This is a genomic window from Sodalis endosymbiont of Henestaris halophilus (assembly GCF_900161835.1).
Taxonomy (GTDB): Bacteria; Pseudomonadota; Gammaproteobacteria; order Enterobacterales; family Enterobacteriaceae.
In genome coordinates this window covers 57672-115342 of sequence record NZ_LT897836.1, presented here as the reverse complement: position 1 = coordinate 115342, position 57671 = coordinate 57672, and the positions used below count along the sequence as shown (strand labels likewise).

General features: G+C 35.2%; 20 protein-coding genes (1 of these 20 only partly in view). 6 read left to right on the top strand and 14 right to left on the bottom strand.

All coding sequences use genetic code 11. The features are described from left to right. The first annotated feature begins 4719 nt into the window (after positions 1 to 4719). The 3 genes from HBA_RS03415 to plsB all read left to right on the top strand — a co-directional run bounded on the left by HBA_RS03415 (position 4720) and on the right by plsB (position 16726). On the top strand, positions 4720 to 4896 hold the full coding sequence (locus tag HBA_RS03415) for a hypothetical protein (protein WP_157774264.1): 177 nt from the start codon (positions 4720 to 4722) through the stop codon (positions 4894 to 4896). A gap of 3503 nt (positions 4897 to 8399) precedes the next feature. Continuing rightward, positions 8400 to 8684, top strand: coding sequence for a 50S ribosomal protein L25 (gene rplY, locus HBA_RS00200; protein ID WP_097032060.1), 285 nt, complete (start codon positions 8400 to 8402; stop codon positions 8682 to 8684). A gap of 5594 nt (positions 8685 to 14278) precedes the next feature. Beyond that, entirely contained in the window at positions 14279 to 16726 is a 2448-nt protein-coding gene (gene plsB / locus HBA_RS00195; protein WP_097032059.1) for a glycerol-3-phosphate 1-O-acyltransferase PlsB, read from the top strand. 20 nt (positions 16727 to 16746) lie between these two features. Here the strand turns inward: plsB and ubiA are convergent, their stop codons facing one another. Continuing rightward, positions 16747 to 17655 (bottom strand): 4-hydroxybenzoate octaprenyltransferase, encoded by a 909-nt coding sequence (gene ubiA, locus HBA_RS00190; protein WP_457920946.1) that lies wholly within the window; start codon positions 17653 to 17655, stop codon positions 16747 to 16749. A gap of 5344 nt (positions 17656 to 22999) precedes the next feature. Beyond that, a complete protein-coding gene (gene pgi / locus HBA_RS00185) occupies positions 23000 to 24649 on the bottom strand; it encodes a glucose-6-phosphate isomerase (protein ID WP_097032057.1) in 1650 nt (549 codons plus the stop codon). Positions 24650 to 31665: 7016 nt separating this feature from the next. Between pgi and HBA_RS00180 the strand changes: the two genes are divergently transcribed. Continuing rightward, positions 31666 to 31992: a hypothetical protein gene (locus HBA_RS00180; protein ID WP_157774235.1), complete on the top strand. Its 327-nt coding sequence runs from the start codon at positions 31666 to 31668 to the stop codon at positions 31990 to 31992. Between the two features lie 2660 nt (positions 31993 to 34652). Here HBA_RS00180 and emrD read toward each other — a convergent pair. After that, entirely contained in the window at positions 34653 to 35828 is a 1176-nt protein-coding gene (gene emrD, locus HBA_RS00175) for a multidrug efflux MFS transporter EmrD (protein WP_097032055.1), read from the bottom strand. Between the two features lie 382 nt (positions 35829 to 36210). Between emrD and fpr the strand changes: the two genes are divergently transcribed. Both fpr and tpiA read left to right on the top strand, forming a co-directional pair. Next, complete coding sequence (fpr, locus tag HBA_RS00170; protein ID WP_097032054.1) at positions 36211 to 36957, top strand: ferredoxin--NADP(+) reductase; 747 nt, start codon at positions 36211 to 36213, stop codon at positions 36955 to 36957. 597 nt (positions 36958 to 37554) lie between these two features. Then, positions 37555 to 38316, top strand: a complete 762-nt coding sequence (gene tpiA / locus HBA_RS00165) for a triose-phosphate isomerase (RefSeq protein ID WP_097032053.1) — start codon at positions 37555 to 37557, stop codon at positions 38314 to 38316. A 1091-nt stretch (positions 38317 to 39407) separates the two neighbouring features. On the opposite strand, the gene pfkA is transcribed toward tpiA, so the two are convergent. The 11 genes from pfkA to cdsA form a co-directional block, all read right to left on the bottom strand. Beyond that, positions 39408 to 40370 carry a 6-phosphofructokinase gene (gene pfkA / locus HBA_RS00160; RefSeq protein ID WP_097032052.1) on the bottom strand — a complete coding sequence of 321 codons (963 nt, stop codon included), beginning with the start codon at positions 40368 to 40370 and terminating at the stop codon, positions 39408 to 39410. Positions 40371 to 43911: 3541 nt separating this feature from the next. Beyond that, positions 43912 to 44847, bottom strand: a complete 936-nt coding sequence (gene accA / locus HBA_RS00155) for an acetyl-CoA carboxylase carboxyl transferase subunit alpha (protein ID WP_097032051.1) — start codon at positions 44845 to 44847, stop codon at positions 43912 to 43914. 11 nt (positions 44848 to 44858) lie between these two features. After that, positions 44859 to 48341, bottom strand: coding sequence for a DNA polymerase III subunit alpha (gene dnaE, locus HBA_RS00150; RefSeq protein ID WP_097032050.1), 3483 nt, complete (start codon positions 48339 to 48341; stop codon positions 44859 to 44861). Between the two features lie 461 nt (positions 48342 to 48802). Next, the gene (lpxB, locus tag HBA_RS00145; RefSeq protein WP_097032049.1) at positions 48803 to 49951 is read right to left on the bottom strand and encodes a lipid-A-disaccharide synthase; all 1149 of its coding nucleotides are present in this window, start codon (positions 49949 to 49951) and stop codon (positions 48803 to 48805) included. 2 nt (positions 49952 to 49953) lie between these two features. Then, positions 49954 to 50742, bottom strand: a complete 789-nt coding sequence (gene lpxA, locus HBA_RS00140) for an acyl-ACP--UDP-N-acetylglucosamine O-acyltransferase (protein ID WP_097032048.1) — start codon at positions 50740 to 50742, stop codon at positions 49954 to 49956. 4 nt (positions 50743 to 50746) lie between these two features. Beyond that, the gene (fabZ, locus tag HBA_RS00135; protein ID WP_097032047.1) at positions 50747 to 51202 is read right to left on the bottom strand and encodes a 3-hydroxyacyl-ACP dehydratase FabZ; all 456 of its coding nucleotides are present in this window, start codon (positions 51200 to 51202) and stop codon (positions 50747 to 50749) included. Between the two features lie 151 nt (positions 51203 to 51353). Further along, entirely contained in the window at positions 51354 to 52376 is a 1023-nt protein-coding gene (gene lpxD / locus HBA_RS00130) for a UDP-3-O-(3-hydroxymyristoyl)glucosamine N-acyltransferase (RefSeq protein ID WP_097032046.1), read from the bottom strand. 3 nt (positions 52377 to 52379) lie between these two features. Then, positions 52380 to 52874 (bottom strand): molecular chaperone Skp, encoded by a 495-nt coding sequence (gene skp / locus HBA_RS00125; protein ID WP_097032045.1) that lies wholly within the window; start codon positions 52872 to 52874, stop codon positions 52380 to 52382. 108 nt (positions 52875 to 52982) lie between these two features. Next, a complete protein-coding gene (gene bamA / locus HBA_RS00120) occupies positions 52983 to 55409 on the bottom strand; it encodes an outer membrane protein assembly factor BamA (RefSeq protein ID WP_097032600.1) in 2427 nt (808 codons plus the stop codon). A 37-nt stretch (positions 55410 to 55446) separates the two neighbouring features. Next, a complete protein-coding gene (gene rseP / locus HBA_RS00115) occupies positions 55447 to 56802 on the bottom strand; it encodes a sigma E protease regulator RseP (protein ID WP_097032044.1) in 1356 nt (451 codons plus the stop codon). Positions 56803 to 56821: 19 nt separating this feature from the next. Then, on the bottom strand, positions 56822 to 57671 hold the 3' portion of the coding sequence (gene cdsA / locus HBA_RS00110; RefSeq protein WP_097032043.1) for a phosphatidate cytidylyltransferase. It continues 8 nt past the right edge of the window; 850 of the gene's 858 nt are visible here — the last part of the coding sequence; its start codon lies beyond the right edge, outside the window — the gene reads right to left on this strand; the stop codon is at positions 56822 to 56824.

Genomic DNA, 57671 nt, shown 5'->3' with positions numbered 1-57671 from the left:
AGTCAATACTGTTTGATCAACACAGCTTGTTATTGCCTATTTTCCTCTTGGATATAATAAATTACTATATGCATACACAGTATAATGCCTCCAGCAGTTTGGTAGATCTTAGTGTTAGTTTGGTCGTACTTTATAGTTGTGTCAACCTAGTACGCGAAAGATATGTGGTAAAGCAATTAACGGGTAAAGGGTATATGTTCTCTTAAGACTTGCTTAGTATCAATAATATCTTAACAAATCAAATGTTATTGACATCAATGTACTATACATGTAGTAGTATCATTACTGCAGTTTTATAGACATATTTTATAACAATAGTTTATTAAGTAAACATAGATGTTATAGAGTTGTGTTTTATCATTTTATAAAAAGTAAGATGAGAGGAACATTATATTACTATCAGCTATTTTGTATGTAATTTATAGTTGCTTTTTAATTAAAATTACTTTCTGCACTAAATTTATTGAGATTAATCAATTTAATAAGGTAATTACCTATAAATATCACAAGTGCTGTTCTAGTAATAAGCGCGATTTGAAGAATGGTGAGTAAGTATTATGTTCTAGCTTGGTAAAGCTACTTGTGCTGCCCTTGGACTGCGCCATAAATCTTTTATGATTTAACAATGGTGATTACACTATTTTAACTTCTTATGGTATAGTTATTTTGGTGCGTTGTAGTATTAAAGATTAGTTATGCTAGTAAAGCTTTATGGCGCTAGCTAACATTTACGATTGGTATGTCGATTGTTTTTGAGTTTCTCCAGGAGAAAAGGAAGAAGTTTTTTGTTAATCCCCTGATAAATTGAAATTGCCTCATCGCTTATAAGCCATCTAAAGATCTATAACGGATTAGTACTAAAAGTCTAATAGATGTTTTAGTAACGTCATAACATTAAACCTGGCTTAGGTTGTGTTACTGAAACCTTAGTATTGAAAGATAAGGTATTTTAATATGTTTTTACCTTAGCATTTGTATTTTGCTAAATATCGATTATAATCTCTGATTATAGCCATATTTTTTATAAATTTATAACTAATAGCTTAACTTAACCCCAGTAGTTTACGATATTTAGGGGTTAAAATTAAAGTCACGCATTTAGCATCGGATAAGCCGATAAATTTCTAGGATTGTACTTGTTTTGATTACGCGCTAAATATCAAACGTAAGACTTACTATTCTTAGTAATGTCATGAATAGGCAGTTACTGCAATAAATATCAAAATCTAGCCATGGATGTGCTAAAGCATTCCGATTTGAAGAATAATAATTATCGAAATTGTTGAGTTAATTTGATGTTAACAAAACCGACATCTAATTTAGAAATTTATCTTCATTTCAAAAAATAAATTTTGCTTAATAGCACTGAATTCAAATTTTATGCAAAAGTTAATGGCAATTTTTGTTAGGTTTATCCTGCCATTTGAGTTAGTTTTTTCAATTAGTGATTAATAACTGAATAAATAGTATTCATGTCTAAGCTTAAGCCTCGTCCATATTATGATGATTGGGAATTAATTTATTAATTTTATTTTAAATTTAGCCACCAATTATTTGGTCATTGCATGACTTAAAAGGAATTTAAGATTATTTATCACTCCTTAACTTGAGGAGTTAGTGGTAGCAAGCCTTGCACACATATTATTCCCAAGCGAGTCTGGCAATTTAGTTTAGTATTGTTTTTTTGGACAATAGAGGAAGTGCAGTAGCTACATTTCTGCTTTATCACATTAGTTGTTGTACTGGTGTTTGTGCTGATTGAAGGCTATATGAGTATTCTAATTTTTATTGTGATTACGGTAATCATGAGATAGATGTTTGCGCATATAGCTGTCACTCTGTACTTTGATGTCTTGACTGTCACATTTGTATTTTTGCAGTTTACTTATATATCGCTCTAAATGTATACGCAAGAGCAAAATTATTCGAAATTAGTCTTATTGCACGCCTTTACGTTAAACGAAATTGTATGTTGTTAAGTTTTTATAGTTCGGTACGTGTAAATACCGTATTAGCATGCACATGATGCTTAGGTGATTCCTGCGTAATACTGGTCTAAAAAAAGAACATTATGTGCTCTAACTAGTTTAGTCACAGGATTATTAGAGCTATCTGCTATTAAAGCTTGGTCTTTTTTGCTGCCTGTTCTCTGATTTTTAATAGGTTAAAAGAGCAACAAAGTTACAGTTTTTTTTGGAGAATACCTTTTAGTAAAATAAACATTAATATCATTAATTTTATTTGCAAAAGTCTTTTTAGATAAAAAGATTCTGTGCCTTTTCTAATTATGTTCATTGAGAACTGTGAAGTATCGTTGATATCTTTCTTCATTGTAAGTACCTGAAAATAACAGATACCAAGATCAATAGCTAAAAAATATATAGCTAGGTACCATAATATCGATATTATCGTGTTTATTGTTAAACATGGATGTTCATCCAATCACCAGTAATTTTTTATTATGCTATAAATTTTAAATAAAATCATAGAGAAAAATATTTAGAAATGCGAAAGAGTTTTATTCGGTAAAAAACAACTCAAAATGATTGTAGATAAAATATTAACACAATCATAGCATCTAAATGGACGTTAGGATAACTAACATAATTTTTTACTATGGCGCATGATATTCAGGAGTTAATATGTTTGCCTAGAGTTTGTAGGCTGTAGGCATTATAATGCTAATTAGCGCACAATATTGGGTTTAGTTTATGGCATTGTGTGCTGGTAGTGTTGATGCGTTAAATGGTATACCCTATTATTGCTAGTCGTTTTGCTTTTTGAAAGCACTAGTGTATTTATCTTGTTCATTGATGACAGAATTTACCTTCTCTCTAAAAATAACCGCAAACCTGGAGTTCAGTAAATATGATAATATGATCAGTAGGTTATTAATTAATCCTAGTTATAAGTTAAAATTTATTTATATTACGGCTAGAGAATCATGCTACTTATAATAAATTGAGTTTGGGTTTTTTACTACCGACTATACTGTATATGTTGTCGGCTCCCATTTCGTAACTTATTAAGGGTAATAAGAGTATATTGACTATGTTTATTTGATGACCGCCGATCGTTTATATGCGCTAAATCTCTATCATCATGCGCATGTTAAAATCTCAATTATCGTCTAGTTATTGTCCTATTTACATAGAAGCATAGCCGAATAGGAAAATAATCATAAGCGTAAAACTATCAATCTTAATTTTACTACTTTTTTACTAATTTTCAAAATGTATGTCGATAAGACATTAATAAATTAGGTTTTTATAGATAAGTTTTATCTATTTTAGCTAAAATACAAAGATGTATAGGTAATTTGCACTCTACGTGAGTTAAGTTGTTACTAGTACTTTTAGTTTAATTCAAAATACTTTAATAAAATTATAAGTGCATAAGATTGTTATAGATTATACTTATTTATGAGCCTTTTATTACAATATAACAGTGCTAAAGGATTTATGGATTTTCTGCTTTTCCTAGTTATTAAAACCAACGCGCTGATCTTATGCAAGATTGATAATAACTTTAATAAAGTTTTCATGATTTGTTAAAAAAAACTTACAGTTTAATATTTTTAATCAAGTATAAATCTGATTGCAACACATTTCAGAGGATGTAATCGACATTCTGGCAAAAACCTCGCTTAGTTTACTCTCTGTTATGAGAGAGTTGAATAATATAATTGGGGGCCATGCGTTAAAGGTAAAATAAACTATACCTAGTAGAACTAGAGAATGATCACTTGTAAAGTGCTAGAAAAACCAAAAAGATCTTAATTGCTAATTTTTGCTGCTGATCTAGCGTATAGCGTTTTTATCATCGGCTAGATCAATACTCCCTATAGAGAATGAAATTTTTAAAGTCATAGACATCCATTATATCAACACATTTATTTATCAGTATAACGTGATGCTTAGAGCATTGGTAGTGGACTAATTTTTGTTTGACTAATATTTTATTTGATGTCTTATAAATTGCTGCATTTATATCAGATGCACTGTTTTCAAATATGCTAGCTTGCTGGCATATTTGTATTACAGCATTTTTTTGCTATGAATCTGCGCTAATAATAGCGCTACGATGATTTAACATGATGTAGTATGCTATCAAACATGCACTCTCTTTTTTAATAATGTCTTAGAAACAAGAAAAGTTAATTTCCTAGCGTACGTTTAAGCCATGAACCATATATAAAAGGGTACAAGATATTAGCAACTTGCTTAGGTTTTAGAATAAGAGTCTCTCTACAATTGCTAGATCTTTCCCTGGTAAAATTATTTTTAGTAGGTGATAATAATTCGGTAACTCCTTCTAAATATATAGGATAATAGTTTCTAGAAGATTCATGTTATTGGTTTTTGCTTAAAACTTAAGAATCATACCTTCCTGTATGAATATCAAATGTTTTGACCGCTATACACGTACTGTGGAATAGATTAGAATATGAAAAATTATTTCAATATATTTAATTTTAACAAGATATTCAGTATGTATTGGGATCTTCGGCGCTGGATGCCCATATACGCTTGACTAATATGAGCCGGATAAAATATTTAGTCGTAACCATATTCAACGATTATGGTTACTTTCCGGGAAATTTACACAACCCTAGTTATCTATAGCTAGGGCTATTAATAATAAGTTACAAAAACGATTTTGAACATGGATTTTCAGTCGATCAGATCCACTTATCTGTGATGATGATTTTCTTTTGGTATAGCTTTACTGAGCTATTACGACATTATATTTTATCAAATAATATGTAAACTGATGAGTAAGTTAGATAAGATCGTTGTTAACTACTTGATAGTAAAATGCAATAACAAGCCGTGCTTCTTTTTTGTCTCAAATACGAAAGCACTCTTTTGTACCTTAAATAAGTGTTGCCCATGATATCTGGTTTGCAAAGATTATGAGTTCGCTAGCTTGGCAAATCACATCTTGTTGTCAGGATTAAACATTTGCTGAAAGACATTAGTAATAAAATTATCATGTATTCATAGTGCTTCTCATATCTTATATAATAATATTATTTGTAACCTTTCATCCTAATTCTCCCCCCCAGATTGTTGGGGTGAGTAGCAAAAAAAAAACTGACTAAATAAAGGCTGTAGAATCGCAATTCATGCGATGGTATCTTAAAAGGTAACTGCTGTCCATCGAATAAAATTATTTCAAATAAAGCTAAGGATTATAATCATCCAGGCTAATTTCCTCTTAGCTATTTATTTTCTTCAGCATTGGTCAGTGTAGTTATTTTGTGCCAGAGCGGATTTTTCTTCTACCTCGTGCTAGAGTTTAGTCACATTCAACTTAACAATACTTTATCTCCTAATATCATCGCTGTTGTTCCTTATGTGAATGCTACATTTTAGTAGTTATTATATAAAATAATAGTAGAAAATAGTTTCTTGCAGTGAATCTTTTTAGATTGAAGGGCGCCGTGGATTGCGCAATTAATAAAAATTAAAAACAATAATAACAGAGTTATCGTAATTAATAAATGCAATAATGTTAAGAGATAGAATCTGCACATTGTTTGCGGCTTGCAGCAGGGTTTTTAATTAAAGTTAGTTTGAACAGTAATTAAACCTGAGTAAGTCCAGCTAGATATGTTTAGTTATTAGGGTAACAAATAATACACGGCAGAAATGTTAGATGTATTGCCATTAAATAGGTTTTATAAATATTAACGTAGTTACATAATATGCGGTTTACTGATGCCGATCGCTATCGTGGCAGGTTATATAGTCGAGATTGTGTTTGGCATAAATTTCTCTGGCTCTGCACTACCTAGATTATCTGGTTCAAAGAATACGGTTATGCCTAATAACCACCAGAAATTGAATGTAATCACGGCCACATCATGGTGTTATCAATAGTCAGCATTGTTAGCGCACAACATGTGACGACGTGCATACCCATTCTTTTTGCTAATATAATTTTGTCGGTCACGTTAGCTTCCTTATTTACACACATCCTGAGCAGTAGTCATACTGCAAATTATAAGTAATTGTTTGAATATTCATGTATTTCTTGTGGAATAAATTTGAATAATACCAAAGATATTATGAAATAATTTTAGAGTAACATTTGATTTAGCATCCGTTTTAACCACAACAGCACTGCTTTGTGACTCGAGTAGTGAATTTACTTAGGTTATCGATTAGTTAATAATAGATTTTTAACTCAAATGCGATCTGTATCGTAGCTACAATTCATATATTCTGGTCCTAAGATGATTTGTAAATCGCTGTTGGGAATTCATACGTAACATATTAAAGAAGGTGATATTATCATATCGTAGTTCCAGATTTGTACTAGCGTGTAATGATTTAGCGCTTATCCACTTCACTTACTTATTACGGTATTCCCAAGGTGGTCTTAGACCATTTTTTATGCTGAAAAGGTAGTATATACTGATTATTGCCGTAGCTTATTAATTATTACTTCTAAGTTAACTATCTCTTTGCTTGGGGTGGGTCTATAAGTTCTCATTAATTGATATTAACAACACTAATAAGTGGAATGACTCTTAGCTTAAGACTTTAAAACTGATACTTGATTCGTGGAAGAGTGAGTGAAATATTATCGGCGGTACCTGATAATTTAGCACTCTCGTATCTTTAAGTTGTATGTTGTCGGTTTAGCATGCACGGAATATTTATTACCTATAAAGTAGGTGTTTATGCGCTTATAGACGTCATAAAAAAGTGCTGAATTTTTATTCATGAACAATTCATTAATAACTATAACATCTTTCTAACTCAACGTTGTGCAAGCAACAGTTTATGAATGTTGAAGTTCAGTCTGGGGTTTTGCTCTGGGTACATTCGGTGCTACTTCTATGTACACGATAAAGTTGCTATCGAAATTATAACTATAATATTATAATACTTATTTTGTAAGGATCTTTTTAAGATGCTTGATTAAAATAACCCCGATTTTACACGCCACTATTGCGATAGTGATCGTTAAAAGAATAATCATAGTGCGCAAGGAGGGTATTAAAGTTGTAGCGACCGATATGGACCAGCAGTATGAGAAGAGTTAATCATACATATCAATTTATTTAGGAGAATTTTAGCGTGTTATCATCTTGGATATGATAAACTTAATTTTCTTTTTTTATATGGTGATGATATAAATCACCATAAATTATAGTTTCCTAGTTATAAATTCGTTAAAGGTGATCGCTACATAAGTGGCGATGATCTGTTAATGTTTATAAAATAGGATATTAGAATTAAGTAAGTATGAGATTATCTCAGGAATAATTTTCAGAATAGCAAAAATATTACTATATTAACGAATATAAATTGACATTTTGTCATAAACAGTGACATTAATACTAGCTTAGAGCGAGTGTTAGGGTTATCGCTATCGTAACCTTGCGATAAGTATTATAGCCATCGTGCTGGTTTTTCTGTCTAGTCGCTTAGAAAGATTTTAGTAGTATACTAAAATTTGCTGTTAATATTTATGTATGATGCTCATCATTTCATATATTATACGTTATGGGCTACAGCATAAAACATTCACTAATAAAATTATAATTAAATAGCTACACTGATTCTTGGCCAATGTGATTTTTATGAAGATGAGTCTAAAGCCATTAACCTGATTTATTCAGCCATTAATTACTGAGTGAGATAAGAAAGTTTTATATCTATCGGCTAAGAAATTTTGTTAGAATTTTTATTCATACCTTAAATTAAGGTAAGGTATCAAGACCATAATGTTGTGTTTTTCTAACTGTAAGAAATTTATAGCCATTACGATGGTCCTATACAATACAATTACCGTAGCTAAAAATGTTAGTCAATTATACAGTCAGGACTATTATTGCTATTTATTTGCATAAATATACGAAATTTTTTTTCGTTTATTTAGACAGTATTTACTTGAGTTATTGGCTTTCATCCTATTTCTTGTAAAAAGGCGTTATCCATAATAAGTTACCTTCTTACTTTCTTTAGTGACCTGCCTGTTAATTGCAATAATGCTTTAGTCAATATCATCGATAAAAGATGCCGTAGAAAGTGATATACGTAACAGTGTGATGATAGTCTAACTGTCACTTTATAAAATGATTCAGTTATATCTATCCCTTGCATAAATATTTTTTAGATGATTCATGTTTAATCTTGAAGTATTAAATAATACTCCTGGCCAAGAAGTTTATTGTTTCGCTTGTATGGCTATTGTGGTACATGTAAAATAAGTTTTTCGATTATCAAAATTGCTTGAGTAGTATTGATAAACTATGCAATTAGTTGGATTTTGTTTATTCCGCACCAGTAATTTCGGTAATTTTTTTGCGTGCTACAAGCACGTGTACCCCGCTTGCTAATAGATTGCAAGTGGCAAATTTAATTTTGAATTTTGAGAAAATCATGTTAGTGATAAATGCTAAACTTCGCCAAGATCAAGGAAAAGGGGCTAGTCGCCGTATGCGCATGAAAAACAAGTTGCCAGCTATTGTTTACGGAGGTTTTAAATCTCCGATTGCAATCGAGCTTGATCATGATGTCGTTTTAAATATTCAGAAAAAAGAAGGTTTTTACAGAGATCATATCTCTTTGATTATAGAAGGTCAAGAAAGCGAAGTTAAGGTACAGGCGGTGCAGCGTCATCCATTTAAACCTAAACTGACTCATATCGACTTCGTGCGTGTCTGAGTATTCACTGTCGTAAAAAACGCAGCAAAATGTGATTTTTTTGTTTATGTAGACATGTTTGTTTATGCATGTTTTATCAGAAGTTTTTTCATAAATGGAGTAATCTCTAGCTATGCAATTAATCGCTGTGATCATTTATCTCACTACGTTTTGATTTATTTTGTATTTTATTTTGCTACATAAAGGTTTCGAATTTTATTCGTTAATATGCTTTTAATTTTAGTGTTAATCTTTTGCTGTTGTATCTATCATCGATTTTCCTTTTGTGAGACTAATGCAACTTTAATGACATAATCCATAAATTCTTTTATAATTACTTTAATTGCTAAGTTGTTTGTTAGGATAAATGCTTTCTTTCATGTTTCAATGACCGATTTAACCGTTGATGTGGTAAGGATTTAATAATATCCTTTCTCATATCTTAACGTTTTTGAAGGCTTTCACTGTGTTAATAGCATTTATTGCTGACTAGTTAATAGTCAGCTTCTCCTTTACAATTACAATATCAAGCCTTTCAATGACTAAATTTTCTGAAATTTTATGCAGAGATTTTTCTGAAGAGATATCTGTGTTGTTATCATTTCTAACTTTTATTTATTAGAGGTAACTTTTAGTATTTTGTGTTCCAGTGGAAGTAAACTCCTTTATTTATGACTCTGCTGACTGTTAGAGTCGCTGTTAATTTTACAAGCGTATAAGAGATGTTTGAATTTTGTTACTTCTGTTTGAACCATCTCTTCATAAGAAAAGAACATATTTATAGATAGGTTTAATTATTTTGATTTATTAATAATGAGTTAGTATTGATTAATAATCATATCAGCTATAATAAATATTAGTAAATATATTTATTATTCATCATCTGTAAATATAACTTTTATTTTAATTATTATTACACCATCACAGATGCAATTTTACTGATCATAGTTATTAATAATTTAAGTAAAAACTTATAGCTTATTTATACTTGAAGTAAGTATGACAAGTTTGAAGAAAATTATAATTACTTATGTATTTTAACTATAGTCACACATTAATTTTAGTATACACATTTTATGTGATAATTGGCATGTTTTATATAAGTAATACCATGTTAGTTATTTTGTTAACTACATAATCTTGAGAAGATTATCATTTATTTTCATGATATATTGTCGATAATTAATAGACTACAACGTATTAATTGCTTATGATAAATAATAACTCTTGAGTTAAGATAAGTATTTATATTATTAACTTAGGTTAGTGATAATATTTAATAGCTTTAACATTAATATTTTGTATAAAACTTAAATATATTGGTCGTTTTATCTTGATGTTGCTATGAAAAGCAAACCTATCTTGCCATGAGCATATATATAATTTAACAAAAATAAAATAAAAGTAATAATGGTGTAATTGATGTATTAGTATGTTTTTTGATCAGCAAGTTTGATTTTTCGCTAGTATTATCAGTGATTTAATTAAGTCAATATATCAAATAATTTATATATTAGTGACAATTAAGGTGTCACCTATCTTATTACCTATAGGTAAACGCGTATTTATATTAGAATAAATATTTTATTTGTTTTTGATGTTATGATTTATTAATCACTTACATTTATTATACTCTTTAATAAAGGGTAAGTTTAAAATTAGTTAATATTAAACTAATACTACACATCGTCTACCATCTTGTTAAGACTATGATTTTTAAAATGTTACTATATATTAAAGCATATTATAGCATAATATAGTGTTTTAGCAATATTTTTACTTAAAATGATTTATTAATGTTTGTACAACACCGTTACGTTAATAACTAATAAAATTATTAATTTCTATAATTTAATGATCTAAATTTTAAGTCGCTGTAATATTTCACTTTAGATAAATTTTCATGCCACTTGATAGTAAGCTCATATAGCAGTTTATTATAAATAATTTTGCTGTATTTATTACATAATCAAGCTACTATTTCAATTTATTAAAAATATACGCGTTAATCAATTGTGCATCGAAGTAGGTGGTGACTTTATTACTGATATATTTAGTTAGTTACCTTAATTATATCGCAATATAAGTATCCTATCTTTTCATACAGTCATATTCTCTTGAGGAATAGTTAAATTTTTGCATTTAATGACTTAAGGGTTGCATAAAGCTATATTAGCAGTATTTTACTTATAAACTTGCAATTAAATATTTATAAACTATACGTCCACTAGTAAACATATTATCTCCGGTTTGTATCAAGATATTTTTAATACAATAATTGCTTATCAGCGTATACGAGCTACTAAGATTTTCACCTGTGAATCCATACTCTTGGCAGCAATGATGAAGTTTATTAAATAAATTAGAGAGTTTGCTTATAAAGTGCCTATTAAGAAAATTTAAACAAATCTTCTTGCTTAGCTATTTTTTGTTTATTAAAATCAATGCGTGTCACAATATATTTACATGATAAATATCTGGGTGTAAATACTGCTGATGTTCACCTATTTTTTTAAATGCTGAGATAGTTGATAAATACCATGAATAATCACATACCTAATTCTAGGTAATTATATGAATTATTTGCATTTTATGCATTAAGGTCAAAATACCTTCTATTTTATGCTCTGTATATTTATTTTACCTTTATTTAGCATTAAAGATAAAATTAATTTTGTTAGTTGGTGCTGACTTTTTAAGTAAGATTAAAACATCTTGAATGTTATTAACAAGGTTACGTAGTTATAACTATATTTCTTTGTTTAATATCCGCACATTTTAACTATAGCAAAAGCTAACTTGATCTAATTGATCTTTTTATTGATGATTGTTATCTAATTAGTATTTATAAATAATAAAATTATTCTCAGTATTGTTTTAGATCTTTTAATACTGCAGAGTACCTTACTGAAATATGCTAATAAATATTCAAGTCTTTATTAAAATAAATACATTTCTTTGCTAGCAGGATTCATTTCGTCTTGACCTTAACTGTGGGTTGTATCGTTTAGGTAATTAAGATTATAACATACTAAAACTAGCTACCCACGTTGGGTTCGGTATTTATATATAATATTTCCTTTAATAATCTAATAAATAAATATATTTACTGTATTTAAATGCTAAACATCAAAATATTTATTGACTAATATGATACTCATACAGATGAGACTGAGATTATGCATGTCAGCGTTCAACCATAAATTGCTGGATAATTTATCCTTCTTGATCTGAAAATAGATCGCTATACTTATTATTATATTTAATTCCTAAATAGCTTAAACTAATAGTTATAAAGGAAGGTTTATAACTCTTAAATATAATTTAAATAAAAAGTTATTTTTTGAAAGGTTGTGGCTCTTTTGATATAGTACTTACTTAAAATTTTCGGTAATACACAAGTTGAGAGCTAAATACTTAAGTACATTGCTATGCGAGATTTTAATCTTTATCATGTTAATTACTGCTCATGGTATTGTAGCATCAATAGGTTTAATCTTCATCTTGTCATTAAACCTAGTATGGTTTAATAGATGCAGTTTAATATAACTAATAGACTGGTAAGTCTAGCGGCAGTTCTCTAGATACTGTAAGCATCGACCTTTATTATCATTCATACTTACGCGGTTATGATAAACTGTTAAGGGAGTTGTGCATCAGCTATAGCAGATACAAAATGGTAATAGCCAGTTGCTAGTTGCAGAATTAGACATATACATTCAAAAGCAACGAATACATGGACACATAAAATATGTTATTTTATCCTACTAACCTCCGTTTAAGAGAGTGATGCAGCCTCATCAGTATCTAGTTGTGGAGCTATCCTGAACACCTACCTAAATGCGGTATTGTTAGACATACTTTGTATGGGAACTTATATTTCTTCGTCTGTAATTAGTTTGTTAACACGATGCGCGATCTTGCTAAGCTTTACACTGATTGTTTTAAAGTGCTTTATATAGCTTGGTAACTGCGTTGTTGTTTTTCAACTATAATAGTTGTTCTATAAAGCAACCAAATGAAAAAACATTATATTAAGCCGTCAATGTAGGCTTGACATAGCGCTGTGGTACTATAAGAAGTTCAAAGCACAATTAGATCGGTGGTTACTATGCCAAATTAGCACCAGCTCTTTTATAAGAGGGCTGTCTTTGTAGGAGCCCTAAAACCCGCCAGCTAGAGTGCAGCAGAAGATATATATGCCCGCACACCATCTGTACTCTAAGTGAAAACCGTTATAAGTAGAGTATTAAAATCGCTATTAGGCACTACGGGAGACATAACTGAGATTTAATGACCAACAAATTAGCACGACTTTTACATAAACAGAGGTCAATTTAAATCGTTAATATTAGTTATTTACGAAAGATGCATAGTGCATTTGTCAGTGCTAATATATGCACATAACTAGGGGGACATGTGATCACAACCCTTGTGCTGTAATTACATTGAGAACGGAAAGCAGGCTTAAAATATAGATTAGTATATTATTTACTTTTTTTATGAGAGGTATTTATGCATCGTAGAGCAACTAAAGAAATAAAGAACTCAAGCATTTTGATGATGAATATTTCATGAGTCTGTAAGAATTGTGGGCCATGCATTAGTGGTCTAGCAGTACTCAAGGTCTGTCGCACTGCAATAATAGACAGTTATCGTTGAATAATCATGCTATCACCCATAAGTACTATAATGGTCTGTTACTGCTGGAACAAATTTATTACAATTAAGAAAAATTACTATTGCTTAATATATAAACTATTTATCCATCTTTTAATCTCTTGACGTTGCCTGCATTATTAATGATTATATCTATATTTCTATGTTTATGGATCTCTAGTAGGTAGACATTCATGATAACGACAGTTTATGATTAATAGATGGTTAATCTAAAACAAGAAATTCGCATTTGACTTGAATTAGTTAGGTCTACTTATAATGAGTTTTAATGTGATTAGTAGCTAGCGGCGGTTAATCACTTATCACTTGCCTAATTACCAGAAAACCGTTAGTTTCTTTTACTATTAAACTAATATCTGGTTTTCAACAAGATATTAGTTTAATAACTTTTTAGTGCACGAGTGCATTTCAAATGCTTTTCTGCCGTATGAAGTGAACGAAATCATAGACAAGATACAATTTTTGGTGCGCGAGAGGTGGTATGCCGGTTTGCGTTGTATAGTCGCAAATCAAAAATCTATTTTCCTTTGGAAGAGGTTAGTGTTTTTATGTTATACTTTTGTTTATGTATTTTCGGGAATAAATAAAAGAATTGCTAATAAAAACTTGAACGCGATAAATAAAGCTTTATTCACGATAATAGTAAGTATTTTGCGTATAAGCTGGACAGATATTCTAGCTTATATAGGTTATAGCGAGTACAGCAAACACACTAATGTTCACCGCATATCTAAGTACGTCGTCATTTACTCCATACCGTGACCACAGATGATAGGCCATAAAATTAGAACGCGCGCTGGGGCACTATTTATTTTGCACGCAACGTCTAAGCAATTGCTTGTTCTAGACGCGTGGCGGCTTACGTCTTCACAGATTTTCCGCTGGGTTTCTAGTATTTTTACCTCGTATTTGCTTACAAGAGGCTTCACAACAACATGTTAGGTTGGCGTACAATTTATTATACGTTGTTAAATTTACCGCTAAAATTTTTGGTAAGAAGTAAAGTTATTCCAAAAGATCCACGAACTGAAGTTGGCCTAGACCCTCGGCAGCCTATGATGTATGTGTTACCATATAACTCCAAGGCGGACCTGTTAACCTTACGTATACAATGTCTTAAACAAGGTTTTCCCGATCCACTGACGCCTCTACACATTGACGGCGTGATCCTTCCTCGCTATATTTTTATTCATGATGGGCTTCGTGTATTGTCATTTTGCGTTGAAAAATTACAATCAGTTTCACTGTTTCATAATTATCTTGATCTGCACCTCTTGAACCCTGAACTGGATGTGCAATTGGTGCCAGTATCAATTATGTTTGGCCGTTCACCCGGTAGAGAGGCGCAACCTTACCAAGTGTTATCGCAGTTACGACTGCTGATAAATATCAAAAAGTTTTTTGCGGTTTTATGGCTCGGACGCGATAGTGTCGTAAGGTTCTCACAGCCTTTATCATTGCGCTATATGGCTACCAAACACGGTGCGGACAAGTTTATCACTCAAAAACTAACCAGGGTAGCGCGCATTCATTTTGCTAGGTGGAGGCTAGCTGCGGCCGGACCGCGTTTACCTTTGCGCCGTAATTTGTTCAGTAAACTACTGACTTCTAAAGCCATAGAAAAAGCTGTGGAGGATGAGGCTCGCAGTAAGAAAATTTCTGTAGAAAAAGCCCAGCAAAATGCGCTAAAACTGATAGAGGAGATTGCCGCAGATTTTTCTTATGAAGCGATTCGACTTTCAGACCGAATACTGGGCTGGACCTGGAACCGGCTGTATCAAGGACTGGATGTACGTAACGCTGAGCGTGTTCGTCAATTAGCTGACGTGGGACACGAAATTGTCTATGTTCCCTGCCATCGCAGCCATATGGATTATCTTTTACTTTCCTATGTGCTTTATCATCAAGGACTGGTACCGCCGCATATCGCTGCCGGCATTAATCTCAATTTTTGGCCTGTTGGACCTATTTTTCGCCGCCTTGGAGCGTTTTTTATTCGTCGTTCCTTCAAAGGCAATAAGTTTTATACTACTATATTACGCGAATACCTCGGCGAATTATTCACTCGTGGTTATTCGGTAGAGTATTTTATCGAAGGGGGACGTTCCCGTACCGGGAGATTGTTAGAGCCGAAAACTGGCACTTTGACCATGACAATTCAGGCCATGTTACGCGGTGGTAGTCGTCCTATTACTCTGGTGCCGATTTATGTTGGCTATGAGCATGTGATAGAAGTAGGAACCTATGTAAAAGAATTGAATGGAGCTGACAAAAAGAAAGATGGATTTTGGCAAATGCTGTATGGATTGCGCAAATTACGTAACCTCGGTCAGGGTTACGTCAATTTTGGCGATCCGTTACACTTGTCTACCTGGTTATCGCAAAAAGTTCCTCAGTGGCGTAATTATATTGATCCAATTGATAAACATCGTCCCTGTTGGTTAGCACCGGCGGTGGATGACATTGCTGCCGCACTAATGGTGCGAATCAACAATGCTGCTGCGGCCAATGCCATTAATTTATGTTCGAGTGTTTTGCTGGCTTCGAGTGAACGCTTGCTTACTCGGCAGCAGTTGTTATCACAGTTAGCCTGCTATCTGGATCTTCTGCGCAATGTTCCTTATGCGCCGGATATCACGGTACCTGATTTAACGCCTGACGCGCTTTTGTCTCATGCGCTGGCCATGAATAAGTTTACTATTCAATATAACAGTATCGATGATATCATCTGCTTTTCACGAGAGCAGGCCGTGTTAATGACCTATTATCGCAATAATATTCAGCATATGTTAATTCTGCCTTCGTTGGTGGCGAACATTATTTGCGGTCGTCCGGGTATCGCGCGCGAACAACTACATCATCAAATTATGATATTGTATCCTCTCTTAAAAGCGGAGCTGTTTATGCGCTACAGTAAACAGGAAGTGCCGATGGTTATCGACCGTCTCATTACCGAACTAGGGCGCCAGGGATTGGTAAAAATGCAGGCAATGTTACTGTATCCGACGCTAGCTCGTTTTAATGCTTTGCGGCTCTTTGCCGCTAGCGTGAGCGAAACGTTACAGCGCTACGCAATTACATGTTTGTTATTACGCGCTGATCCGCAACTTAACCGTGCAAAACTGGAAAAAAAAAGTTGTATTATAGCGCAGAGGCTATCGATATTGCATGGCATCAACGCACCTGATTTTTTTGATAAAGCAGTATTTTCGACTCTAGTAACAACATTACATACTGAGAAATATATCATTGATTCTGGATGCGCTACCGATGAAAAAATCAGCGAACTCTGTGAGATTCTAAGTAAATTAATTACACCGTCCATTTTCTGCATTATAAAACGTAGCATTTTATTGGTAAAAGGTTCGCCTAATATACAGTAGTGCGGAAGCCTCGCGATAAGCTATTTTGCGTAAAAATACGGAAAATAAAAGTTAGAAGCACCAGGTGGCAATAAACTTAGAAAAATACCAATAAAAATCAACATCCCAACGAAATTGTTATTTAAAAACGCTCGAAAGCATGCTTGTCGTTCGCGATTTCTGATAAGTTTGTGCTGCCAGAGAAATGACCCCGCCGCACCTACTAAGGAAATATAGTAAATCACGCCAAGTGTGCCTTGCCAGCCGATCAGGCCAAGCAATACTAATGTTATTAGTTGCAGGAACCCGATGAGCAATTTATCGAAGCGACCAAAAAGAATAGCAGTGGATTTGATGCCAAGAAGTAGATCGTCGTCCCGATCTATCATGGCATATTGGGTATCGTAAGCCATAGTCCAGGTGATATTAGCCAAAAATAGCAGGCAGCATTTCAAATCTAAATGTTCACTCACCGCTGAAAATGCCATCGGAATAGACCATCCGAATGTCACTCCTAGCATCAGTTGCGGTAAATGTGTATACCGTTTCATAAACGGATAGACGCACGTCATCGCAATCGCGGCTGTTGATAGCGCTATAGTCATACTATTTAACATTAACACCAAAGATAAAGAAATCCCTACTAAAGCACCAAACAATAGCTTTGCCTCTTGTTCGCTAATTGCACCGCTAGGCAATGGGCGGTCTCGTGTACGTTTGACATACCTATCTATTTTGCGGTCCGCATAATCGTTAATCACGCATCCGGCAGCGCGCATAAAAAAAACACCTAAAGTAAACACTGTTAGCGTGCTCAGAGCAGGTATAGCCATACCTGCCAGCCACAGAGACCACAGCGTCGGCCACATCAATAGCAGAGAGCCAATAGGTTTATCAATCCGCATCAATCGGCAATATGCCTCACATTTATTCTGTATAGAACTGTGAATCAACTGATTACTCCTTCTGATTACGACATCTATTAGGTGCTGATATACAGCATGTAAATTAGGGTGCGCGCAGTCAACTAAGTGCGGTTCACGGCCATAAATCATACAGTTAACGGCTAAAGTAGCTTGTAATCCGGAAGTACTATAGTATAAGTACTGCCTGTTAGGCTCGCAATGCAAGTGGCTTTGAATTATTCGAGTAAGCTCAAATTTTGAAATTAACTCATATTAACGGTTTAAGCAATACGTTATTGAATTTACGTTAGATCTTATGATTAAAGATTTGATTGTAGTCCAAAAACTTCTGTTATTGACATACCACATATAGAATTAACTGGTTAATGCATATAACTGTGGATCGCATATATCACTGTTGTTGTATACCTATAATATTACACACTAATATTATGCTGTAGTTACACATTAAGGTTGTTTACTAATGTTGTTTGTTGCGTTTATATATAATATTAAATAGACAACTAAACAAACAAACCTAACCTACTGAATTTAAATAAAATAATTAAACTAGTGCTTAACCAGAATAATACTAATGATGATAAAACAATTCACATTAGTGTTCGTCAATGAGTGGCTAGATAATAAATTTCTTATTTGACCGAGTATTGCAACCAAGCATACTTAATCTTGCCACACCCACTAACATAAATCTTAAGCTAAAAACTATGAAAGAAAGATATACAACGTCTGAAACAGACCTTTAAATTTCAAATAAGTTTAAAATTACGAGGCTTTTGATGCGCCACTTCCTTAACTACTCTCAGTAATAAACAATTTTAGAACTTAATATCCAAACAGCATTGCTATGCGGTATTTTTAATCTATATCGATAAGATTAATCACTATTTATGGCATTTTTTGAGTTTATTAGACTGATGCTTGCAGAATTATAAAACATAATTTAGTGTACTAATCGTAGTTTGGTGCAAGCAATCTTTAACTTTAGCATCGACTCACCTTGGTGTTAGGAACATGACTTCCATCTTAATCTTTACCTAACGGGGTTAACATGTGCTGTTAATTTGTATGCTAGCAGGTGAAAGAACTAGTAATGCCTACTTAGCAGTAGCAAGTAAGGTACTTAAAACAAAGACAACTAATACATTAAAATATAATATATTATAAATATATGTCCTATGGTTAAAAGTTACACAGCCTAGTTAAGGCTAGTACGGTTATGTACCTGACATATAGATGAAAAGTGTTAAACTGATTTTATTGAGGGGGCTTGTGTTGGCTCGGCAGTAAATCAGTAGATGAATCGATGTTGCTTTTTCCCGTACTAGGAATTAACCGTTAAAGTGCTTCAGATAAGTTTAGTATCTGCGTGATTAGCTTTTTAGCGTGTTAATTGTTTTATAGCGACGAAGAAAATTACTATACTAGATTAAATGCCGCCTGGCAGGCAGTGTGACGCTATCAGATAACACATAGCATCAATTTCTAGCTAAGAGATACTCAAGGATAAGTAGCATTATGTAAATTGTCTTTACAGGAGTATAAAGATAACAGGTGGATTTTCTAGGATAGTTCGTATCTCATTATCGGAGCGGCATTTGCGATAACCTTTTATATCATGTGGTACTAATCCTATAAAATTATATTAATATAATTAAGGTTTAACATTAATCGCATTAGAGCGTCAGCTCCATAACTAACTAGGTGGTAACAAGTTTTAGTTAAATTTATATAAATCTATCAGTTAAAATTAAAGGTAATTCCCCACCCGGATAGGCCATTTAAAAATATTACTTCAACTAAAAGTTAATTTAATATTAGGTACATGCTAAAGCTATTATTCAATCGTGTAAGTAATAATTTTGGGGCCAGACCGTCTAGTCATGTAAATAGTATTTTTCTTTTAACTATTTGGTTACCGCAAAAACAAGAGATATTCAATTAAACTGTGCATTGATTTGGTTCGGTGTTACCATAAAGACATTTAACAAAATTAATAGATAAACTTTTAAATAAAGAAAGTAAAATTTGCAGTCTCTTTCTTTAGAAACGTTGTAAAAGTGGTATATCGATGGCAGAGTAATGCGATTATCTTAATCGCGCTGTTGCACGTAATTATTGCCAATATTAATTTACTTAATTAATTTCTATTGAATAATAGCTTAGTTTGTTGCCGCAGCTACTATACATCATTTATAAATGATCGCCGTATAACTAATTTAATCAATTGTAGCTTAATATATTTATTTAGTTACTTTTCCACATAAAACGGATATAAACATGTACGCACTACAAATTAAAATTAGACGATGAAGCCGTTTAGCTGCATCTTATTGCATTTATTTTGCGATAATTAGAAAATTATCCTTTAAAATGTTTTGTGGTATAGTTGGTCAGTAACTGTACTTTACAGTATAATTAAATATAAAAAAATCCTTTTTGGCTACTAAAAATTAGTTTAGCATCGAAGTTTACTTTAATTGCTGTAATTTGTAATTAATGTCGTGATGTTGTTTAACGGGTTTATTTATCTAGCTTGATACGATAATAAATTAGTGGTATTTGTGGATAAGTATTTTATAAGATGTGTTGCAGATTATGTATATGAAAGTTTAAGTAATCGTCATTAATATATTTTGTTGGTTTTGGTAACTTTACTCCATTTATATTTAATAGATTATTAATTATATATGCATTTGATGATAGCTATTTTCTTGGTTTATCTAGGTGTGAATGTGGTATACTAAATTATATATATTATTTTATATAAAGTTAGGATAACTTATAACTAATAAGGTTGTGTAGATTAATGAATTGCTATTTTACTACTTGATGTTGCAAAATTTTTGATTACACTTTATGTTAATCCTCAGTTTAGGTTTTCTGTTTAATATACTGTTTAAAATTGATTTAAATAATATGCAACGTAAAGTTGAATATTAATGTCTTACTCTGTGTTAATCGCTGACGTTAATACTACAATATTGGTAACTATACAAATATACGCGATGTTAATAAAATGCTTATCAAACATTATTAATAAATTATTTAGTAATTGTGTTATTTTAGCAATTTACATTTTCAAAATAGCGGTAACCATGTGTTGATATTTAACATAGTTAAATTATAGGTAATTTATTACAAGAACCAGTCTTTATTAAATTACTATTCGGTCAATTGTAGTTAGCTCATAGCAATAGCTATCATTTTATTTTAAATAATAAGTATAATAACGTTGCGGTATTGACTAATATGGCGTGCGCTTAAAATGCGTCTGAAATCGCAAGAGATTCAGCTTTTTGTCGTTGCTGAATAAGCTGTCAAATAGCACAAGTACTGCAGAAGTCATGTACTTTTATAAGAAATAATGCAGAGACAACTAATAATTTTCTTTTAACAAGCGCTACTTGCATTTTCATATTTTTATTTAGTAGGTTGAATTATTACTAAAATTTTGATGTTACTTTTAAGTAATGTGTATGCATATTAATATATGCTAATAATAATTTAAACTAGGGTAGTATCTTCTGATACAAGCAATATAGGCTCTATTGATCATTATTGTAGTAGTTTAACACTACACTGTATTGTTTTAATTCTATATATCCTTTAGTAATCGTTTACAGCAAACTTATACTTGTCTTGATTTTATGTATGTCTGTCTTACAGACAGTTCAATATAAGACTCTTTGATATGCGCAACTTACTGACAGTACAATGAAACTAAAAAAAACTAAGAAATTATTTTTATTTATTATTTATAGAATCTACTAAGATAGTAAAGAAACTATTTGTTTGCATATTGATAATTATTAGGCAGTAACAAAATATCTAAATTATGTTAACATGTATTATGTTACATGACGAATATTGTGGGAACATACTAATTCTATCTGCATTTTTGTTATTTGCCTAAATAACTAAAAGCTAAATTTCTTTCTCGTGACTTATCCGTTAATAGGTTTAAAGGTAATTAATAACATCGAAACTTGATTAATACTGTTGCAGTTATTAAGCGCGTTGCGACTATGATAAACTAATCTGATATTAGTTTACGAAAAGTTCATACGCTTTAATTGTTTTTGAACCCGTAAATCATTATTTAATATGCAGTTTATTTTAATTAGGATTGAACAGTAAAACTATTGTTAATTATAACTTCATTGCTGCAAGTTATAATTAACTAGTTTACATAGTAAAACAATTTGTTATCGGTGTAGCCACGACATTAAGTGCAAAAGTATTTAAAAGTACTAAATTTAGTCAGTAATTTATTTACACTTTGTATATGTTTATATATTTTACTGACTTTTGCTATTTTAAAATAATGCGTTTATACTTTAATATTAATCATGCAATTGCGATGAAATATCATTCAACAGTAAATATAAGAATATTTATGACTATATATTTATAATAATAGTTTTATTATAAATAATTTAATATAATAATATTACTTAAACTTATTTCTAAGTAGAATTGCCTATTGATCCTGGTAACAATGATATTTTTATCAAGCACGAAGTCTCAGCTGAGAAATTAAATTTTAAAAAAGTTATGTATTTACTACATTAAAAAATATAATGGATATTATAGTTGCAGCTGACTACTTTCATTTAGATTTTAATCGATGTATATTTTGTTTTAAACAACTATAATATCAAAATTAATAAGAAGATTGGTTTCTAATTTAGTTGATTAATGTGATTATCTGGATAATCATAGTAAATTAATAACACGGTTGTTTTGGATAATTTTATGGGTTTATCATATTGAATAATTTAGTTATTTTAAATAAGTTATTGTTGCGATTTTTACAAACTATTTTAAGTTTTGCGTATGTGCTAATATAAATAAACACAAACCTCCTACGTACGTTATGTTTAATGTAAAAGTCCTTAAGTATTTTACGTAAATATATGATATAAATTATTTGTGTTTAATTATATTAAACTATTCTTAATAGAAGTAGAATATATAAACAGTAACACAAAATATTTTCATACTTAAGTTAAATATTTATATATTTATGATAATACAATATAAGTATGATTACCTTTCACAAGAAAGGTATAGAAATATTTTATATTATTAAATAATATGCTAAATTTATTCATGAATTAAGACAAGGCTAAAGATTTACATCTTTAAATGAAATGTATAAACATGGTAACAATTGCAGCACCTAGATTATTTATAATTTATTATATTTATGTATTGCCGCTAAAATTAGCGAAAGATTTAGTATCTTTAATGATTACTTTAATAGTATTATTAAATAATTTCCTTGTTATTGCTTCACTTATTAAAAGTCTTAACTAAGAAGTTAAGCGGCCAGAAACTGGCCGAACTCTTAAAAGAAAAATTATCAGCAACGCCAAAGTTTGTAGCAATTGATTAATCCATTGGTAGAACTATCATGGGTATGAATTAAATTATTTTGCGTTAATTCCGGCAAAATACGATTAGCTAGTTGTTTACCTAATTCAACACCCCACTGATCGAAAGTATATATATTCAGAATAGCCCCTTGAGTAAAAATCTTGTGCTCGTACATTGCAATCAGAGCTCCAAGTATAAAAGGATTAATTTCGCGCAACAAAATAGAGTTGGTTGGTCGGTTGCCCTCAAACACTTTAAAAGGTGCTACATGTTTCATCTGATCTGACGATTTATTATTCGCTTTAAATTCTTGCTCTATTACTTCTCGTGATTTGCCAAAAGCTAGAGCCTCAGTCTGTGCAAAAAAATTAGATAACAACTTAGCGTGATGATCTGCAAGATGATTATGACTGATGGCGGGAGCGATAAAATCACAAGGAACGATTTTTGTCCCTTGGTGAATTAGCTGATAAAAAGCATGTTGTCCGTTGGTACCTGGTTCACCCCAAATAATAGGCCCGGTTTGGTAGCTAACAGGATGACCTTCACGATCTACATATTTCCCATTGGACTCCATATTTCCCTGTTGTAAATAGGCCGGGAATCGATGCATATATTGATCGTACGGTAAAACCGCTTCGGTTTCCATGCCATAAAAATTGTTATACCAAATGCCTATGAGTGCTAATAGCACTGGTAAATTTTTTTTCAAAGGCGTTTTAGCAAAGTGATGATCCATGGCATGTGCACCACTGAGCAATTTTTCAAAATTATTGAAACCGATCGACAAGGCAATAGATAAACCGATAGCAGACCACAGCGAATATCGGCCACCAACCCAGTCCCAAAATTGAAACATGTTTTTGGTATCAATGCCAAATTTTGCTACTGCTTTTGCGTTGGTTGACATCGCCGCAAAATGTCTGGCTATATGTTTTTTATATCCAGCAGTTTTTAAAAACCAATCGCGAGCGCTGTGGGCATTGGTCATAGTTTCTTGGGTGGTAAAGGTTTTGGACGCTACTAAGAATAAAGTAGTCTCTGGATCAACATTTTTTATTGTTTCTGCAAGATGAGTACCGTCAACGTTGGACACATAATGCATGTTAAGATGATTTTTATAAGGCCTTAGCGCTTCGGTTACCATATATGGACCAAGATCAGAACCACCAATACCGATATTAACAATATCAGTGATAGTGCGGCCGGTATAACCTTTCCATGAGCCGGTGATCACCCAGTCGCAAAATTGTTTCATTTTGGCTAGCACCGCATTAACATCCGGCATCACATCTTTGCCGTCCACGTTAATGGGTGTATTACTACGATTGCGCAGCGCCACATGCAGCACGGCTCGATTCTCGGTACGATTAATTTTTTCGCCATTGAACATGTCTGCAATAGCCTCCTTTAGGCCACACTCGTCTGCCAGCGCTAATAATCGTGTCAAGGTTTCTACAGAGATACGATTTTTAGAGTAATCCACTAGCATTTTTTCGTCAAATGTTGCAGAAAATGTAGAAAAACGTTCTGGTTCCTGCTCGAACAAATCGCGTATCTGTACGTTTTTTATTGAATTAAAATGTTTTTGCAGATCTTTCCAAGCTGCTGTATGATTAGGATTAATATTTTTCATAACAGTACTCTTATAACTAATTAAATGATTTTATATTTTCTATTGAGTTATTTAACTCAACGTAGAATGTACCTTTTCTTTAAAAACAGTTTGCTCCGTGCGCAAATTAGCATAATCTGCGTAAAATACCTGTGGTTAGTTTAACTGACTTATGTGGTTTTACTGTTACACATTATTGTGTAAAGATAATTGGACATATTTCTATAAAACAACAAGATGTCATGTAGGTATAATTGCTATTATCCGTTTTTGTTAATAAAATAACCAACGTATCTAATGCATAACTCCATAAGAGACACATCCGCTCAGAGAGGTGTTGTTGAGTTCAGTTTTCCTGTAATGATCTTCAGGAATAGCAACGTCAAGACGAGATCTAGGCAACATTGTTATGTTGCTTTTGATTACATATAGACAGAATAATCTGAAGGTGTTAACTAACAATTGTTCTCTCAAGTAGAACATCACGGATGGTTGATTTTTTGCAGACCTAGCCAATTTATACCCTTGTGCTGCTTTGTGTTCTGTACTTGACTAGGTGCCCCTAGTCTTAATTACTAATATCATCCATGGTATCTAACACAAGAAATTTTAAGGTATGTCAAACTAATTTCTGTCACTTACTACTGATTAGTAGGCTAATACAGACATACTTACTGTTTGCGGGGCGCAAACATAGTTAATACTACAGTTTCCCTTAATATTAGTAAATATCTAAGCACAATTGGTATTAATTGATAATTACTTGTTGCAAGCATGCAAGGGTATGAAAAGTACTCTTCGTCTGCCAAAATGTTTTCAATACCATCTTATTTACTGAAGATGGAATAAGAATTGCTGCTTAGTGCTGTGTAGCATCTCACCAAGCAATTAGTAAAAATCTTATAAGATATATTGTTCGCATTAGCTTACACTGCCACTGTAGTAGGACAATAAAACTATCTATTAAAATTATGGTGTTATGCTTATCTTTTAGTTTTTTACATGTACTCAAATTAACACATCAGTAATTACTGATGTGAGGATCTACATTAGCTAAGTTAATAATTTACTAACATTACACGAATGTAGATGTTGATAAAGCTATGGGAGCTAGTTCTTATATCATAAGTAATAAAGTGCAAATTTGTTTATCGCACATAAGAATAAAATCTTATAGAGCGTGTCCTATATAAGCTGAACAAATTGCATTTAGGGTTAGAAAAAATAAAAATACAATCTTGTAAGGAATATTTGTATACTTTTAATGTCGTATTTATTAATACTATTTTGTTAATCAAAAATTATGTTAATACTTAATATTATTCTGATATTAATTGGTTAATGTTTATCGTATTAGATACTGTCAATGGTACTATCTTGGTATTACCAAGATACTCTGTGCGTGTTATTAAACGCAATTTAATTACAAAAAGAGACGTCTGAAAAACTAATGTCGATGCTTATAGTTTAATACGCATCACTTTTATCGTAACCTCATACCCACAATATTAGTATGATCTGTATTTTGGGTTAGGTTTTTGATAAAAGGTTAACGATAACAGATGCTGACCACAGCATAAAATATTAAAATTAGCTAGTTGATTAAATTAATAATATGAGTTGTTAACAAATAATAATAACACAGATCAACGAGCTTCAGTGCGGAAATTTACTAATATCTGTATAGCAAAAAATAAGTTTATTTAATGGTATTGCTGGATTTTTATCATATAATTCACGGTGTCTATTAGCTTGGTAGCTACATTGTAGACTTTCTAATGTGATGCTTTACAAGAAAAACCAAAAGAAGAGTAACTCTACACCAGCCATAAATTCCAGATAGACCAGTTGTAGCGTTTTATGAGATTAAAGCGAAAGCATAAGCCATAGTTAAAAGTAGCTACTTATAATAACTGCCTTATGAAACAGCTCTTAAAAAACCTAAAGATAGAAATGGTGCTAAGATAGGTTTTAATAAACACATAGCCCACCAGAGGATAAATCTGTTATAATACGTATACAACAGCATATTACTTGCCATCAGTCGACTACTAGTAAAATGAAGTTTTAACGCCTAACATCAAATACCGTTATATAAATTAAAAAAATTATCAGGTAGAGTGGCTATTACTAATTTAGTTGACGACTGAATTGTGTTTATCATTATTAGAATTTAATTGACTAGATTAAATGCTGATGTTAGTGTTTACAACAAACATTAAGATTTTCGTTTACTCACTATCAAAACAAGGTAAAGTCAAAGGTAGAATTATGATTCTAGCACTAATAGCTTTTAAAAAAATATTATTTTACTTATCGTTACTTCATCATTTTTATAAACCATACATACTACATTGTATCATTCAAATAATTTTCGGTACATATCATTTTGATATTTTTTAGGGTAAAGTTTTCACCAGATTATGGCAATAACTGATGCTTTTAGTGCTTTCTGTCTGGCGTTAATATCTCTTACAATTTTTACTAGCTAGGCGGCACTACACTTCTTAGTACTAATAATACTATTAGAAGTTTATATGAACTTAGCTGCGTTAATGAGATTTTGACATCTTTGATTTTGGTACCGGAACCATAAGTAATCATCTCTTCTTGCATTTATGGTGACACACTGTGTATCGCCGATAATAGATGATATACTACACAAGTTTGACAACGGCGATATTATTTTAGGTTATAAATAAACGTGCGCTCGTAAAAGTGAATATATCGCAAAGATTATCATCAGTATATTTTGTTAGAATGGCTATTCTAACTGTTAGTGAAATAATTTTCAATGATCACATTATTCTTGACACTATATTAAATAGTATTATTAATATTACAGACCTAAACATTATATTTAGTCTGCCACTTTAATTGGTCTCTGCTTGCTTGTTATACAGGTAACTAACACAGTAATTGCTTTATTGCCATTGAATGTTTGATAAATTGCAAATGAAGAGTATACTTCTTTACTGATTGCCTACCGATATATTTGTTAAGTATTAAAGCGTTGCTTTATTAATTAACTTAGTAAATCAATTTAGTTATTTATAGCAGAACAGGTTATTATTAATAACCGGATATTCAAGTTGAATTTTATTATTCGGAACATGTTATTTAGTATTTAATTTAATATCAAAATATTTCTTTTATTTTAAATAAAAGAAATATCTGTTATTATATATTCATGTTAAATGAATATTTGGTAAGTTTTGTATTAAATTATAATTAAGGTTTATTTAAGTAGATAGTTTTCATCTCCGATCCTATTTTCATGCTTACCAGTTAGTTGCTTAACTATCACAACCAGTTTTAGTTTATAAGCTATTTAGTTACTGCGGCAATAATAATAAATTGCACACACTTAAGATTTGGCATCTACGCTTTAAAGTTATGGCTATGATAAAATAATTAGGATAGATCAAACTGCTAACTAGCATTAGCTTTATCAGCTATTGTATGGTCACCTGACCATATTAGATTTTATCTTCAATGTTTAAGCATAGCTTATGATTTTCTTTTTTTGAATCATATCAACCTACCTAATTTAATAGTTGCTAACAATTTATGAGTTAGTTAATGTTTTTATTGCGCATTATTAATGTAATATAAGAAGTACTATAAATTAGTGAAAGCTAATCGAATAGTTATATATCTCTCGATACTAACTCTGATAACGAGATGATTTATATACTTAATATTTACTAAACTTTTGATGTTTTTTAAAACATATCAAGAATATTTATTCTCCAAATAAAGGTAAAACTTACTTGGCCCAGAACCGCAATTAATGACAGGTAACATTATGGGTCTGTCTGTTCTAGAAGAGCAGACAGATTATTACTAGGTTCTAATGATTAGACATTTACCGGTAATATTATTTTTAGTTCTCGGCGTTTTTAGTTAGTTATTAGCTAACTACCCGGTAAGCGAGGCGTTTATTTTAATCGGCATAATTCACTAGAGTAGTATCTCCTAATAATTTAATCAATGCATGTTCCATACCGCAAGTATATTAAATGACTATTTTTGCATAAACAACAAGCTAAGATTATTAAAATTAGTTAAAGCAGCAGCATAGATCGTAGGTTTTTAGTAAATGTTACTTTTCTTTACTATTTTATTCTTTGTTGAATTTACATGTATAGTTACTCAAGAGTGCTTTTATTTACGGGTTTATGCATATTTTGCAGCTTTAGTGGCATTTATATTAACTATGAATTAGTTAGTACCAACCATATTCTATTATTAGTAATATTAGTATTTTTATTTTCCGGTATAAGAGATATGTTTAATTATCACGATCTAAACTACTTGTGTTTGCCTTGTGAATATTATTCACATTTATGTTGTTAAAAATAAAATCAAGCGTGGTTGTGCTCTGTCTTTATAAGTATCTTCCTACTGTTTTATTGCAAGCTATTTGAATGTATTTCAAGGGAAAACAAACTCAAACACTGAGTCTTATGATTAACAGCATAACTTTAATAATTAATTGTTAGAGATACTCTTGCTTAGAAGCCAATCGATAAATTTGATCACTTTCATTTAAGTTTGTTGTTAGATAAAGTACTTTCTTGCCTGATGATATGCGATTGCTTTTTACTGCGGCCGCTTTTATACAATGTTGCGGTATTGCACTGCTTTGTATTTTTATTAGTTGTATAGCCATATTGCGTTTTTTAACTGCATCTTAAGATATAAAACGTTAGTATAGCACTAAAATTCATGTAGATAGCTATTACATTGTTTTCGATATTGTGACATGAATATTGGTGTCAGTTATTTATTAAGTATTAAGTAAGTGTATGATGGGTGTATTAATTGCATTTTTAGTATAACTGTTTATCTGGCTTTTTCTTTTACCACTATATATTTTCTCATGAATTTCATAGAAAATATTATTTTACCTACTCGGTGATGCTTTATCGTTCTGAACAAGTTCGCTAAAGATGAAAGCAAAAGTATGAAGCCGTATTTTAGAAAATATATTACCTAATTGTTTTCAGCCTTTAGTTTCTGTAACTTTACGTTTTATAAAATCGATCATGTTAAGGTTGATGTGATTCTTTTTTATTCTTTATCTTCTATAATAAGCACTTATACTATCTTATGAGAGAGTATATCTATTAAAGTAACCTGAATATATTCATATTATTGTTTCTTCTTCACTTATTATGCAGATGAGCGTTATAACTATGGTGTGTGACAAAAAAAACGTGAATATCATTGTACATCTAGTAATTTTCTTGACGATACGGTAGGATATCAGTCTGTAATATTCTTATTCAAGATTATTGAAGTAGTTCACTAATGTTGAACATCTTATCTTACTGTTTATGGAATAATAGCTCTTATTTCATGAAACTTTTATACCAACACAGCTTATTATTGCTATCATACTTTATAAATTACAGCAGGCTATAATAGTGCATATTTCTCTACCGTGACATTGTTCTTCGGTTTTATCAGGTTCTAAACTTGGAAGTTATATTTGTTATTTTATAATTTGAATTATCTGATAAAGAACCATAGCACACTATTTAGTATTACAGTTGATAGTTGACATAGTAAGTTTTCTTTTTTCTGATTGTGTAATAACACCACAATAAAGAGTCAACCATGTAGTTTCCTCCTATTCATCTAAAATTAAGTACTGTAAAGATTAGCGCTGAACTTATGAAAATTTATATTGACTATTTCACTAGATTATAAGAAACAGATACAGAACTATCGTTAAATAAGTCTGTATTTTCTTTATAGATATCGGAGATCACGTTGTCACCTCGACCTTTCTTGCTTTATAATTACTGTATTTCGGTGGGCAGTATAATATATTTAATTTGATAGTTGCTTTTGTTCTCGTATTTTAATTGTTGCTTATATATTGTTGTATATTGTATACACAGTCCTGCTAACTAATAACTTATTTAAAGTATATAAGTATATCTTATGATACAAGAAATGATGTGCTGACACCGCTGTGCGACGACGTTAGCATTTTAGGTTTTTATTACTTAATAAAACTTAATTCTTATGATGCGCTGAGCATCAGATTAATCGGCAGGTAACACCATTAATGTTAGTTGCTACGATAAGCAACAAAAATATAGTACAACAATGCGATTGGATATCGCACTCTAGTTTTATCGATTCATGATAACTTTTGCATTAATTTAATAGCAAAATGCCGTAACTTTTCTTATCTGAGAATTTATTCTTAATTATAATATAGCCTTCTGCATAAACCTGTATGCAGGTTATTTAAATTTTAATATTAAGCTTGAGAGCTTGTTACCAAGCTTAGTTAAGATAAAGTTTTTCATTTAGTATATAATGGCCGTCCAGTTGAGATTCATATCTCTTACCGTATCTTTATAAGTGTAAAGATTAGTCTAGTACCTTTTAATTTTTTTTTGAGTTTCAATACAGCAATTAATGTCTTGATCATTAGGTGGTTGTTGATAGTATGACACTATAATATAAATATTTTGATTTAAAAACTACAGCAAATTACTACTGGCTTTTGCTATAATGCTATTATAACGCGCAAGGATCTGGAGTTGGCGAAGTTATTTAGGGTATCGAAAAAACTATTTCTGACTAAATTTTGCAATTTAACGACTGCGGCTTACTCTTGTGCGTTATCTATTACGGTGTTGCTGCGTTTATTATCGTATTGGCGGATAATAAGCTCTATTGCTCTTTCGTGAATTAAGGCAATTTTTGCGACAAGGGCTACTGCATTAATGATGTTTGACAGTGTGAGATTCATTTGCTAATCGATGGCCTTGACGCAAGCACATTACTATATTACTGGTGTAATTCGGAATACTTGTGTAAAGCGGATATTATTGCCTTGATTCATATTGCGATTTGGGAATTATCTAAAATTTAGCGAGACGCTAGTAATGCAAAGAAACTATATAATTTGTGGTAACTCTTTTAGTGCAACACATAATACGACTAAACGTAAAAATAGAGGCTTATTCTTTGGTACGTTTAAAACGAGAATTGTATTATCAGCGGCCGTATTGATTACTGTTTTTGACGTTTTATATTTTATCGCGCATAACAGATCTAATGAGGAAGTAATTGTACTAACCAGTAATAATAACGTTGCTAACGAATTACCACCTAAACCGGAAGAACGTTGGTGTTATATCAAGGAGTTAAAAAATCTTCATATTAAGGTTCAAGGCACGATTGCACCAACGGTAGAAAGAGGGGTATACTTGCCAGTATCGCTAACTAATGAACAGCTAGTGTTGCTAGAACAACTGCAGTCAGATATGCGATATGATCTAACGGATTTTAATAAATTACCTTATAACGATCAAAGTAAAGTGATCGCGCAGTGAGATCAGTAAAAACTTGCCCCTCCTTCTTACGTCGCGCAATATTTATTAATCGACCTATGCAAGTTTTATGCCAAATACAGACGGCCATGGTTATCTCTCATCGAGCTGATGAGGTGAGCCAAATGTTGCCGATGGCACGTTAGAGTTCAAGTAAAGGCACTTATTCAACCGGTGTAGAAGCGCGTTGAACCAAGTGCTACCACCAATAAACTCCAAAAGGAGCAACTTTATTATTAATTGGTCAAGTGCGGTTCGTTTCAATCGATGTACCAGGCAGAGTCAGTACATGCTCAGCTGGCTTTTGCTGGCATAGAAAGTCGCATTACTACCTGCAGCATTTAGAAAAGTGTTTTGCTGGGTCCTTATTCTAGTCTTGCCGGGGCAGATGAGATGTTACAGATCGTGCACTACGCTGGAGTATCCGATTGCATCTTTGTGATAGGTATAGGTTGAAAAATTTAGCCCTACATAAAAATATGTAAATTATATCTATTGCGATTAATAAATAATCCTTTTTGTTTTTATAGAGTGATGATTTTATCAAAAAAGTTTTGTATAAGAATAATAGTAAGCGTACATCGCAATAGGCATATCATTATTAGTTATTATGAATCAGTTATGATAAATAGGGTTTATTCAAGTTATGTCTTTATGAATATATCTTGCAAATATATAGTTATATATCCAAAGATTGTTAATTATACTGTCTTTTGAATATTTATAAGTCTTATTAGTAGTGACCTATGTGAATTTTTTTATTTTATTAAAATTAGTTATTTTAAAATAAATAGTAATTTGATTACCGACGAAGGAGGTAACTGACTAAAATCAAAATTTAGTGATTTTAGAAAGTACTCAGCATTACGTTGATAAAATAGAATAAAATAGTTTGTTTTTGGGTAAAATTTGCATCTACACGAATTTTTACAAGCAATTACATAATACAAGAATAAACGTAAGGACCTTAAAGATGCTTAACAATATTTTACAGGCAAACTTATGTTATATTTTATAGATTATACAATCTATTATTGTATGTAGGCCAGTACAGCAGCTAATTTTGTTGTAGTTATCTCGTTGAGTAACTGCTTCTTGCCTTATGTAACGGGAAGAAGTGTTTGACCATGAATTAATGTTAAACATTTTGTTTATTGATACCATCTGCAAAAATATAGTGATATTTTGTTTCTTTTATTGTGTTATAAACATTTTGTTTATTAAAGTCAAGGCGTTGCATTCACAGCAGTCGAGTTATCTAGAAAATAAAATCAATTAGACTATTTATTATTTTATCGATGTATTAATCAATAATGATACTATATATAATATATGCAATAAAAGCGTTATTGCGCTAAATAATTAATAAAACAAGTAGTAAATATCTTTATCACATAATTGAGAATTATAAAAGTGACGAGAAGAAAGCCGTGAGTTTTCAGTGCTCTCTAATATTGTATCAAAATTGCGAGCCGATTAGTTAGATAATAAAGAGATTAGAGTCAATCGCCTAGCAGCGTCTATTTTTAAATAAATTATGTCTTTTCTCTTTGCTTAAAATAAGACTCAGCAGTTGCAATTAATGTTTAAATTTTAGTTAATGAGAAATAGGCAGCGCGCAAGATTAAAACTTTGAATCATTTATAACATTGTTGAAGCAATTATAACTAGTTCACTCAGAATAGTTAAAAAGCGATCGGGAGAGTGAAGTATTACGGAGTCGTATTTGCAAAATTTACAAAAATGGCAAACGATCTAGGTTAGAGTTTTCTGTGTGATCGTATAGCGAGATCTGCTCTTTCTAGGAAAGAATGCATAATTTTACCAAACACAGGATGTTAAAAAAAGAATTTTATTCTACTTATCGCTTTTGGTTTGTTATAGGGCTACGAACCGTTAGATCTCATCACTAATTTTTAAGAGCATTTGCTTATTTGTGTCGACATTAACGCACTGATTACCCTGAGCGTTTTGAACATTTTTCACAAAAAATTTACGTATGGCTTACTATTTAATATCTTGCAATTATAGGGATAAAATTGTGAACATAACTTCCCTCCTACGAGGGCTTTATCATAAGCCTCATTAAACATCCTAGCTGTTAAAACGAGATTAATCCGAACATATTAATACTTATTAATTCGCATATTTTGATGAAGCGTTTAATAGATAGTATTACCTATCACATTATTGTAATGTTAGTAGTAGGGTAAAACCATCTTTGTTGATTCAGGCTATTTTGTAGCATGTTTTATAAAATGTAAGCATGGAAGATACAGCGATATTAAAGGCAAAAATGCCTAGATATATCATGAACCTTTTACTGTGTTGTTTGCCTTTTGCTGTACCGCAGGTATTTAATATAACTGTTTCATGCTAGAAAACGATCTTGCTAATTATTACATTCATAATATGAATGGTAGCAATGGCCGTTGTCAGATTAGGCGTAAGAACGGTTCGTCGCGTTGTTAATGTTGAAAACGCAATACATGTTGTATCGTGCATGTTTTATTCTAATTAACCGTATTGTTAGTCTAATGTCGTCTTTTCATAAGATTTTGCCTCAATTCTCTGGTGATGATTTTAGTAAGAAATATACTGTGTTGTAGTCATTCGTCTTTTTAATTCTGGTTAAGCGAAGCCGTTTTGCGGTCTCAAATAATTTACGAAACTTGGCGTGCAATGGTGTGCGACAGCGCTAACCAGCACAGCAGAATCAGTATACTCATGGAGAAGGTTATCATTCCTAAATTGAACTGATCTTGTTGCGGCAGCATAGAGGATAAGACAGCAACGACACCTGAGCCAATATTTTGCAGGCCACCGACTAATGCGCCAGCGGTGCCAGCTAGGTAGGGATAAGGCTCCATCGCACCAGTAGTAGCGAGCGGAAACAGCATGCCGGCACCAAAAAAGAATAGGCCAGCAGGCAATAGAAGTGTCCAGGGGGACATAATGCCAAGCCAGGCAGGCACCCACATCATAATTCCTGCTAGCAGGCAACTTAGTACCGCGAGCCACATGAGAGCGCTGAACGTTCTGCTAGCTCTCCCTGCATACCAGGCGCCAAAAAATGTGCCAGGTAAGGGTAGAATAAATAATAAACTAACCTGTTGACCAGTCAGTCCCATATTTCCCAATATCACTCCGCTTGCGGCTTCGAAAGCAACAATTCCCGCAAGCCCGCCAATTAACATTAGCAGATAATAATTAAATACCTTTTGACTGAGCAGAGGCCAAAACGTAAGCTTTCGGTCTATATCTATTTGTAGAATTGGCCGAGTTTCTGGTAAATAAATCCAGACTAACATACTAACGCTGCAGCTTAGCAGTAGCAAAAATGCGAAGCATGCTCGCCAACTCAACCAGTCTACAAGCACATTGCCTATCAACGGAGCAAGTAGAGGACTAATTAAAATGCCCATATTGAGCAAGCCGTTAGCACGTCGCAGAGAAAATCCATCGCATATGTCGCGCGGCAGGGTACGCGCCATCACCCCGCCGACGCCAGTTCCGATACCCTGAATACCGCAAGCTAATATCATTAGCGATAGAGATTGACTAATCATTGCCAACAGTGTTCCTAGGCAAAAGATAGCCATACCGCTTAAAATAACTGGTCGCCGTCCTATTCGATCAGAGAGCGGACCATATATGAGCTGTGAGCCACCGTAGAGTAGAATATAAGCTGCCATTAGCCGCTGTATAGCCTCCTTGGGAACCATTAAATCATGGGCTATAAGGGGAATACCCGGTATGTAAATAGTTTGAGCCATTTGCCCAACGGCCACTAGAATAATTAATAGCATTAGCACGTCTAATGCCTGGGGGTTAGTCATAGATATTATTAATATAGCTAATTAATTCTGTGTGTTGCGTATCAATAGTGATATATTTAAAATAATGATTGGTTCTCAAGCATTCATACAATACACAGGACTATAAGTCCAGTAAAAATCACGGTGTTAAGATGTTAAATACTGTAATTTTTAGTGAAAGCTGGGGGCTAGATGCACCTCTTAATTTATATTCATAATGTAACAAAATAGATACATTAAAGAAATTAGCAGGCAATGGCAAGTCTACAGATTATTTTCTTAATTAAAGTTGCACGTCTGCTGCCATAGCAGCTTTAAGCATAATTTTTAGTCGTTTTGATCATGACAGATAATTGCATATAGCTCGGGAACATCCGGAAAGATTAAAGAGGAATTCAATATTATGGCTCAATGGATAACGGGTAAAGTAGTGCAGGTGAAATATTGGACTAATAGTCTTTTTAGTTTGATTGTGCATGCCCCAATAGATATCTTTACTGCTGGACAATTCGCCAAGTTAGGGTTAGAAATTAACGGCGAAAAAATTCAGCGCGCCTATTCCTACGTTAATGCGCCTAGAAATTATAATCTAGAATTTTATCTTGTTAATGTTCCGGAAGGAAAACTCAGCCCGCTGCTCCATGCGCTGCAGCCAGATGACAACCTAATGATAACAAAAGAAGCATCAGGATTTTTCGTGTTAGATGAAATTCCAATCTGTGAGCATTTATGGATGCTAGCTACTGGCACCGCTCTAGGTCCCTATTTATCAATCCTCGAACAAGGAGAAGGTCTCGAACGCTTTAAGCAGATTATTCTGGTACATGCAGCGCGTTTTTCCTATGATCTTAGCTATCTGCCACAGATGTTGAAGTTGCAGCAGCGTTATAATGGTAAACTACGCATTCAAACAGTGGTAAGTCGCGAGTCAGCTCTCGGATCGCTAACCGGTAGAGTTCCCGATCTAATCGCTGATGGCTCGTTGGAGGCGTCAGTAGATCTGCGTTTAAGCGCCGAGAACAGTCACGTTATGCTGTGTGGAAACCCCCAAATGGTGCGCGATACGCAGCAGATGCTCAAAAATATCCGCGGCATGCGCAAACATTTTAAGCGCAAGCCAGGCCATATAACCATCGAGCATTACTGGTAACTCTATGAGCTCAGTTATATTTTCATAAAACAAGATTTGGTTATACTTTACTGTAACGGTAGGCTTACAAGCGGCTATATATGATTTGTGCAATACGAGCATTATTGCTGTATGTGAGAAATAAACGTCATCTGTGCCTTTAGTAAGGATAAACAAAAAATTGTACGTTACCAGGAATCGAAGAATTATGGCGAGAAGATCAAAGCACCGTATTATAACTACTTTCTCGATAAAAAGTAGGCACCAAAAATCGTTTACGAGATCTCTATTATCTATATGACGGTTACTGATGTTCGATTTTAAGCAAAAGAGAATAAGTTTAGAATAAAATATGGTGTAGGTGTTCAATCTGTTAACTTACAAACATAACTCATGTTTTTTACGGCAATAAAAGTGCGGATTATATTTTATTAAACAATTGTAATAAAACCTATTTTCTCTAGTATAACTCGTTAAACTGTTAATAACACTTAGCTCTAAGTGATGCATGATAATTCGTAAAACAAAACAACCTTAGTGTGTTGTAATAAGGTAAGGCAAAATTTGATTTATGGCGGTTATTTTTATATTTTGTATTTCTTGAATGGAGAAATAATAATGCGACATCCGTTAGTCATAGGTAATTGGAAGCTTAATGGCAGCAAACATATGGTCAACGACTTCATCGTTGCGCTTCGCAATAAACTTAGCAGCGTTGTCGGTTGTGACGTGGTTATAGCCCCACCTGTTGCTTATCTCGATATGGCGAAACGCCATTTAGATGGTAGTTGTATCGCTTTGGGGGCACAGAACGTTGATACCCATTTTTCTGGGGCCTTTACCGGCGAAGTTTCTGCTGAAATGCTTAAAGATATCGGCGTGAAATACATTATCATCGGTCATTCCGACCGTCGAACCTTGCACAAAGAAAGTGATGATATTATCGCTGAAAAATTTTTTGTGTCAAAAACAGTAGGTCTGGTTCCGGTATTGTGTATCGGTGAGAGCAAAACGGAAAAAGAAGTTGGACAAACCGAAGATGTATGTGTTCATCAGATTGATGCAATATTGAATCGTATGGGCGCTAAGGCGTTCGAAAATACCGTTATAGCTTACGAGCCTATTTGGGCTATCGGAACTGGTAAATCCGCCACGCCAGCTGAAGCACAAGCGGTGCATAAATTTATTCGCGGTTATATTGCTAAACATGATGAGTCAATTGCTGAACAGGTGATTATTCAGTATGGTGGTTCAGTCAATACCATTAATGCTGCTGAACTATTCACTCAACCTGATATTGATGGTTTTCTAGTAGGCAGCGCATCGTTGATAGTTGATTCTTTCGTAATGATCGTTAAAATAGCATCATCATCAAAGTAGTACTGATGTTTACTTCCCGTAGATAGGTGGCAATTTTCTTAAAATAATTGGTATAACATATGTTTTTATCGCTAATTAAGCTGCTTAAAATTGCCACTACTGGATCCGTATCTCTTTACTACAGTTATGTTTAGTTACTACAAAGATAATGATAGTCTTGCTCTGAATTGCAAGCTGACTATCAATGTTATTAAGTTACATTAAATCTATATTAATCAAATTTACTAGATTTAATGATTGCAAATTAATTCTTGCCTTTTAATACATTAATCATTGATAGTGCTTATCATTTAAAGAATAAGAACATCTCTTTGTTGCCGTGCCCACTAGAGTTTGCGGGTGTATCGTATAGTCTGTAATCTAGATTATCGCATTATTTAATAAAATATTAACAAATACCTGCAGTTTGACTCGAACTTAATTGTAGATTATATAGATTATATTTCCAGGTTGCTAATATAGTTTTAGCGTCTGCTGGTAATGAACATTTTAGGCGGTATAATTAATACCCAGCTTAACCACGCTAGTTATTTATAAATTTTTCAGATCGTCGTTACTAATAGGAAAATAGTGGTCTGATAACTATCAGAATACTTTAATAAAAGTATAAAGAAGTTTTCTTAATTCGTTTATGTTTAATAATAATACTAACATGCGACTCTAATGTTACCTTTTACCATATTCCCGCTTGTATTCTGTTGATAACGGAAATCGTTTTTGACCGGCATTTATTTTATACCAACGTACTATTATATGATTAATCGTTTTCACTACAAGTATTAACTAAATTTTTATAAAATGTTGGTAAATTTACAATTAAGATTACAAAATATTTATATGTGGCGATACTTGCGGTCAAGAATATAAATAATTGTCCTAAATTACATTTAGGACATCTTTTTTATAATTTTTTTAGAATTCAAAATGTTTTGTATAAAGTGTTAAAATATATAGTCTCTAAAGTATAAGCAATAACTTATATGGCTACATATATACATAATATAATGTAAATTTACATCATATGAAAGTAAGCAGCTGAATAGCTGAACCATCGCCCTTTTAGTATCGAGGGTTATCTACCACTACTTAAATTAAAAAAGTTTTTTTGCCATTTCTAGGATATCTCTACGGAATGGTCTTTTCATATTTTCAATAGCGTCGACGATATCGTGATGTACTAACCGTTCATTTTGCACTCCAATGCAGCGGCCACCATAGCACTGCAATAGCAACTCAATAGAATATGCCCCCATGCGCGAGGCTAAAATACGATCATACGCAACTGGGCTGCCCCCCCTCTGAATATGGCCTAATACTGTGGCACGAGTTTCTCTTCCAGTTTCTTGTTCGATATATTGAGCTAGCTCAGCCACATTACAGATATGTTCAGTGATTGCTACAATAGCATGCTTTTTACCTTTAGCAATACCTGCCTTGATTTCGTATACCAAGTCTACCGGTTGAAATTCTATTTCAGGTAGAACGATGAACTCGCAGCCACCAGCGATGGCAGCTGCCATGGTCAGATCACCGCAATGACGCCCCATAACTTCCACGATAGAGATACGTTGATGTGACGTAGAGGTATCTCTTAAGCGGTCAATAGCCTCAACAATAGTTTCCAGTGCGGTAAAGTAACCAATGGTGTAATCTGTGCCCGCTACGTCATTATCAATCGTTCCAGGCAAACCAATGCAAGGGAAACCCATTTCGGTCAAGCGTTTGGCGCCCATATATGAGCCATCTCCACCTATTACTACTAGTGCATCTAGACCATTTTTATTCATATTTTCAACAGATATAGCACGAGTTTTTTCTTCTCGAAATGCAGGAAAACGTGCAGAACCGAGAAAGGTACCACCACGGTTAATCATATCCGAAACGCTGTAGCGGTCTAGTTTTATTATTTTTTCCTGGAAAAGGCCCAGGTAGCCATCATAAATCCCGTAAACATCTAGACCTTCAGCAAGTCCTGCTCGCACGACTCCTCGGATAGCCGCATTCATGCCTGGTGAATCACCGCCGCTTGTCAGTACACCAATTTTTTTAATCATAACCACCTCTAAACTTAAAATATTGCTTGTAGAGTACAATACTTTTGTTTATTAACGTTTTTCCACGAGCAATACATGCTGAAGTTTTTTTTAAAAGTATAATAAAATACCAAAATCGGATTGGTTTATGTAAAAATCTTTTACTCTCTATTTAGAAAATAAATACTAATTTTACGGTGTAAATCATACTGAAATGTATGAATTCTCTTTTGTTTAATGCGCTATAGCAGGTATCATACCGATATGTAAAGAATTTTGTTGTCAAGTATTTATTCGTAATCATTGGATTATTGCTTATCTCCTTTTTAGTGATTCCGCTATTGTGTGGCACTGTTAGATTGTTTACCTATTTGTCATATCTATCTTTATTTAAACTGTAATTAAACTAGATACTGTTTAATTTCATTTATCTTTTTATATAAGTTATATTAAATTGTATGCGCACAGTACATTAATAAGTTAGTATTAATTAATACGTAATAAATTACGCTATGATTTTAGAAACATATATTATCTATTAATTATAAGTTATTTTAGATGTCGTTCTGTATGTTTACATATTATATATATTTTACACTTAAAAAGATAAAGACTAGATTTATGGTAATTGTTATTCAATTTTAGGTATACTTATTTGCTGGTCATAGACATAGCAAATTATTTTCTTTATTTTGAAAATTTTTCGTTTGAAAGTAATGATATTTAATCAAGATATAAATTTTTCTACGTGAGTTTATTTATATATTAGCCATTTGTTTATCAATAGATTACTTATTATCGACTATATAAATTTATAGATACGGTTTGTTATTTAGTTGCTATCTTGATGTTTATAGTTAAAAATTTTAACTATTAAATAGTTCGTGCTTAATGCACGAATATTTCCGAGTATCAGCGATTTTGCTACATGCGATATTTTTTACTTCGATTGCTATCAAGATTAGTTTTAATAATCTATTTTATGTATTAGTATATGCGTTCTATAACGCGCATTTTTAGTGTTTACTTGCAACTGAAATATCATTCATGTTTAGTAATATGGTACATAAAACTATAGCAATGTGGCATGCGTGCCATAAGTCTATAATAAGAAATGTTTCTTATAACCTCTGACTGCGTTGCGTTTTGCATAATTTACGTAAGTTCCACATCTCAACATTGCAAGCGGCATACTGTATGTTGAGATGTGGTAAGCTTTTGATAAATAATAATACACACTAGATAAATTTATCTTGCTTGGGGTCTTTGGATAACAATAAAACTTTCGCAAGTATTTTACGAAAATATATGAGTAGATTACATCTACGTTCATCTCTTGGTAAGAGTAATTTCGTAAGTTTTTTTTATTATCCCTTCCCGCATAGTAATCCATGCTTTAACTCGTGCAATGGTCACGCTTGTTTTATCCTGAGTCATCCACAGTAGCGCTAATTTTAGTCTCAAATGTCTAGACGCAAACTAAAATTTGTTGTCTATTAGGTTGCAAAATTGTAGTTCTTTGAATAGTTATTATCTTTGACAACCCTTAAAGCTCTATTGAGCTAAAATTAACACATTGAAATAATGTATTCAAACGTACGATAGTTGATAAATTATCATGCCACCGGCTAGTACCGCAAAATAAATATAGTTTTGAATTGAATCATTAATTTTAGTTATATACCAGAAGTATTGATTTCTTGACAGCAAATAAAATCAATGAAAAGCTACTATTTATCTGGATAGGCGATAGCTCACTACCAGCGGAGGGCGTGTAATATTTAATAGTTAAAGTTGTTTATGTCAGGTTATTAGTGTTACTTCTATTTTAATAAAATAGCTTGTTTAATATAAAATCGGTAGTTATGAAGTATATGTTTTTAACACTGTATAAAATTTGGTAGGATTTTGACGTTACTTTGCTGAGTGAGCGTTTATTGTCATTAGTTTTTATTTCTGGATGTGGATAAGGATGCGTTGATGAGATCTAAGATACGACAGTTAAAGCTTGCGAAGCTGAAGATGTAGTGCGTTTTATAATCTTTATTAGGGATCACAGATACTGCGTGTGTTAAATTCTTTTCAGAATGCTAAAAGCAGTATGCACTCTTTTGTTTCCTGAAAATTTTCTCTACGTGGTGAGCAGATGTCCCTAAGGACAAGCTTTATAGACTAGTAAAACGAAAGAACTACTATAGCGGCATGTGGTATGTAATATTAGGTTAAGAAGTAATACATAGGAAAATACTACCGATTGCTTATGCAGTTTTAATAGTTGTATAAGTTTGTGCAATGATTTTATATTTCAAGAGATGTTATAGGAACGTTGTTTTTGTTCATGCCGCACACTATACTAGGCAAGATATAAAAAGAGATGTTCGTATATAACCTTTACGCGAAGGTTAAGTTAATCTGCGGCAGTGCTATCATCTGATATGTAATTCCTCCTTAATATAATAAGATGTTGTAGGTAGAGTTAGTAGAGTACTTGCATGTATTACTCTTCGTTGGCTGTTGGGGTATTATCAGAGTAATCCTTTTTATGGATGTTATCGCCACTAAACTGTAGATGCATTATACGTTTTTAAAATATGTAAAATGTGTCACATGTTTAGTATCAAGTCACATTAGAACTGCACTGATTTTATCAGTGGTAGTTTTGCTCCTGAAAACACCGTAATGTGTATAAGTTATCTAATATAACCATAATTTTGTTGGAGGTAGTAGTTTGGGGTGCCATTGATGAAAATATAATTCTACCTCATGTCGAAATTATGCGAGGATGTGGATGTGTTCACCAGTAATCTTAGTTCAATCACCATAGTTGTTGGTCACATGTTTTTAACGTTTTTCTTTCCTTAGAAAATATAAAGCAAGTTACTAATCTAGTTCTTTTGGTAGGCGGATCTCTTTCACTATAATAGTACATCGTGTGCAAAAGATATATGTTATTCTTAACATATAAGAATGGAATAATGCTTTGTAGTTAATGAGTACATGGTAGTGTTATAATAGGTAGCGTATATAAATACTCTAATTAATATTATGTGTGGTGTTGAAATTAGATTCACATCACAGAGCGTTTGTCGTATTTTATTAGTTCCGATGTTACCTATTTGCATGAGTGTTAATAAAATCATATCACAGAAGATATGATTTTATCTTTCATCTGCAATTGCCATGCAGATGTTTAGATTATGCTGTTTTTAATTTAAAGCATCATTTTTAATACGTGAGTTTTGTTCAAATAAAATAAATAAATCTAGACATTTGTTTGAATAGGTGATGCGTTAGACCTGCTCCGTACGTTTACATATTTATGTAGTGTGATAACTATATACAATAGCAATATATTGCAACTGATATTTATTTAATAGATTTTATCGTTCATTATTTTCTTGCTTGTTACTTACTAATGTTAAATATAATCGAAATGTTTACGATCTATCGCCACCTAAAGCACATAGTTAGACTCAAAAAAAACTAAATGCTCGCATGTCTGGTGACATATCACCAATTTGATTCTAGTACCACAAAATTGCTGACGTTAAGCGATGTTAATTTAGCAATAGCCATAATTCATTAACCGGTGATAACGGCGGTTTAGTAACTCTTCTGTATTGAGATCGTCAAGCTCGGCTAAATCTTTCATAATTTGCGTTTTAAGCGCAGCAGCAATTGTCTGTATGTCGCGATGTGCACCTCCTAGCGGCTCTGGTACTATACTGTCGATAAGCTTTAGTTCTTTTAGACGTGAGGCGATAATGCTCATGGCCTCAGCGGCGATAGGTGCTTTATCCACACTTTTCCATAAAATAGAGGCACATCCTTCTGGGGATATTACCGAATAGGTGCTGTATTCAAGCATGTTGACCTTGTCGCCGACGCCAATTGCTAGTGCGCCGCCGGAGCCACCCTCGCCTATCACAGTGCAAATGACCGGAATTCTTAAGCCAGACATTTCGCGCAGGTTTTTCGCGATAGCTTCGGATTGGCCGCGTTCTTCAGCGCCGACACCCGGGTAGGCGCCAGGCGTGTCAATGAAAGTAAGCAATGGCATATTAAACCGATCTGCCATATTCATCAGCCGAAGTGCTTTGCGATAACCTTCCGGTGCCGGCATCCCAAAGTTGCGACGAATTTTTTCTTTAATTTCTCGACCTTTCTGGTGGCCGATGATCATGACAGGTCTAGATTCTAAACGTGCTATGCCGCCTATAATTGCCTTATCGTCGGCATAAGCTCGATCGCCGGCTAATTCGTCAAAATTGGTAAAGATATATCGCACATAATCTAACGTATAGGGACGCATCGGATGCCTTGCTAACTGAGCGATTTGCCAAGCCCCTAAATCGGAGAAAATTTCCCGTGTTAGTTGCATGCTTTTTTCACGAAGTCGTTGTACTTCTTCATCGTGACGATTAACTGTAATTAGTGAGTCAATTTTCGCTTCCAGTTCTGCTATCGGTTGCTCAAAATCAAGAAAATTTAGACTCATATTATTCCTAATTAATTAAATTCTAGTTCCACTTGTTCATTACCTACAAGTGTGCGCAAATCGTTCATTAAACGATCTGTCGGTCTGACTCGTAAAGATGTCCCAAACTGCAAACGCTCTCGCGCATCTTGTCGTTTATAATAAAGATGCACTGGAACCCTACCTAATCTATGCGATTTTAACGATAAACAGAGGCGCTTTAGAAACTGGTTATCAATTTGCCTTTCGGTTAGCGAGATAGCAAGCCCGCTTGCATATTTTTCACGTGCTGTGTTAATATCCATTAATTTTTTTCCGATCATTATTAATATACCGTTGAAATTATCAAAACTAATTTGTCCCTGAGCGATAAGAATACGGTTTTTTTCGAGTAAATTCTGGTATTTTTTGAGCTCATCCGTGAACAAGATCACATCTAGTCGGCCGGAATGATCGTCTAGTGTACATACACCAATTTTATTACCTTTTTTAGTGATCATTACTCGAGCTGACAGCACTATCCCCGCCGCGATAACCATCGTGCCACGTTTAGTCGGATGCATATCCTTTAGGCGCACTCCGCCCACATAGTGTTCAATCTCACGCAGATATTGGTTAATAGGATGCCCTGTCAAATAAAGGCCTAGTGTTGCACGTTCTCTTTCCAATACCACCTTATCTGGCCAAGGTTCGATAGTACTGTATGTAGCTTTTGCTGTTTCCGGCTTCTTCGTTAACATACCAAACATATCGCTTTGACCAATTGCTTCTGCTTTGGCATGTTGATCGGCTGCTTTAAGCGCGTCATCGAGAGCATTCATCAGCGCTGCACGGTGTAGTCCTAGGCAATCGCAAGCACCAGACATAATTAGCTTTTCCAGCGCGCGGCGTTTGAGTTTTTTGATATCAGTGCGTGCACATAAATCAAACAGTCCACGAAAATGACCATCCTGATTACGTGCTTTGATAATTTCTTTAATAGGTCCTTCTCCTACGCCTTTGATGGCGCCGATGCCGTAAACTATCTCACCCTCTTCATTAACGTAAAAACGATACTTTCCATTATTAATATCTGGCGGTAGTACTTTTAAGCCCATGCGCAGACATTCGTCAACCAACAATACGACCTTTTCGAGGTTATCTATATCGGCAGTCATTACTGCTGCCATGAACTCAGCGGGATAATGGGCTTTTAACCATAGTGTTTGATATGATACTAACGCATAGGCGGCAGAGTGAGATTTATTAAAACCATAGCCAGCAAATTTCTCTACTAAATCAAATATTTTCATCGATAGTTCGGCATCAATGCCGATACTTTCCGCGCCTGCCTTAAATATTTTGCGTTGTTTGGCCATTTCTTCTGGTTTTTTTTTTCCCATTGCGCGACGTAGCATATCAGCGCCGCCTAAAGTATAGCCAGCCAGTATTTGAGCTATTTGCATAACTTGTTCTTGGTAAAGGATAATTCCGTAAGTTGATTCTAGAACAGGTTGTAGCGAGGAATGTTGCCACTTAATATCGGGATAAGAGATAGCTTCACGGCCGTGTTTGCGGTCTATAAAGTTATCGACCATACCTGATTGCAGCGGTCCGGGCCGGAATAGTGCTACTAAGGCAATCATATCTTCGAAACAATCTGGTTGCAAACGTTTAATTAGATCTTTCATGCCGCGTGATTCCAATTGGAATACCGAGGTGGTTTCGTAGCGTTGCAGTAGATTGAAGCTTTTCTTATCCTCTAGCGAAATAGCGGATATATCGATGGGGTCTAAATTTTGACTAGCGCGTCGGGCGTTAACCATTTCTAACGTCCAATTGATGATAGTCAGTGTGCGCAGACCGAGGAAGTCAAACTTTACTAAACCAGCATACTCCACATCGTTCTTATCAAACTGGGTAACCGGATGGTTGCCTTCTGGATCACAATAAATAGGCGCAAAATCTGTAATTTTAGTCGGGGCGATTACCACACCGCCAGCGTGTTTTCCTGCGTTGCGCGTGACCCCTTCCAGCTTGCGGGCCATATCAATCAGTGTTTTTACCTCTTTGTTATTATCATAGATAGCCTGCAATCTCGGTTCTACGATTAAAGCTTTTTCTAGTATCATGCCGGGATCAGACGGCACTAATTTGGAAATTTTATCTACAAAGCCGTAAGAATGGCCCTGTACTCTGCCAACATCACGGATGACTGCTTTAGCTGTCATGGTGCCAAAGGTTATAATTTGCGAAACCGCTTCACGGCCGTAGGTCTCGGCTACATGGTCAATCACCAGATCTCGTTTTTCCATGCAGAAGTCGATGTCCAAGTCTGGCATAGATACTCGTTCTGGATTTAGAAAACGTTCAAATAGTAGATCAAACGCGAGTGGGTCAAGGTCGGTGATTTTTAGCGCATAAGCTACTAGCGAACTAGCGCCGGAGCCACGTCCAGGACCGACCGGTATACCGTTGTCTTTAGACCACTGGATAAATTCCATTACTATTAGGAAGTAACCCGGGAACCCCATCTGGTTTATAACCTGGAGCTCAATATTCAGACGTTCGTCGTAGGTTAAGCGATTATTGTTCCGTATATCTACATCGGGAAACAGCACAGATAGTCGTTCTTCTAAGCCTGCGTGTGCGCATTTGACTAGATAATCCTCAGTAGACATTTCGCCGGTCGGGAAATGTGGTAGAAAATATTCCCCGAGGCGGATAGGCATATTGCAGCGCCGAGCGATTTCTACGCTATTAGCTAGAGCTTCCGGCAGGTCAACGAACAATTCGCACATTTCCTTCTCGCTGCGCATATATTGCTGCTGACTATAATTGCGTGGTCGTTTGGTGTCATCTAGGGTAAAGCCATCATGAATTGCTACTCGGATCTCGTGGGCATCGAAATCATCTGAGCTGATAAATCGCACATCGTTAGTTGCCACCACCGGCAAACCCCTGCACGTTGCCAGCTCCACTGCGGCGTGTAAGTAATTTTCTTCGTCTGTTCGACCAGTGCGGATAAGTTCTAGATAATAGCGATCCGGGAAATAGCGTTCGTAGAACGATACGCAATGTTTAGCCTGGTGTATATTTCCTCGAGTTAAATATTTGCCAACATCTCCTTTACGTGCTCCGGATAGCAGAATTAATCCCTCGTTATGTTGAATTAGCCAGTCGCGATCGATTACTGGCCCGACGTTGCTGTACCCCCTTTTGTAGGCATCTGAAATTAGCAGGGTTAGATTTTGGTATCCTGCATTATTAGTAGCTAGAATAGTCAATTCTGTTATTTCATCGCCTAGCATTTTGCTTTGCATAAAAAAATCTGCACCGATGATAGGCTTAATGCCATTGCTATGAGCACTGCAATAAAATTTAATTAGTCCGCATAAATTAGTAAAATCTGTAATAGCTAGTGCTGGCATATGTAGTGCCGCGGCTTTTTTTACTAACAGACTGACTTTTGCTAGGCCGTCGATCATAGAGTAGTCGCTGTGTACTCGTAGGTGAATAAAACGTGGTTCGCCCATAAAAATGTTACCTAATGTAAGGTTTTTGTACGACGATCGCGTCGTGCGATAATAACAGGTTAATGTTGATTGAAGTTGTTGCCAAACCAAATTTTTTTTTGATAATGTACAGTGGCGTCATGAAACGCTATTTTTTAGATTAAAGGCGGTAATATACTTTTATGTTTAACGGAACCATATTATGGTAAATGTAGGTGAAGAGCGATGATATTTTGGTCCCTTATGACGTTGATATAAAATAGAGGAGCTGTTACTTTTAGTAACTTAGCTATTTTAAAAATTTTCATGAACAAACATTGGCAACCACGCGTAGTGTAGTTGATGTCCACTAGAAAAATATCCATCGTCCAGTAATGTTCTTATGTGAAGTTCCTGATATGGTATTATCAACACCGTTGATAACTATCAACTACGAATATATTCAGTATGTTAGCATGAGTATCATATATTCTACTAAATTATTAACGATTAATCAGAGCTAGAACTGCTCGCGCTGCTTGCTCGTCAGCGTGGCATCGAATCTGCTGATGTAATTGGCAAAACGTAGACAGCATCGTCGCACGTTGTTCATTATCGTCAAGTAGCTCGAGGATGGCCGCTGCAAGCGCATCCGGTTGGCATGTTTCCTGCAATAATTCTTTAACCAGCTTACGCCCGGCTAGCAAATTTGGCAGTGACACCATTTGTGTTTTCACCAACCGCCTAGCCAGCGCAAATGTCAATGGCTTCATGCGGTAGCCTACCACCATTGGGCATTTCGCCAGCATACATTCAAGCGCAGCGGTGCCGGAGGCCAGCAGAGCCGCATCAGCGGCAGTCATGACCTGACGGGCCTGATTATCCAGAATTCTTACCGACAATGTTGGTGCTACTGCCATCTTAATGCGCTCAAACTCTGCCCGCCGGAATGAATTAACTAACGGCACGATAATTTCCAGTCCCGGGATATGCTGACTCACTTGCTCGGCGGCGCGCAAAAAATCCGCGCTTAGAATAGCTACCTCGCTTTGTCGGCTGCCTGGCATCAGTGCTAGGCAACGCGCGGTGACTGGAATGCCTAGTGCTTGACGTGCGGCGGCTTTATCTGGAGCAATAGGCATGGCGTCTGCTAGCGTATGGCCGATGAATTGGCAGGGAATATTGTAGCGGTCATAAAAAGCTTTTTCAAACGGCAGGAAAGTAAGTACGTTATCAGTAGCGCGCCCGATTTTGAATATTCTTTTTTTCCGCCAGGCCCATACGGAAGGGCTAACATAATGGATAGTACGAATGCCTCGACACTTGAGGCGTTTTTCTAGGGTTATTGTAAAATCCGGAGCGTCGATGCCGACAAAGACATCAGGTCGCATCATGGTAAAACGACGTGTCAAATCCCTACGGATGCGCAATAGCCGTGGTAGGCGTGCAAGTATCTCGAAGATACCCATTACAGCCAGTTCTTCCATGTCATACCAAGCTTCCATTCCGGCTGCCTGCATTTGCGGCCCGGCGACGCCGACAAATCGTATTTCTGGTATATGGTTACGTAGTGCGCTTATTAGCCCTGCGCCAAGAATATCGCCTGAGGTTTCTCCGGCGACCATACCTATAGTAATAGGATATATCGACATAATTAACGAATAATACCACGTTGTGACCGCGACAGGAAGTCCAGGAACGTATTGATTACCTGATGTTTTTGTGCCAGAGCTTCTAACTCTGGTTTCGCCTCGTCGAGAGTTTTGCCGCTGCGATAAAGAATTTTATAGGCGGCACGTATCGCGTGAAGGGCTGCACTATTAAAACCTCGACGCTTTAACCCTTCGATGTTCAAACCTAGTGGTGTCGCATGATTGCCTTGGGCGATAACAAAAGGCGGTACATCTTGGGAAACCCCGGAGCAACCTCCGATCATAACGTGGGCGCCAATGACACAAAATTGATGCACCGCGGTCATACCGCCTATTATGGCATAATCGTCTAACGCTACATGGCCTCCTAGTGTTGCATTATTAGCCATAATGCAGCGGTTGCCCACCTTGCAGTCATGAGCTACATGAGCATTTACCATCAGTAAATTATCGCTACCTACTCTAGTTACTTCCCCTCCTTGTATCGTGCCACGATGAATGGTTACACTTTCCCTAATTTTGTTACGGTGCCCAATTTCGACCCGCGTCGGCTCCCCTGCATATTTTAAATCTTGATTGACGTCGCCAAGAAATGCGAACGGATAAATATGATTGTCTTCACCTATTTGGGTAATTCCGTTCACTACTACGTGTGACTTTAGCACCGTTCGTGCGCCGATTTCGACTTGTGGTCCGATAACGCAAAAAGGACCGACATGTACGTCGGCGTGAATAATAGCGCTTTCTTCCACGATAGCACTAGGATGTATAAAGGCGGATTGATCAATCACTTATTTAGGCCTCCCGGCGCCTAGCGCACATCATTGATGCTTCGCAAGCCATTTCGCCATCAACTTTAGCAATACCTTTGAATCGTGCTACGCCGCTACGCTCTTTAATGAATTCAACTTCGAGGATCATCTGATCGCCGGGCTGAACCGGTCTTTTAAAACGAGCTTCATCAATAGCAGCAAAATAATAAAGTTCTCCCGGAGCTAGTTTCCCTGTACTTTTAAACGCCAAAATGCCGGTTGCTTGTGCCATAGCTTCCAGGATGAGTACGCCAGGGAAAATTGGTTTGCCAGGGAAATGACCTTGAAAAAATGGTTCATTAAAAGAAATATTTTTTATTGCCCGCAGAAACTTTCCTTTCTCGAAATCTAGCACTCCGTCTACCAGCAAAAACGGAAAGCGATGGGGCAAAAGTTCTAATATCTCTTCTATATGCAGAGTATGAGTGTCAGTAGTCAAAATACTCTTCCTGTTTTTAAAAAACGTGGCATCAACAACACGGCCTGCTTTAATCCTAGCAGGATAAAACAAGCAGGCCGCGAATATAATAATAGTTCGCTAAGCAAAAGTGCCTTGACAAGCATTCTCTTTTATTAAGCAGTAAAAGCGACTAGTTTTTTTTTAATTTTTGCTCAAGGGCTTTCATCCGCTTGTTCATATCCTTAATATGCATGACTAACGCGGCGGTTTTACGCCATTCTTTATTCGGCTGCAACGGGATCCCGGATGAGTATATTCCTGGTGCAGTTATTGCACGCATAACCATGCTCATACCGGTCACAGTGACTTTATCACAAATGGTTATATGGCCATTAATGACGCTGGCTCCGCCAATCATACAGTAGCGGCCTATGGTCAGGCTGCCAGCCATGATGACGCCGCTTGCGACTGCTGTATTGTCACCAATAACCACGTTATGTGCAATTTGACACTGATTGTCAATAATCACGCCATTGCCGATAGTGGTATCGTCCAGCGCGCCGCGATCGATGGTTGTGCAAGCGCCTATTTCAACTTGATCGCCAATGATGACGCGTCCTAGTTGTGGTATTTTAATCCAGTTGCTACGGTCTTTGACATAGCCAAAACCATCGGCACCAATGACGGTTCCAGAGTGGATTAGGCAACGATCACCGATGACAATGTCATGATAGACGGTAACATTTGCCCATAAGCACGTTCCTGCGCCAATATGGGTGTTTTTGCCGATAAAACAGCCTGGTCCGATTATTACATCATTCTCCAGCACAACTTTGGATTCCACAACAGTATTTGCACCTACCGCCACTCTTTGTCCCAGAGTTGCGTCCGAAGCAATGATTGCTCCAGTGTTAATATTCTCGGCAGGCTTTGGTGTAGTGTTCATTAGCTGCGCCATGCGAGCGTAAGTTAGGTAAGGATTACTAACTACCAGCGAAGCGCTTATGCAAAAATGCAAGCTGTCTTTGGTTAGAACTACCGCCGACGCCTGACAGGAAGATAGTTTTTCACGAAAACGGCTATCAGCAAGAAATGTAATCTGACCAGATTGCGCGTTGTCTATGGAGGCAATGCCGTTGATGATAATTTCTCCATCACCGTACAATTGTGCATCCAACTGTTGTGCTAAATCAGTCAGTCGAATTGAATACATGACTTATTTAACCTGTTTCATAACGTCATCAGTGATGTCTTTAGTGCTGTTAGCGTAAGCTACGGTAGTAGAGTCGATAACTATGTCATAGCCTTTCTCATTAGCCACAATTTTCACTGCGTCCTGAATACGGCTCAGAATTTTTTTACGTTCTTCATTATTGCGGCGCCGGTTGTCCTGCTCGAATGCTTGAGCTTTGTTAGAGAAGATATTGCGCTGATCCATAACTAGTTTCTCTAGTGAGCTGAGTTCGCTGGCTTTCATGGTGGAGCCATCCCGCTGCAGGAGTTGTATCTTAGCCTGTAGATCACGTTCCATAGATTGAAGTTCGTTTGCGCGATCCTTGAATTCATATTCAAGTTGTTGAATAATTGCGGCAAGCTGCGGAGAGTTCTGGAAAACGTTGGAAACGTTAACTACAGCGATTTTATCGGCAGCTTGAGCGAAGGCGGTGGTAAGAGTTAAACCCAAACCTGCGGCATATAACCACTTTTTCACTATCAACTCCTTACCAACTCATTATATTTTTACTGTTACGCAATATCTTGATCATACGTCAGTGTCTTTGTCTACTTGTTCTTTTCCTGCACATTACTCCATGTAATATTACCATGTTTTTCCAATATTAAACTGAAACTGCTCTGACTTATCTCTATCGTATTTTTTGACTTGTGGCGCGTAAGAGAACATCATCGGCCCGAGCGGCGACATCCATTGCATGGCGATACCGCTAGAAATACGAATATTACTAGGATCTCTGTAGTCTAAAATACCAGCAGCACGTGTTATGTTGGTGTTTTGCCAGGCGGTGTCCCACACTGTACCAGCGTCGACAAATAGTAAGGTGCGTACTGAATTAGAATATTTTTCGCTTAAGAATGGCGTTGGCACTATAAGCTCGGCGCTGGCAATGGCCATCGCGTTGCCGCCCACGGCATCGCTAGAGTTATCTACTAAACAATCCTTATAATGAGTATTGCTATGATTGCACTTATAATACGCTGCTTTTGGACCAATGGTATTGGCACTAAAACCGCGCACGGTATTAGAACCGCCGGCATAGAAATTGTCGTAGAACGGTACATTCTTGCTGTCCATACCATTGGCGTAGCCCGCGCGCCCGCGGTACTTTAATACCCAGTTGCCGCTTTTGCTAAGCGGAATGTAGTGGCTAAAGTCGAATGTAATTTTGTAATATTCGTTATCAGAACCGGGTATCGTCACTTTGCCGGTTAGGATAGCGCGTGAACCTGCGGTGGGGAAATATCGGCTGTTTAGATTGTTGTAGCTCCAACCAATAGAGAAAAACAAGTCATCGTCGCTTAAATAGGCATCGCTGTTTGCCTTTTTTGTGGTAACCACTTTTGGATTGATGCCGACGCTGTTCAAATAACGCCACATTGTCACCTGAGGCTTCATATTAGTCAGATCATTATGCACATAGTCCAGGCTAAAATTTAGCGAATTGTTTTCGCTAGTTGGGAAACTGAGTGTAGTGCCTACGCCGTAGCTGCGCAGGTCATAGTCCGATAAATTAGCATCATCAGCGTTAAAGTCATTATAGAAAATCTTTCCACCTAGACTAACGCCATCTATTGTGAGGTAGGGATCAATCATTGATAGTTCTATATAGGTTTGGTGGTAGTTTTTGGTGCCGTTAAAGCCTACGAAGTTACCGGTTCCTAACCAATTATCCTGCTGTATGCCGAACTGGAAAGTAACGCCGCTCTCTGTCCCGCAGCCGACACCGACATTTATATTTCCGGTATTGCGCTCCTCTACTTTATATACCACATCTACCTGATCTAGTGACCCGGGCACGAGTTGCGTTTTGGTATCCACAGTTTTAAAGTATCCTAGACGATTGAGGCGTTCTTTACCTTTCTCGACTAAATTCCTGCCAAGCCAGGCGCTTTCCATCTGGCGCATTTCACGACGCAGCACTGAATCCTTGGTTATATAGTTGCCTCCAAAGCAGATTTTACGTACGTAAAATCGTTTGCCCACGTCAACTCTAACATGCAATTTAACTGTATTATCAGCGTCATTGATTTCCTTCTGTGTCATCACTCGTGGGTAGGCATAGCCGTAACGACCCAGCAATTGCGTGATATCGTTCTCCATCTTGGTGACTTTAGCGCCGTTATACATTTTTCCTGGCTGTAATTTTGCCAACTGTTCTATTTCGGCTGAGTAACCGGCCATATTTCCGTTGACCACCGTACCAGATATTTTGTATTGTGTACCTTCAGTAATGTTTATAGTGATGTAAATACCTGTTTTATCTGGTGTTAAGCTAATCTGCGTGGAATCGATATTAAAGCGGGCATAACCGCGATCGAGATAAAAATTATGCAAGGTTTCAAGATCTTTTTTTAGCTTGTGTTTTTGGTATTTACGATTGGCAATCATATGCCACCATGGCACTTGATCTCGTAACTGGAAGCGTGAAATTAGTTCATTGATAGTGAAAGCATGGTTACCAACAATATTGATTTGTTGAATTTTGGCTGAAAAACCTTCGGTAAATACCAGTTTTAGATCGACGCAATTGCGCGTCAGTGACGTGACTACCGCTTTGACAGTGGCGTTATATTTGCCAATACTATTGTACAATTCCTGGATTATTTTTTTGATATTAAAAATCGCAGTATGATCAAGGAGTTCGCCGTTTCGTACGCCTTGATCCTCAAGGAGTTGCTTTAGGATCTCATCTCTTATCGCTCTATTACCAGAGAAAGTAATGTTTGCAATGATTGGGTGTTCCTTAACTTGTACGACCAGTGAATCTTTATCACGTAACACCTGTACATCCTCAAAGTATCCAGTAGCGAATAGAGCGCGGATAGTATTGCTAATATCTTTATCGTTTGCCTTCTCGCCGATACGGATCGGTATGCTGAGTAATGCTGTGCTGACGGCGACCCGTTGAAGTCCTTCTAAATGAATGTCCTTCACGACAAACTCGTCTGCACCGTATACGGTAGCACTGCTAATAAGCATCGCCGCTACGATCAACTTTTTTATCATCATTGTAGTTATGTTTTCTTCCGAAAATAATTTCAGGATATCATAACTTGCAGAAATCATTGAAAAGGGCTAACCCCATCAGCAGAACTATTAAAATAGAACCAACATGGTCACTAACATACTGTATTCGTTCAGATACTGGCTCTCCCTTAAGCTTTTCTATCACTAGAAAAAGCAAATGGCCACCATCCAACACTGGTAACGGGAACAAATTAATAATTCCTAAGTTGACGCTTATTAAGGCTAGAAACATCAGGTAATAAATTAAACCGCATTTCGCTGTCATCCCTGCCCCTTGTGCTATAGAAATAGGACCGCTTAAATTTTTTAGCTTAATATTTCCGGTTATCAATTTGCTTAACATATTGCCCGTAATCTTCATTAACTGCCAGGTTTTTTTGCTGGCCTGGGACAGAGCTGAGAGTGGACCGTATTGCCGCACGGTTTTGTATTCCGACGGCAATGGTATGATTTTTGGCACGATGCCTGCAAAACCTTCTATTTGCCCCTTCCCTACTGGTTTGCTGGCGGGCCGCAGGATTATATCGAGGGCGCTGCCAAGCCTTTCAATGCCTACCAGCAGTGGCTGATCAGGATGATTGCGGACTTCGGTAACAAAAAACTGCCAAGATTCAACTGGCTGGCCATCGACTTTAACGATCTTGTCTCCGGCTTGCAAACCAGCTTTCATTGCGGCCGAATCCGGTTGAACTTCAGTAAGTACCGGCTCTATGCGCGGACCAAGGGGAAGAATTCCCAATGCGATGATAGCGTCTTGCTTGTTTGGCTCACAATGCCAGCATCGCAAATCTAATTTTTTTTGCGTTCTTTGCGCGGAGCCGAATGGTGCAACGCCAAAGGTAGTTTCGTGATCTCCGATTTTATTTATAAGTTGCATACGAATTGAATCCCAGTCAGGAGTTTCGATACCGTCAACTGATTGAAGTTCCATGCCGGGATACAGTTTAGCCTGTGCCGCGATGGAATTAGGGGCGACTTCGCCAATTACCGGCCTGTTGATTGGTACACCAATCAAAAATACTAACCAATAGGCAAAAATAGCGAACAGAAAGTTGAATAATGGCCCGGCCGCAATAATAGCTGCGCGTTGTTCGACGGTCTTATGATTGTAAGCCTCGCAACGGCGTTCTGGAGCGACGGTGTTTACTCGTTCATCCAGCATTTTGATATACCCCCCCAGGGGAATGGTGGCTATCACATATTCTGTGCCACGTTTATAACGCCAGCGCCATAGTGCATGTCCAAAACCGATGGAAAAACGTTCTACTGTTACTCCGCAGCAGCGGGCTACCAAAAAATGGCCACACTCGTGCACTGTGATCAATAAGCCCAGCGCAACAATGAACGTAGCAAGACTCCATAAAAAGTACATCATAATAGCTTTTAGTCCCGACTTAGATAACGTAAAATACCAGCAGCATCAAACAGGCGAATACCGGCACTGCGGCAGTCAAACTATCTATGCGATCTAAAATTCCGCCATGGCCGGGTATTAAATGGCTGCTATCCTTAATGCCTGCCTCCCGTTTAAACATGCTTTCTGTTAAATCTCCTATTATTGACGCCAGCACTGCACCACTTGAGCAAATTATCAGAGTAATCGGTGTGGCTTCAAGGGGCGCGTATTTGTTGAAAAACCAGGCTATCACTGTTGAAGTAACTATACCGCCTATTATACCCTCCCAGGTCTTATTAGGAGATACTTTTGGTGCGAGTTTGTGACGGCCTAAGGCACGCCCAAACATATAGGAGCCGGAATCCACACTGCAAACTAGTACCATGACATAAAATAGCCACCATGCACCAGTAAAGTAGTTAATCTCATAATGGTACTGACGTAGCGTTAGCATGCCCCAAAAAAAAGGAAATATGGTCAAAATACCAAACGCTAGTCGCATATGCCGTGATTTGCGCCACAGTGTGGCAGAGCGTGGATAGTATGATACTAGCAGTAGCGCTGTCAGCCACCAGGCTAGTGAGACCCATAAAGTATATTTCACCTGCCAGGCAGTTATTAATGGTATATATGCCGGGACAGTTAGCATCATCAGAACTAACAGTAGGCCGCAAATTATGGCAAGATAGATGCGTTGCTTCTTGCAAGTTATTCCCGCAAGCCTCCCCCATTCCCAGGCGCTCAACATACACACTGCGAGGTTAACTAGAGAAAATCCAATTAGCCTCAACAAAAATAGTGTAACGATCACAATGAGTATCAGTATACCGGCAGTAATCAATCGATGT

Bases quoted from the DNA above. Each gene is read 5' to 3' on its own strand.
- lpxD (WP_097032046.1), bottom strand. From the start codon at position 52,376: ATGTATTCAATTCGACTGACTGATTTAGCACAACAGTTGGATGCACAA.
- fpr (WP_097032054.1), top strand. From the start codon at position 36,211: ATGGCTCAATGGATAACGGGTAAAGTAGTGCAGGTGAAATATTGGACT.
- rseP (WP_097032044.1), bottom strand. From the start codon at position 56,802: ATGATGTACTTTTTATGGAGTCTTGCTACGTTCATTGTTGCGCTGGGC.
- rplY (WP_097032060.1), top strand. From the start codon at position 8,400: ATGTTAGTGATAAATGCTAAACTTCGCCAAGATCAAGGAAAAGGGGCT.
- dnaE (WP_097032050.1), bottom strand. From the start codon at position 48,341: ATGGGCGAACCACGTTTTATTCACCTACGAGTACACAGCGACTACTCT.
- accA (WP_097032051.1), bottom strand. From the start codon at position 44,847: ATGAGTCTAAATTTTCTTGATTTTGAGCAACCGATAGCAGAACTGGAA.
- emrD (WP_097032055.1), bottom strand. From the start codon at position 35,828: ATGACTAACCCCCAGGCATTAGACGTGCTAATGCTATTAATTATTCTA.
- tpiA (WP_097032053.1), top strand. From the start codon at position 37,555: ATGCGACATCCGTTAGTCATAGGTAATTGGAAGCTTAATGGCAGCAAA.
- pfkA (WP_097032052.1), bottom strand. From the start codon at position 40,370: ATGATTAAAAAAATTGGTGTACTGACAAGCGGCGGTGATTCACCAGGC.
- pgi (WP_097032057.1), bottom strand. From the start codon at position 24,649: ATGAAAAATATTAATCCTAATCATACAGCAGCTTGGAAAGATCTGCAA.
- plsB (WP_097032059.1), top strand. From the start codon at position 14,279: ATGTTAGGTTGGCGTACAATTTATTATACGTTGTTAAATTTACCGCTA.
- lpxB (WP_097032049.1), bottom strand. From the start codon at position 49,951: ATGTCGATATATCCTATTACTATAGGTATGGTCGCCGGAGAAACCTCA.
- bamA (WP_097032600.1), bottom strand. From the start codon at position 55,409: ATGATGATAAAAAAGTTGATCGTAGCGGCGATGCTTATTAGCAGTGCT.